At 69.5% G+C, this 57,671-nt stretch carries 44 protein-coding genes (1 of these 44 running past the window's edge); 20 read left to right on the forward strand and 24 right to left on the reverse strand.

Annotated elements, in window-relative coordinates; translation table 11 throughout:
- Window positions 1-198: 198 nt before the first annotated feature.
- The gene (locus AB1L88_RS22390) at window positions 199-600 is read left to right on the forward strand and encodes a hypothetical protein (RefSeq protein WP_367098919.1); all 402 of its coding nucleotides are present in this window, start codon (window positions 199-201) and stop codon (window positions 598-600) included.
- A 100-nt stretch (window positions 601-700) separates the two neighbouring features.
- Here AB1L88_RS22390 and AB1L88_RS22395 read toward each other — a convergent pair whose 3' ends face one another.
- The 3 genes from AB1L88_RS22395 to AB1L88_RS22405 all read right to left on the reverse strand — a co-directional run bounded on the left by AB1L88_RS22395 (window position 701) and on the right by AB1L88_RS22405 (window position 4,807).
- A complete protein-coding gene (locus AB1L88_RS22395; protein ID WP_367098920.1) occupies window positions 701-1,765 on the reverse strand; it encodes a DUF1559 domain-containing protein in 1,065 nt (354 codons plus the stop codon).
- A 495-nt stretch (window positions 1,766-2,260) separates the two neighbouring features.
- On the reverse strand, window positions 2,261-3,058 hold the full coding sequence (locus AB1L88_RS22400; protein ID WP_367098921.1) for a protein-L-isoaspartate(D-aspartate) O-methyltransferase: 798 nt from the start codon (window positions 3,056-3,058) through the stop codon (window positions 2,261-2,263).
- A 69-nt stretch (window positions 3,059-3,127) separates the two neighbouring features.
- Window positions 3,128-4,807 (reverse strand): LamG domain-containing protein, encoded by a 1,680-nt coding sequence (locus AB1L88_RS22405; RefSeq protein ID WP_367098922.1) that lies wholly within the window; start codon window positions 4,805-4,807, stop codon window positions 3,128-3,130.
- Window positions 4,808-5,334: 527 nt separating this feature from the next.
- On the opposite strand from AB1L88_RS22405, the gene AB1L88_RS22410 reads away from it, so the two are divergent.
- The 6 genes from AB1L88_RS22410 (at window position 5,335) to AB1L88_RS22435 (ending at window position 13,790) form a co-directional block, all read left to right on the forward strand.
- Window positions 5,335-8,439 (forward strand): PSD1 and planctomycete cytochrome C domain-containing protein, encoded by a 3,105-nt coding sequence (locus AB1L88_RS22410; protein WP_367098923.1) that lies wholly within the window; start codon window positions 5,335-5,337, stop codon window positions 8,437-8,439.
- 304 nt (window positions 8,440-8,743) lie between these two features.
- Window positions 8,744-10,147: a DUF1501 domain-containing protein gene (locus AB1L88_RS22415; protein ID WP_367098975.1), complete on the forward strand. Its 1,404-nt coding sequence runs from the start codon at window positions 8,744-8,746 to the stop codon at window positions 10,145-10,147.
- Window positions 10,148-10,349: 202 nt separating this feature from the next.
- A complete protein-coding gene (locus AB1L88_RS22420; protein WP_367098924.1) occupies window positions 10,350-11,699 on the forward strand; it encodes an enolase C-terminal domain-like protein in 1,350 nt (449 codons plus the stop codon).
- A 102-nt stretch (window positions 11,700-11,801) separates the two neighbouring features.
- Complete coding sequence (locus tag AB1L88_RS22425) at window positions 11,802-12,422, forward strand: Uma2 family endonuclease (protein WP_367098925.1); 621 nt, start codon at window positions 11,802-11,804, stop codon at window positions 12,420-12,422.
- A 49-nt stretch (window positions 12,423-12,471) separates the two neighbouring features.
- Window positions 12,472-13,131, forward strand: a complete 660-nt coding sequence (locus AB1L88_RS22430; RefSeq protein WP_367098926.1) for a hypothetical protein — start codon at window positions 12,472-12,474, stop codon at window positions 13,129-13,131.
- Window positions 13,132-13,250: 119 nt separating this feature from the next.
- Entirely contained in the window at window positions 13,251-13,790 is a 540-nt protein-coding gene (locus tag AB1L88_RS22435) for a hypothetical protein (RefSeq protein ID WP_367098927.1), read from the forward strand.
- Between the two features lie 38 nt (window positions 13,791-13,828).
- Here the strand turns inward: AB1L88_RS22435 and AB1L88_RS22440 are convergent, their stop codons facing one another.
- The 5 genes from AB1L88_RS22440 to AB1L88_RS22460 all read right to left on the reverse strand — a co-directional run bounded on the left by AB1L88_RS22440 (window position 13,829) and on the right by AB1L88_RS22460 (window position 21,648).
- The gene (locus AB1L88_RS22440) at window positions 13,829-15,448 is read right to left on the reverse strand and encodes a glycosyltransferase family 39 protein (RefSeq protein WP_367098928.1); all 1,620 of its coding nucleotides are present in this window, start codon (window positions 15,446-15,448) and stop codon (window positions 13,829-13,831) included.
- A gap of 163 nt (window positions 15,449-15,611) precedes the next feature.
- Window positions 15,612-16,574 (reverse strand): 2-dehydro-3-deoxygalactonokinase, encoded by a 963-nt coding sequence (locus tag AB1L88_RS22445; protein WP_367098929.1) that lies wholly within the window; start codon window positions 16,572-16,574, stop codon window positions 15,612-15,614.
- 15 nt (window positions 16,575-16,589) lie between these two features.
- A complete protein-coding gene (gene dgoD / locus AB1L88_RS22450) occupies window positions 16,590-17,888 on the reverse strand; it encodes a galactonate dehydratase (RefSeq protein ID WP_367098930.1) in 1,299 nt (432 codons plus the stop codon).
- 58 nt (window positions 17,889-17,946) lie between these two features.
- Window positions 17,947-18,510 carry a hypothetical protein gene (locus tag AB1L88_RS22455; RefSeq protein WP_367098931.1) on the reverse strand — a complete coding sequence of 188 codons (564 nt, stop codon included), beginning with the start codon at window positions 18,508-18,510 and terminating at the stop codon, window positions 17,947-17,949.
- Window positions 18,511-18,531: 21 nt separating this feature from the next.
- Complete coding sequence (locus AB1L88_RS22460) at window positions 18,532-21,648, reverse strand: PVC-type heme-binding CxxCH protein (protein WP_367098932.1); 3,117 nt, start codon at window positions 21,646-21,648, stop codon at window positions 18,532-18,534.
- Between the two features lie 1,308 nt (window positions 21,649-22,956).
- Here AB1L88_RS22460 and AB1L88_RS22465 point away from each other — a divergent pair.
- Window positions 22,957-25,326 (forward strand): serine/threonine-protein kinase, encoded by a 2,370-nt coding sequence (locus AB1L88_RS22465; RefSeq protein ID WP_367098933.1) that lies wholly within the window; start codon window positions 22,957-22,959, stop codon window positions 25,324-25,326.
- A 38-nt stretch (window positions 25,327-25,364) separates the two neighbouring features.
- Window positions 25,365-27,038 carry a formylmethanofuran dehydrogenase subunit A gene (locus AB1L88_RS22470; RefSeq protein WP_367098934.1) on the forward strand — a complete coding sequence of 558 codons (1,674 nt, stop codon included), beginning with the start codon at window positions 25,365-25,367 and terminating at the stop codon, window positions 27,036-27,038.
- Window positions 27,039-27,044: 6 nt separating this feature from the next.
- Here AB1L88_RS22470 and AB1L88_RS22475 read toward each other — a convergent pair whose 3' ends face one another.
- Complete coding sequence (locus AB1L88_RS22475; protein WP_367098935.1) at window positions 27,045-27,446, reverse strand: type II toxin-antitoxin system death-on-curing family toxin; 402 nt, start codon at window positions 27,444-27,446, stop codon at window positions 27,045-27,047.
- Window positions 27,447-27,449: 3 nt separating this feature from the next.
- Complete coding sequence (locus tag AB1L88_RS22480; RefSeq protein WP_367098936.1) at window positions 27,450-27,650, reverse strand: DNA-binding protein; 201 nt, start codon at window positions 27,648-27,650, stop codon at window positions 27,450-27,452.
- 297 nt (window positions 27,651-27,947) lie between these two features.
- Between AB1L88_RS22480 and AB1L88_RS22485 the strand changes: the two genes are divergently transcribed.
- The gene (locus tag AB1L88_RS22485; RefSeq protein ID WP_367098937.1) at window positions 27,948-31,667 is read left to right on the forward strand and encodes a PVC-type heme-binding CxxCH protein; all 3,720 of its coding nucleotides are present in this window, start codon (window positions 27,948-27,950) and stop codon (window positions 31,665-31,667) included.
- Between the two features lie 392 nt (window positions 31,668-32,059).
- Here AB1L88_RS22485 and AB1L88_RS22490 read toward each other — a convergent pair whose 3' ends face one another.
- From AB1L88_RS22490 to AB1L88_RS22510, 5 genes are all read right to left on the reverse strand, one after another.
- Window positions 32,060-32,587 (reverse strand): hypothetical protein, encoded by a 528-nt coding sequence (locus AB1L88_RS22490; protein ID WP_367098938.1) that lies wholly within the window; start codon window positions 32,585-32,587, stop codon window positions 32,060-32,062.
- Between the two features lie 224 nt (window positions 32,588-32,811).
- A complete protein-coding gene (gene glp, locus AB1L88_RS22495) occupies window positions 32,812-34,038 on the reverse strand; it encodes a gephyrin-like molybdotransferase Glp (protein WP_367098939.1) in 1,227 nt (408 codons plus the stop codon).
- 95 nt (window positions 34,039-34,133) lie between these two features.
- A complete protein-coding gene (locus AB1L88_RS22500) occupies window positions 34,134-34,688 on the reverse strand; it encodes a hypothetical protein (RefSeq protein ID WP_367098940.1) in 555 nt (184 codons plus the stop codon).
- A gap of 9 nt (window positions 34,689-34,697) precedes the next feature.
- A complete protein-coding gene (locus AB1L88_RS22505; RefSeq protein WP_367098941.1) occupies window positions 34,698-35,015 on the reverse strand; it encodes a hypothetical protein in 318 nt (105 codons plus the stop codon).
- A 13-nt stretch (window positions 35,016-35,028) separates the two neighbouring features.
- Window positions 35,029-35,598 (reverse strand): aminodeoxychorismate/anthranilate synthase component II, encoded by a 570-nt coding sequence (locus AB1L88_RS22510; protein WP_367098976.1) that lies wholly within the window; start codon window positions 35,596-35,598, stop codon window positions 35,029-35,031.
- A 226-nt stretch (window positions 35,599-35,824) separates the two neighbouring features.
- On the opposite strand from AB1L88_RS22510, the gene AB1L88_RS22515 reads away from it, so the two are divergent.
- Together AB1L88_RS22515 and AB1L88_RS22520 are read left to right on the forward strand one after the other, a co-directional pair.
- Window positions 35,825-36,448, forward strand: a complete 624-nt coding sequence (locus AB1L88_RS22515; protein WP_367098942.1) for a hypothetical protein — start codon at window positions 35,825-35,827, stop codon at window positions 36,446-36,448.
- A gap of 337 nt (window positions 36,449-36,785) precedes the next feature.
- The gene (locus AB1L88_RS22520; RefSeq protein ID WP_367098943.1) at window positions 36,786-37,640 is read left to right on the forward strand and encodes an endonuclease/exonuclease/phosphatase family protein; all 855 of its coding nucleotides are present in this window, start codon (window positions 36,786-36,788) and stop codon (window positions 37,638-37,640) included.
- A 122-nt stretch (window positions 37,641-37,762) separates the two neighbouring features.
- Here AB1L88_RS22520 and AB1L88_RS22525 read toward each other — a convergent pair whose 3' ends face one another.
- Complete coding sequence (locus tag AB1L88_RS22525) at window positions 37,763-38,272, reverse strand: hypothetical protein (protein ID WP_367098944.1); 510 nt, start codon at window positions 38,270-38,272, stop codon at window positions 37,763-37,765.
- A 230-nt stretch (window positions 38,273-38,502) separates the two neighbouring features.
- Window positions 38,503-40,062, reverse strand: a complete 1,560-nt coding sequence (locus AB1L88_RS22530; RefSeq protein WP_367098945.1) for a tyrosinase family protein — start codon at window positions 40,060-40,062, stop codon at window positions 38,503-38,505.
- Window positions 40,063-40,559: 497 nt separating this feature from the next.
- Here AB1L88_RS22530 and AB1L88_RS22535 point away from each other — a divergent pair, with 497 nt between their 5' ends.
- The gene (locus tag AB1L88_RS22535) at window positions 40,560-41,966 is read left to right on the forward strand and encodes an ammonium transporter (protein WP_367098946.1); all 1,407 of its coding nucleotides are present in this window, start codon (window positions 40,560-40,562) and stop codon (window positions 41,964-41,966) included.
- A gap of 476 nt (window positions 41,967-42,442) precedes the next feature.
- Here the strand turns inward: AB1L88_RS22535 and AB1L88_RS22540 are convergent, their stop codons facing one another.
- The 3 genes from AB1L88_RS22540 to AB1L88_RS22550 form a co-directional block, all read right to left on the reverse strand.
- Window positions 42,443-43,750, reverse strand: a complete 1,308-nt coding sequence (locus AB1L88_RS22540; RefSeq protein ID WP_367098947.1) for a glycosyltransferase family 4 protein — start codon at window positions 43,748-43,750, stop codon at window positions 42,443-42,445.
- A gap of 85 nt (window positions 43,751-43,835) precedes the next feature.
- Window positions 43,836-44,603 carry a homocysteine S-methyltransferase family protein gene (locus AB1L88_RS22545; protein ID WP_367098948.1) on the reverse strand — a complete coding sequence of 256 codons (768 nt, stop codon included), beginning with the start codon at window positions 44,601-44,603 and terminating at the stop codon, window positions 43,836-43,838.
- Window positions 44,604-44,610: 7 nt separating this feature from the next.
- The gene (locus AB1L88_RS22550) at window positions 44,611-45,690 is read right to left on the reverse strand and encodes a site-2 protease family protein (protein WP_367098949.1); all 1,080 of its coding nucleotides are present in this window, start codon (window positions 45,688-45,690) and stop codon (window positions 44,611-44,613) included.
- 352 nt (window positions 45,691-46,042) lie between these two features.
- Between AB1L88_RS22550 and AB1L88_RS22555 the strand changes: the two genes are divergently transcribed.
- The 7 genes from AB1L88_RS22555 (at window position 46,043) to AB1L88_RS22585 (ending at window position 53,058) form a co-directional block, all read left to right on the forward strand.
- Window positions 46,043-47,167: a Ca2+-dependent phosphoinositide-specific phospholipase C gene (locus AB1L88_RS22555; protein ID WP_367098950.1), complete on the forward strand. Its 1,125-nt coding sequence runs from the start codon at window positions 46,043-46,045 to the stop codon at window positions 47,165-47,167.
- Window positions 47,168-47,263: 96 nt separating this feature from the next.
- On the forward strand, window positions 47,264-48,163 hold the full coding sequence (locus AB1L88_RS22560) for an NAD(+)/NADH kinase (RefSeq protein ID WP_367098951.1): 900 nt from the start codon (window positions 47,264-47,266) through the stop codon (window positions 48,161-48,163).
- Window positions 48,164-48,450: 287 nt separating this feature from the next.
- On the forward strand, window positions 48,451-49,425 hold the full coding sequence (locus AB1L88_RS22565; protein WP_367098952.1) for a bile acid:sodium symporter family protein: 975 nt from the start codon (window positions 48,451-48,453) through the stop codon (window positions 49,423-49,425).
- Between the two features lie 104 nt (window positions 49,426-49,529).
- A complete protein-coding gene (locus tag AB1L88_RS22570; RefSeq protein WP_367098953.1) occupies window positions 49,530-49,988 on the forward strand; it encodes a hypothetical protein in 459 nt (152 codons plus the stop codon).
- Between the two features lie 478 nt (window positions 49,989-50,466).
- Window positions 50,467-51,054, forward strand: coding sequence for a hypothetical protein (locus AB1L88_RS22575; protein ID WP_367098954.1), 588 nt, complete (start codon window positions 50,467-50,469; stop codon window positions 51,052-51,054).
- 61 nt (window positions 51,055-51,115) lie between these two features.
- On the forward strand, window positions 51,116-52,321 hold the full coding sequence (locus AB1L88_RS22580) for a hypothetical protein (RefSeq protein ID WP_367098955.1): 1,206 nt from the start codon (window positions 51,116-51,118) through the stop codon (window positions 52,319-52,321).
- A 221-nt stretch (window positions 52,322-52,542) separates the two neighbouring features.
- Window positions 52,543-53,058, forward strand: a complete 516-nt coding sequence (locus tag AB1L88_RS22585) for a DUF1579 domain-containing protein (protein WP_367098956.1) — start codon at window positions 52,543-52,545, stop codon at window positions 53,056-53,058.
- Between the two features lie 298 nt (window positions 53,059-53,356).
- Here the strand turns inward: AB1L88_RS22585 and AB1L88_RS22590 are convergent, their stop codons facing one another.
- The 4 genes from AB1L88_RS22590 to AB1L88_RS22605 form a co-directional block, all read right to left on the reverse strand.
- Window positions 53,357-54,172 carry a PEP-CTERM sorting domain-containing protein gene (locus tag AB1L88_RS22590; RefSeq protein WP_367098957.1) on the reverse strand — a complete coding sequence of 272 codons (816 nt, stop codon included), beginning with the start codon at window positions 54,170-54,172 and terminating at the stop codon, window positions 53,357-53,359.
- Window positions 54,173-55,129: 957 nt separating this feature from the next.
- On the reverse strand, window positions 55,130-56,338 hold the full coding sequence (locus tag AB1L88_RS22595; protein WP_367098958.1) for a M24 family metallopeptidase: 1,209 nt from the start codon (window positions 56,336-56,338) through the stop codon (window positions 55,130-55,132).
- A 117-nt stretch (window positions 56,339-56,455) separates the two neighbouring features.
- The gene (locus AB1L88_RS22600; RefSeq protein ID WP_367098977.1) at window positions 56,456-57,439 is read right to left on the reverse strand and encodes a linear amide C-N hydrolase; all 984 of its coding nucleotides are present in this window, start codon (window positions 57,437-57,439) and stop codon (window positions 56,456-56,458) included.
- A 155-nt stretch (window positions 57,440-57,594) separates the two neighbouring features.
- Window positions 57,595-57,671: the final stretch of an amidase gene (locus tag AB1L88_RS22605; protein ID WP_367098959.1), read on the reverse strand. It continues 1,351 nt past the right edge of the window; only the last 77 of its 1,428 coding nucleotides appear in the window; the start codon falls outside the window, past its right edge; it ends in the stop codon at window positions 57,595-57,597.

The raw sequence follows: 57,671 nt of genomic DNA on the forward strand, positions 1-57,671 counted from the left end.
TCGGGTCATCGAGATCCGCGAAGCAGACGGGGCGATGCTCGATGTCTCGCCGGCGGCCAGCCCCTGAGCGATCGCGGATTTCGGGAGACCCCTCGGTTGCAACACCCCGGCCGATCTGTCAGGCTAGAGCCGAACAGACGATCGTTCCTATGTGAAAGAATGTTCAACATTTCGCGTGGTGACGCGAGGAGCAAATCGATGCGATCCGGACTCAGGCGAATCGGCGGGATCGCGGCGGCGGCCGCGCTTCTGGTGGGCTCGGGATGCGGGGGCGGGCGCCCGTCGGTCGACACCTCGACGGCCGAAGGGACCGTCTCGGGGACGGTCATGCTGCGGGGCAAGCCGGCGGCCGGCCACACGATCGCGTTCGACCCGTCGAACGTCGAGCGCAAGTTCGAGCCGGCCCGGTCGGCCGTCATCGGGGAAGACGGGTCGTACACGGTGACGACCCTGGTCGGGGTGAACCAGGTCACGTTCTCGGGGCCGTTGATCGATCAGGACCCGGAGCTGCAGTACGCGGCGACGTCGATCGACGTCGCGCGGGGGGAGAACACGCTCGATGTCGAATTGCCGATGCCCGGGGGCAGCGGGGGGCCTTGACCCTTCGCTTCGGCCCTCAACCGAGGCGGTCGAGCGGACGGGGGCCGGCCGGATCCCCGAGCGGATCCGGCCGGCCCGCCGAACGATCGGGCCGGGGCGATCAATACTGGTCGGCCGAGATGACCTCGCCGCCGGCCCGGGTGCCGAGCGCCCACCAGACTTCGGGGGCGATGGTCCCCTTGACGAACTTCACCGACCCGTCGCAGAAGACGACGTTCGACCCGCCCGGGTGCCGGCTGGAGGCCGTGTACGCCCCCCCGGCGTTGCCCCAGCGGCCCCCGTAGTTGCAGCTATGGCTATTGGGGGGCATCACGTGGTTGTACCGCGTGTTGGCGATGCTGCCATTGAACCAGTAGTACCCGTAGGGGTAGTTGTTCGGCGTGACCACGGCCCCCGGGGTGCCGGGGCCGGTGGCGCGGCACTGCTGGTAGAAGGCACGCGGGTCGATCAGGTCGTTGCCCGTCGGCGTGGGCAACTGGATGGGGCTCGACGACGGGTTCGTCAGGTCGAGCACCCCGGGATTGGCGGGCATGCCGATCCCCTTGACCTTCTCGCTGAACGCGGCGGTGTTGCTCGTGCCGTCGCGAATGTCGGCCAGCACCACGATCGGCTTGTTCTTGCGGTAGTTCGGCTCCGCGGCGGCACGCCGCGAGTTGCCGGCCCAGCCGAACACGCCGTTGAAGGCGTTGGTGTTGTTCCAGTCGTAGAAGGCCGCCGGGGCGCTGCCGGCGTTGGCGGCGTAGTTGGTGTGCCCTTCGGCGTTCGTCAGCCGGTCCTCGTCGGACGGGCACTGGAGGAAGCTGATCGTGACCCGCTGGGCCGTCGTGTTCCAGAGGGTCGCCGGGTTCTGCAACCCCCAGTCGAAGTTCATGGCATTGAAGATCGTCCCCTGCTCCAGGTACGGCATCATCAGCGCGAACGACGACCACTGGTTCCACTGGTCCGGCCCGTCTCCCCAGGGCAAGGAGCCGACGGTCGACTCGTAATTGTGCAGCGCCAGACCCAGTTGCTTCAGGTTATTGATGCACTGGGCCCGACGCGCCGCCTCGCGGGCCGACTGGACCGCCGGCAGCAGCAACGCGATGAGAACGCCAATGATGGCGATGACGACGAGCAATTCAATCAGCGTAAAGCCGGAACGGCTTCGGGTCGAAGACCGATTCAATGGACAACCCCTTTGTCGAGACGTGAGAACTCATCTGAGGTGAACCGGCCCCCCCCGACCCTCCGCGGAGGCTCGGCGGGACCGCGCACGCATCCTCGCCGCCGGCGTGCGCCAGATCGCACACCCGGACATGCTTGAACACCGAAATCCTGATCCGTCGGAATGAAAGGACTACGGATCGAAACGCACGAACTTTTTCCGGCGTTCATAATGTGTCGAGTGGCTCGATGCTTGTAAAGCGAATTTTTTCGATTTTTTCTTGGTCGAGCAATTGTTTTACATGGCGGCTCCCCGGCGGGCCGGTGGGCGCAGGCCGGCGGCCGGGCGAAACATGTTCGGCGTTCACTTGTGTGTTGATTCTTGATTGCGCGAGGGAACGCGGGCGGATCGCGCCGGCAGCGGGCGGCTCCGCAGCCCGCGCGCGGCCCTCCCCGCCGACGATTGGCGGCGTCCGATGTGCCGGGCGACGGCCGAGGGCCGCCCCGAACGCCACGCTCAGGGCGACCGGGGGTCCTGGGCCTCGCCGGTCATGGGGACGAACGAGACCGGGGCGATCGTCTCCCGATGAATCGACCCGTCGACCCCCTTGTCGATCAGGACCAGATTCTGGCCGGGCCCGTCCCCCACGGGGAGGACCAGGCGCCCGCCCGGGGCGAGCTGGTCGATCAGCGGCTCGGGGATGGCGGGCGGCGCGGCGGCGACGATGATCAGGTCGAACGGCGCGGCCTCGGGCCAGCCCCGGTAGCCGTCCCCGTGACGGACCCTGACGTTGCGGTAGCCGAGCCGGGCCAGCCGCTCCCGGGCCGAATCGGCCAGCTCTCGATGGATCTCGATGCTGCAGACCTCCTCGACCAGGCCGGACAGCACGGCGGCCTGGTAGCCCGACCCGGTGCCGACATCCAGGGCGCGGTCGCCGGGTTGCGGCCGGGCGAGCTGGGTCATCAGGGCCACGATGTACGGCTGCGAGATGGTCTGGTCCTTCTCGATCGGCAGGGGGCGATCCGCATAGGCCAGGTCGCGCAGGTCCTCGGGAACGAACTCGTGGCGGGGGACCCGGGCCATCACCTCCAGCACCCGGTCGTCGTCGATGTCTCGGGCGTGGAGCTGACGGTCGACCATGCTGCCCCGCCGGCGGGCGTACGGGTCGTCTCCCCCCCCGGCGGGTGGTTCCTGTCCGGACGGGCCCCGGCCGGGATCGCCGGGGACGCAGGCGAGCACCGGCCCGAGGCTGATCAACCAGCCCAGCATCTTCACGCATGAAAGCAAGGAACGTTCAAGGCCTGGAGCATTCATCTCGATGGCTCCTCATGGTCGCATTCATCGGGCGAGACGCTCCGGAGGCGGCCCAGCGCGGTGTTGGCGTCACGGAGACGCCAGACGCTGGATCTCCTCGGCCGACAACGCCCGACCATGCAGCCGGACCTCGGCAAGCCGCCCCCGGAACGGCGCATTCGGCCCCGAGCCGAGCCGCAAGGGGGCCTCGGTCGCAAGGTCGAACGTCTCGGCGCCCTCGACCGATTCCGATGCGACCTCCGTGCCGTCGACGAACAGCCGGAGCGTCCCCCCCGATCGGACCGCCGCCACGTGGTGCCACCCCGCGGGGAAGGCCTGATCCCACGAGGCCATCGCCCCGGCCCGATACGCCACGACCCTCCCCGATGGCAAGGCCGACGCGAACAGGCGCCCGCCATGCTCGGCCATCGTCCAGGCGCGGCGATAGACGACGTCCGGGGTGTCGTCGAGCTGGGTCAGGAGCCGCCAGCGCCGCCCCCCTTCGTACCGGTAGACCTGGGCCAGCGGGAGCGACCCGGCCATCAGTCGGCCGTTGTGGACGAGCATGCCCATCACCTCCAGCTCCTCCCCCAGCCGGCCCGCGTCGATCCATTCCCCCTGCTCGCCGAGCCGATAAACCCGGCCGCTCCGCCAGGTCCCCACGTGGAGCGCCCCCCGGTAGACCGCGAGCGAATAGGTTTGCGTGTTCAGCTCCGGGTCGCCCAGCGGGCCGAGGTCGGTCCAGTCGTGGCCGTCGTATCGGAAGACGTGCCCCTGGTCGTAGCTGGTGGCGTAGAGGTGGCCGTCGAAGGGAGCGATCGCCTCGACTCGTTTGCCCTTGGGAGTCTCCAGCGCCGTCCAGGTCGTGCCCCCTTCGTAGCGGAAGAAGCCGGCCGGGGCGTAGAGCGACCCGGCGTAGAGCTTCCCCCGGAAGGCCGCCAGGCCGCTGACGGCGATCACGCCGGGCAGCTGGCCGCAATCGGCCCAGGTCGTGCCGCCTTCGTAGCGGAAGACCCGGCCGCCGGGCGTCTCGTTCGGCGACTCGGGCAGGCTCGACCCGGCCACCCGATAGCGCCCGGTCCCGGCGTAGAGCTTCCCCTCGAAGACGGCCAGGCTCGTGACCGAATTGCTGCCGTCGGGCGCCCCGCAATCGATCCAATCGGTCCCCCCGGCGTAGCGGTAGACGCGGCCCGCATCCCCCTCGCCCGGCTCGCAGGTGCCGGCGTAGAGCGACCCCTCGTGCGAGGCCAGCGCGAAGGGGAGGATCGACCGCTCGCCCCCCGGTGTGCCGACGTCAATCCAGTCCGACTCCCGATCGTCGTCGATGCCGAATTGCAGGTGCCGTTGATTCGCCTGGCTGAAGGTCACCCCCGCGTTGGTCTTGATCCCGAGGATCAGGCCGCGTCGGCCGTCCGGGTCGTATCGGCTGATCAGGTCGCCGATCGGCGAATCGACATTCCCTTCGGTGAAGACCCAGGCCGAGAGGGTCAGATCGGCCCCGGCCAGATCGAGCGCCGGACGCGCAGGGACGACCAGCTTGCCCCCTTGCCCGTCGAACCCCGCCGCGTGTCCGGCCTCGCCGTCCCGCCCGAGGGCCCCGGGGTCGACGTCCCCCTCGGCCGTCGCGTCCAGGCCGTTGCCCGAATGGTCCCGGAAGTCGCCGGCGAGGGGCCAGTGGGCGATGAGGTCGCGATCGAGGTCATCCTCGGCCTTCGGGCTCGCGAGCCCGAGTCCGAGCGTCATCAGCAGGCAAAGCCGGGCGGTCATCATGGAACGCGGTGCTCAATTCGAGAAGGTTGTCGAGGGGATGGCGTTCTTCCCTGCCTGTATCGTCGTCGACGCGGGGCCCATTTGCAAAAGGCTACCCCTGGTCCTCGAATCCATCTCGTCCCTGGGGGCCTGGCGACCCGGGACGACGGCTCCTCGGGTGGATCCATTGAAGGAGGGACGCCGCGACGTTGGCCGCGTCCGTTCACCTCGCCCTCCTCATGACCTCCGCGACGCTTGCGTCTCTCGCGCGGGGCCCCGATCGATCCCCGTTGCGAGGCCCCCGTGCCGCACCCGCGAACGTGCTGAGGGTTGAGTCTCGGCGAGCGGGTCGATACCATAAAGTGTGGCAATCTCGCCGTTGCCGGACGGCGAATCGAGCCGTACCCCCCCGCCTGATTGAGACGTGCTCGCCTCCCCGCCTTTTATTGGTCCGGATCGATGGCCGACAGGCCGGCTCCGACTCGGGGCCCGCCGCGCCCGATCGACCGGACCCCGAACCACGACACGACGCTCGCGAGGTGACATCGATGACGAGCCGGCCCCGAACCCTCTGCCTCGGGCTCCTGGCCGTGCTGACGACGGTCCTGCCCAGAGACGCCGCCGCCGACACGCCGATCGACTTCGCCCGGGACGTCCGGCCGATCCTCTCCGACGCCTGCTTCCGCTGCCACGGCCCCGACGAGGCCGACCGCAAAGGCGGCCTGCGGCTCGACCTGCCCGGCGGACTCTTCGAGCCGACCCCCTCCGGCGGCGTCGCCGTCGTGCCCGGGAGCCTCGACGAGAGCGAGCTGCACTGGCGGATCACCTCCGACGACGACCTCGACCGCATGCCCCCGCCCGACTCGGGCAAGAGCCTGACCGCCGAGCAAATCGCCACCCTCAACGCCTGGATCGAGCAGGGGGCGCCGTTCGAACAGCACTGGGGCTTCATCCCCCCCGAGCGTTCCGAATTGCCGAGCGTCTCCGACCCTGAGTGGTGCCGCAACCCGATCGACTTCTTCGTCCGCGCCCGGCTCGATGCCGAAGGGCTCGAACCCTCCCCCGAGGCCGACCGCACGACCCTCATCCGCCGCCTCTCGCTCGACCTGATCGGCCTGCCGCCGACCCCCGAGGAGGTGGACGCCTTCGTCAACGACGAGTCTCCCGAGGCCTATGAGCACCTGGTCGATCGCCTGCTCGCCTCCCCCCATTACGGAGAACGCTGGGGACGCCTCTGGCTCGACGCCGCCCGCTACGCCGACAGCGACGGCTACGAGAAGGACAAGGCCCGCTTCGTCTGGGCCTACCGCGACTGGGTCATCAACGCCCTGAACCGCGACCTGCCCTACGACCAGTTCGTCATCGAACAGCTCGCCGGCGACCTGCTCCCCGACGCCTCGCAAGACCAGGTCGTCGCCACCGGCTTCCTCCGCAATTCGATGATCAACGAGGAAGGGGGCATCGATCCCGAACAATTCCGCATGGAAGCGATGTTCGATCGGATGGACGCCGTTGGCAAGGCCGTGCTCGGCCTGACCATCTCGTGCGCCCAGTGCCACACGCACAAGTACGACCCGATCTCGCACTCCGAATATTATCGCATGTTCGCCTTCCTGAACAATGCGCACGAGTCGAACGTCGCCGTCTACCTGCCCGAAGAACAACGCCAGCGGGCCGAGATCTTCCGGCAGATCGCCGCGATCGAGGACGACCTGAAGCACCGTTCTCCCGACTGGCGCGAGCGGATGCTCGCCTGGGAAGAGACCGTCCGCGACGATCAGCCCGACTGGTCCGTCGTCCGCCCGGAACTCGACGCCAGCGGCGGCCAGAAGCATTATCTGCTCGACGACGGCTCGGTCCTCGCCGCCGGCTACGCCCCCACCAAGCACACGACCGACTTCACCGTTACGGTCGAATCGCCGGGCAAAATCACCGCCGTCCGGCTCGAACTGCTCAACGACCCCGAACTGCCCAAGGGCGGCCCCGGCCGGTCGATCTTCGGCCTGTTCGCCCTCTCCGAGTTCAAGGTCGTCGCCTCCTCGATCGACGGCCAGCACGGCCCCCGAGAGGTCAAGATCGCCCGCGCCTCGGCCGACGTGAACCCGCCCGAGGCCGACCTCGACCCCACCTTCGACGACCGCACCGACACGAAACGCGTGACCGGGCCGATCGCCTATGCCATCGACGGCAAGAACGAGACCGCCTGGACCACCGACATCGGCCCCGGCCGCAGCAACGTCCCGCGCAAGGCGGTCTTCGTCTTCGACGAGCCGATCGACTTCCCCGGCGGCGCCTCGCTCACCTTCCGCCTCGTCCAGATGCACGGCGGCTGGAACAGCGACGACAACCAGAACAACAACCTCGGCCGCTTCCGCTTCTCCGTCACCGACGCCCCCGACCCCTCGGCCGACCCGCTCCCGGCCCGCGTCCGCGAGATCCTCGCCATCCCCCCCGACGACCGCTCGCCCGCTCAGGTCGCCGCCGTCTTCTCGAGCTGGCGCACCTTCGTCCCCGAGTGGGCCGAGGCGAACGAGGCGATCGAGGCCCTCTGGGCGACTCACCCCGAAGGCGCGACCCAGCTTGTGTTGCAGAGGCGCGACACCCCTCGGATGACTCGCCGACTCGACCGCGGCGACTTCCTCAAGCCCGCCGAGCCCGTCACCCCCGGCGTCCCCGCCGTGCTGCATCCCTTGCCGGAGGAGGACGGGGCGCCCAACCGCCTGAGCTTCGCCCGCTGGCTTGTGGCCCGCGAGTCGCCGACGACCGCGCGGTCGATCGTCAACCGCGTCTGGCAGAACCACTTCGGCACCGGCCTGGTCGCCACGCCCGAGGACCTCGGCTCGCAGGCCGCCCCCCCGAGCCATCCCGAGTTGCTCGACTGGCTCGCCGTCTCCTTCATGGACAACGGCTGGAGCCTGAAGCAGCTGCATCGACAGATCGTCACCAGCGCGACCTACCGGCAGACCTCGTCGGCCGATCCCGGGCGTTACGCCCAGGATCCCGACAACCGCCTCCTCGCCCGCGGCCCCCGGCACCGGGTCGATGCCGAGATCGTCCGCGACATCGCCCTGGCCGCCAGCGGCCTGCTCAATCCCGAGGTCGGCGGCCCGAGCGTCTTCCCCCCCGCCCCCGAGTTCCTGTTTCAACCCCCGGCCAGCTACGGACCGAAGGTCTGGGAGACGGCCACCGGCCCCGACCGCTACCGGCGCGGCCTCTACACCTTCCGCTTCCGGTCGGTCCCCTATCCGGCCCTCGACGCCTTCGACGCCCCCCCCGGCGAAGCCTCGTGCGTCCGCCGGTCCCGATCGAACACGCCGCTCCAGGCGCTCGTGACCCTCAACGAGCCCGTCTTCCTCGAATCGGCCCGCGCCCTGGCGGGTCGCACCTTGCGCGAGGCCGGCGACTCCGACGCCGACCGCCTCGCCCACGCCTTCCGCCTCTGCGTCTCTCGAACCCCGACCGAGGCCGAGGCCGCCGTCCTGCTCGACCTGCTCGAACGCCAGTCGGCCCGCTACGCCTCCGGGGAACTCGACCCGTCCGCCATGATCGCCGACGCGGCTCCGCCCGAAGGCATCTCCCCCGCGACCCTCGCCGGCTGGACCACCGTCGCCCGCGTCCTCCTGAACCTCGACGAGACGATCACCAAGGAATAATCGGCAGGTCTCGGAAAGGCACAGGGGAGTTATGAACCACGGATGAAACACGGATGAAACACAGATAAGTTCAAGAGAATCGAAGTCAGGGTGCGGCAGTCAGGGCGAATCCACAGAGGACACCGCTGCATCATGCCAGAAACCAACTGATTCGCTGATCCCGGTTTCGCGTTCGGCCCGCTCCCCTCCCTTCTGATCCGTGTTCCATCCGTGGCTCGAAACTCCGCCTTCTCTCCCGTTCAGCATCGCGCCCAACGCCCCGGAGGCCCTCCCTGTGAACTGCCAGTCCCATCACGACCGCAACATGGACCCATCGCAGGTCGGCCGGCGCTGGTTCCTCCAGCAGTGCGGGGTCGGGCTCGGTTCCGTGGCCCTCGGCCACCTGCTCGCGCAGGAAGGGTACGCGAAGACCCCCGCGGCCGACCCCCTGGCGCCCAAGGCGCCGCACTACGCCCCGAAGGCCAAGAACGTCATCTTCCTGTTCATGGCCGGCGGCCCGAGCCACCTGGAGATGTTCGACAACAAGCCGACCCTTGCCGAGTTCGACGGCACCTTGCCGCCCCCCGGACTGCTCGAAGGCTACCGCGCGGCCTTCATCAACCCGAACTCGAAGCTGCTCGGGCCGAAATTCCAGTTCGCCCGACACGGCGAGAGCGGCGCCGAGATTTCCGAGCTGCTGCCGCACACCGCCAGGGTCGCGGACGATCTCTGCATCGTCCGGTCCATGGTGGGTGATGCGTTCAATCATGCTCCTGCTCAAATCCTCATGAGCACCGGCGCCCAGCAGTTCGGCCGCCCGAGCCTCGGGGCCTGGACCTGCTACGGCCTCGGCTCCGAGTCGAAGGACCTGCCCGGCTACGTCGTCTTCAGCTCCGGCTCGAAGGGCCCGAGCGGCGGCAACGCCAACTGGGGCAGCGGCTTCCTGCCGACCGTCTACCAGGGGGTCCAGTTCCGCACCGGCGGCGAGCCCGTCCTCTACCTCTCCAACCCCGACGGCGTCGACGACCACCTCCAGCGCGATTCCCTCGACGCCATCTCCGCCCTCAACCGCATGCGGCTCGACGAGACCGGCGACCCCGAGATCGCCACCCGCATCAACTCCTTCGAGATGGCCTACCGGATGCAGTCGAGCGCCCCGGAGCTGATGGACATCGCATCCGAGCCCGAGCATATTCGCAACCTCTACGGTGCCGAGCCGGGCAAACCTTCCTTCGCCAACAACTGCCTGCTCGCCCGCCGCCTGGTCGAGCGCGGCGTCCGATTCGTCCAGCTCTTCCACGAGGCCTGGGACCAGCACGGCAACCTCGTCGGCGACCTGAAGAAGAACTGCGCCAACACCGACCAGGCCTGCGCCGCGTTGATCACCGACCTGAAGCAGCGTGGATTGCTCGACGACACCCTCGTCGTCTGGGGCGGCGAGTTCGGCCGCACCCCCATGGTCCAGGGCGGCTCCGACGGCCGCGACCACCACCCGAACGCCTTCACCATGTGGCTCGCCGGCGGCGGCATCAAGGGTGGCCAGACCTTCGGCACCAGCGACGAGCTCGGCTTCTCGGTCGCCGAAAACCCCGTCCACGTCCACGACCTGCACGCCACCATCCTCCACCTCCTCGGCTTCGACCACACCAAGCTCACCTTCCGCTTCCAGGGCCGCGACTTCCGCCTCACCGACGTCCACGGCCGGATCGTCACCGACTTGATCGCGTGAGGAAGCTCGGGTATGGAGGAACGCTCTCACGGAGTCGGAAATGAAATGAGCCACGGATGAAACACGGACGGAACACGGATAAAGAAGAAGCGAATTTTAAGAATATCAATATTAATGTTCTCGTAATCAAGATTTCCTATTTCTCGTCCGTGTTCCATCCGTGTTTCATCCGTGGCTCAAAATCCTCCCCGGAGCCTCCCCCATGCAACGACGCGACTGGCTCGGTTCCGTCCTCGCCGGCGCAGGTGCCGGCGCACTCGCCTCGGCCCGTCCCGCGTTCGCGGCCGATGACCCGCAGGCCCCCGGATCGGAGCGGCTTCCCGACCTGACCATCCGCGACGTCCGCGCCATCCTCACCGCCCCGGCCGGCATCCGCCTCGTCGTGGTCAAGGTCGAGACCGACCAGGACGGCCTCTACGGCCTCGGCTGCGCCACCTTCACCCAGCGGGCCAAGCTCGTCGCGGCGGCGGTCGACCAGTTCCTCAAGCCCTTCCTCGTCGGCAAGAGCCCGCTCGAGATCGACGACGTCTGGCAGTCGGCGCACCTCAGCTCCTACTGGCGTCACGGCCCGGTCCTGAACAACGCACTCAGCGGCGTCGATATGGCCCTCTGGGACATCCTCGGCAAGGTCGCCGGGATGCCCGTGCATCGCCTCTTCGGCGGCAAGTGCCGCCAGAAGGTGCCGACCTATCGCTCCGTCCGCGGCGAGACGCCCGAGGAGGTCGAGGACGGCGTCCGCTCCCTCATGGAGCAGGGCCAGCGCCACGTCCGCATCCAGTACGGCGGCCGCTCCGGCGGCGCCAGCACCTACGGCGTCCGCACCGGGGCCATCGACGAGGCCCAGCCCGAGAACCGCCGCACCGTCGCCTTCGACCCCGTCGCCTACGCCCGCGAGGTCCCCCGCCTGTTCGAGCACCTCCGCGCCACCATCGGCGACGACATCGAACTGCTGCACGACGTCCACGAGCGCATCCCCCCCATCCAGGCCATCCGCCTCGTCAAGGCGGTCGAGCCCTTCCGCCCCTTCTTCATCGAGGACCCCTTCAGCCCCGAAGATGCCGATTACTTCACGCATCTCCGCGCCCAGTCGGCCGTGCCGATCGCCATGGGAGAGCTGTTCACGAACCCCCGCGAATGGCTCCCCCTCGTGACCGATCGCCTCATCGACTTCATGCGCATCCACATCTCCATGATCGGCGGCCTGACCCCCGCCCGCAAGGTCGCCTCCCTCTGCGAGTTCTTCGGCGTCCGGACCGCCTGGCACGGCCCGGGCGACCTCTCCCCCGTCGGCCACGCCGCGAACGTCCACCTCGACCTCGCCGTGCCCAACTTCGGCATCCAGGAAGGCCGCATCTTCTCCCAGGCCGAGCAGGATGTCTTCCCCGGCTGCCCCGAGATGATCGACGGCGCCTTCCAGCCGATCGACCGCCCCGGCCTCGGCGTCGACCTCGACGAATCCCTCGCCGCCCGCTTCCCCGTCGGCGACGATCCCCCCTTCGACATGCACTGGGGCAACCTCCGCCTCGACGACGGCACCGTCATCCACCCCTGACCCCGCCGCCCCCAGGCCGACCGGCTCGACTCGACGACCGTGCTTCCCTCGCGGTACGATCGAGCCGTCGGCGGCCACTCCACCTCCGGGAGATCCACTTCGATGAGCACCGCCACCACCAGCCCTCCCACCTCGCCTCGTGGCGGCCGCCCTTTGCCGATCACGGCCGAGACCTACTTCCGCATGATCGAGATTGGGGCGATTCCCAACGTCCGCCACGTCGAACTCTGGGAGGGGCAACTCGTCGAAAAGATGGGCAAAAATCCGCCACACATCGTCGCTCAGAACAAGCTCAACGCCGTCATGTTCCGGATCGTGCCCGAAGGGTGGTACGTCGCAGTCGAGAGCCCCCTGGAACTGGGCCCGCTTTACGTCCCCGAGCCAGACCTCATCATCGTCCGTGGCATCCCAGACGATTACCCCGATGGACCTCCGAAACCCAGCGACGTCGGCCTCGTCGTCGAGGTCGCCGATTCCAGCGTCCCGAAGGACCTCGGCCGCATGCGAGCCGCCTACGCCGCCGGCGGCGTCTCGAACTACTGGGTCCTCAACCTCCGCACCCGCCGCGTCGAGACCCCCGCCGACCCCATCGGCGGCGACACCCCCGGCTACCTCCAGATCCGCTCCTACGGCCCCGAAGAATCCGCCCCCCTCATCCTCGACGGCCAGCCCATCGCAGAACTCCCCGTCTCCTCGCTGCTGCCTGCGTCGCCTCGCGTCTGAGCTTGCCCCATACCGCCTGGCTCCCTCGGTTGTTTGGAGGAGACTCATCATGGATTCGAGAGCGAGCTCCGGCACGTTGAGCCTCGTTCTGCTGTTTGCCTCGCTGCCCGTCGTCGGTTGTGGGGGGGACTTCGCCTTGCTCACCTTGTCCGACGACGAATACAAGGGGGCAAGCGTCACAGAGAGCTGGTCAGTCGATGTCGAGCATGCTCCTCTCATTAAGGTTGATGCTTGCGGAGGCGCCATCATCGTGAAGCCCGGAGCTGCCGACCGCGTCGAGGTGTCGGTCACTCGGAATAGCTTGTGCAAAAAGAAGTCCCAGGTGCACGCTGAGGAGTCGCTCGACTCGATCGAGGTCGAAGTTGATCAGGAAGCACATGGGGTCGAGGTGGTCACGCGAAGGCGACAGGGAGAGGATACCGGCTGTTCTTTGACGACCACGGTGGAACTTCGGGTGCCGTCGGACGTCCGGCTTGACCTTGAGACAGAGGTTGGTTCGATCTGGGTCGTGGGTTCACCGCACGAGCTTCGTGCCAGGAACGATCTGGGCGCGTTGTTGTTTCAGTTGGACGAGCCGCCAGGTGATGCGCGAACATCTGCCGATCCTGAACGGGTTGAGTTCAAAGGCTTTGGCAATGGGGAGTTGATTCACCTCCGGAATGATGACGGATGGAGTGTGGAGTCAGGGCCGGTCCAACGCGATCCATAGCGTCTCCCCGGCAGAATGCCTACCGCCCGGCTTCCGGATCGGAGACTACGGAGCATCGGGTCGACACCGCGGTCCAATCCCTCGGGCGTGTCACGAGTCGGGCAAAGGGAGGCTGAGGGATGAAGCGGTCGAGCTCGCCGGCCTGGCTGGACGATGCCCGCTGGTATTACTCCCTGATCGGAGAGGGGACGGCCCAACCCGTCAGCGTCTTCGACGCGACCGGTCGAGACGAGGTGTCCGACGAATCTCCGGGTAATCTCCGCCTTCGATTGGAGCCACGCTCCCGGTACTCGCCGAGGGTCCGGATCCTCGATGCCGACGGGCACGCGGCGGGCGTGATTCGCCCCGAGGGGATCATCCCCGGCCTTCGATACGCCATGCTCCGGGACTCCGATCGCGGGCCTGCCTGGCAGCTCTCCGTCCGTTCCCTCGTCCGCAAGCGGCACACGTTGACCCTGGCACATGGCGTGACCTGGACCATCGACACCCCCTTCTTCGGGACCTCCTGGAAGGGCACAGTGCGGGGCATCCCCAGGTTGGTCGGAATCGTCGGCCCGGGGTGGTGGGGAGCCTGGCAGATCTGGATCGAGCCCGGATGGGAGTCAACCGAATTACTCGCGGCCGTCGCGTTCCTCCACCGGCAGTGGTCCCACATGTGAAGCCGGCGGCCGGCCCGGATACCAGAGCGGTCAGGGCCTCACCGCCGGTGGCCGTCTGAAGGACCCCGAGCCTCGACAGGCTCCCTCTCCTGCCGGGACACGTAGATCGCCAGGGGCGGCAGATCGACAGAAACGCGCGGCTCGATGCGTTCGAACCGATCGCCGGCCAGTGCGGTGTCGAGTACATCATAGGCCCGATTCAGGCCGGGGGCGCCGATCAGCAGCACCGGGGGCAGGGCGTTTCGGTCCAGGACGACCAGCGCATCGAGCCGCCCGATGCGGCGAACCAACTCTTCGGCCGGGCATCGCGACAGGTCGTACATCACGAAGCAGCTTGCCGGATCGGCCCGCAGCTCGTTGAGGAACCCGGTCTTGCAGACGTTCCAGTCGGGGCCATCCCCGATGTTGCCGAGGGTCCGAATCCCACAACGATCGACCAGATCGTCGATCAGTTGCCCGGCCGCCCAGTAGGTCGTCGTCCTCGGCTCCCGGTGCAGCGAGAGGCAGGATGACACAAGACCGACCCCCAGGGCGGCATACACCAGCCCCTTCCCAATCGCGGGAGCCTCGGCGATCGAGGCCCGTATCCACCCCGCCGCGCAAACCGCCAGCGCCGGCCAGGCCGGCAACAGGAATCGGGCGTCGAAGTGCGGCGGGAACATCAGGATGGCCGCCCCGCAGCCCAGCCCGAGCAGGGTGATTCGCTCGAACGCAACATTCGGTTTCCGAGATTCGGACGAATCATCCCGCCGGCCCGCACTCGACCTCAACGCCACCACCGCCAGGGCCGCGACGACGCCCAGCGCAGGCCACCCCGCCAGATCCTCGCCCAGACCCATCAGGCGATGCCCGATGGGGGTGGAGTCGGCCCGGCCCTCGGCGAGGAGATTGTATTGCGACGCCCGCAGGGCAAATCGCACCGCGGATTCCCCATGCTCGGCATACCAGGGGGCCGCGATGGCCAGGGCGGGTACGAGGATCCAGAGCCAGACCCGGGCCTTGACCACGCGAGGAACCTCGCGACGGGCGAGGGCAGCGGCGAACCCGATCATGGGCGCCGTCAGCAGGAGCACGACGGTGAACTTGGTCATCGCCGCGGCCCCCAACGCGGCGCCGAGCACCATCGCGTTGCGCCGGCTCGGCCGTTCCAGCGTCTGTGCCGCCCCGTCGTACGCCCAAAGGACCCAGAGGGCCATGAACGTCTCGACCATGACCTTCGCCCCGTACGAGAGCGCCAGCGGAGAGGCCCCCAGCAAGAGCACGGCGACCGGAGTCGCCGGCAACCCGAATCGTCGCCGGGCGATCGCCGCCACACTCGCCGAGAGCAAGACGAAGGGCACCACCGCGGCCAGCGTGATGACCGCCATCACCCGCTCTCGGCCCACGACCAGGGCCACCGCCTCGATCCAGGCCGCCAGCAAGGGCGGTTTCGGCCCCTCCCGCAGCACCTCGACAACGGCCAATGCCCCGCGTTCCTCGACCAGCCGCGCCAGCCGCAGCCCCTGTTCCAGGTACGCCGCGTCATCCCACGCCAGGTTCCCCTGCCGCGTGATGACGAAGACGGCGAGAAACGCGGCGATCCCGATCATCAACACCATGGCCGATCCAAGAATCAGGATGCGAGTCGCCGAGCCGCCAATGCGTTCCTCCGAAGCCATGGCACGCCTCCCTGCGGCCGGAGTCCGTTCCCCTGAGTCGATTAGAAGCCCACCGACCGCGTTCAGCATGACGCGGTCGGGTAGCCTCCGATCGGCGTATGCGAGTCCTTATAAGATCATCGTGGATCGCCCGCAATGCCAATCCCCCGTTGGTCTCGTCCGCTCAAGACTCACCTCCCAGAATCGCCCGCTGGCCCAGGGCGACGGCTCGGCCAATGTCTTTGGGGGGGATGAACCGACAGCGGGCCTCGAAGCCGAGGCGGCGCAACGCGGCCCGGTAGAACGAGAGGAGCGGCTCGGGGGCGGCGAAGACGATCGGGAGGTCCGCGACCGAGTCCGACGCCAGCCCGGCCAGCTCGGTGCCGATCAGGAGGCCGCTGAGCCGCGCGGCGTTCTCCTCGGGAGGGGTGCCGTGGAGCACGGACCCGGCCCGGAGGGAGAACAGCTCGCCGAGGAGATTCGCGGAGGAGGCATCGCGGACGCCACGCTCGAACGCCTCGCCGGGCGTCGGGCCGGGGGCGAGCGAGGAGCGGAGGACGCTGTGATCGCGGACGAGGGCGAACAGTTCGCCGGTCAAGTAGGTGTGGAAGTCTTCGAGCGTGCCGTTTCGGACGACGGCGTGCTTCGAGTGGGTGCCGGGAAGGATCACGAGGGCGTCGGTCAGGCCGTCGGCGGCGAGGCCGAGGAGGATGGTCTCCTCGCCCCGCATGATATCGTGGTCGGTGCGGACGCCGGTGACGAGCAGGGTGTCGCACGGGAGGATGCCCGGCGCGAGCCGGGCCGTCGGCAGCGCATCGCCCGAGAGCGGCAGCGGGGCGGTGGCGTAGGGAAGCTCTCGCATGCCGATCGTCGCCGAGGCCATGCCGGAGAGCACCAGCGTCAGGCTTGTCACATCAACGCCCGAAGCCTTCCCGATCCGATCGACGAGCGGTGCGAGCACGCGGAGGTAGAACCCCTCGCGGTCGCCCGGCGAGCCGGCCTCCTGCCAGGCGCGGAAGGTCGGGCCGATGCCGTCGTCGGATTCAAGCTCGGCGAGCGTCGCCAGCGTATCCGAGTCCACGAGCCGCACGCGGAGCCGCGAGGTGCCCCAGTCGCCGCTCAGGAATCGGGCCGGAAGGTCAGGCATCGTCGTCCCCTCATGTCACCAATCGACGACGGAGCCGTCGAAGACGTCGTAGGATTCGGGGTTCGTCCACTCGTGGCCGATCGCGTCGGCCATCGCGTCCTCGTCCAGCTCGATCCCGAGTCCGGGCCCCTTCGGCAGGTCGATGTACCCTTCGGAAACGCGGAACGGTTCTTTGATGTATCCGTCCCCCAGGCTCACCTGCTCCTGGCAGAGGAAGTTCGGGATCGAGGCGGCGAGCTGGAGCCCGGCGGCCAGCGAGATCGGCCCGAGCGGGTTGTGCGGGGCGATGGCGGCATAGTACGCCTCGGCCATCCCGGCGATCAGGCGGGTCTCGGTGATCCCTCCCGCGTGGCAGAGGTCGGGCTGGAGGATCGAGGCGGCCCCTTTCTCCAGGATCTCGCGGAAGCCCCACTTGGTGAAGATCCGCTCGCCGGTGGCGATCGGCAGGTGGGTGCTCCGGGCGATGTCGGCCATCGCGTCGACGTTCTGGCAGGCGACGGGCTCCTCGATGAACATCGGCTGATAGGGCTCGATCGCCTTGATGAGCAATTTGGCCGTCTGAGGAGGGACGGCGCCGTGGAAGTCGATGCCGATGTCGCACTCGTCCCCCACGGCCTCGCGGAGCGAGGCGAAGCCGTCGGCCACCTTGCGGACGAAGGCCGGGTTCTCGACGATCCGAGGGGGGCGGTTCTTGCTCGGGCCGGTCTTGAAGGCGGTGAAGCCCTCCTCCCTGGCCCGCCGGATCGCCTCCGGGGATCGCGCGTGGGCGTAGACCCGGATCCGGGTCCGGGTCGGGCCGCCGAGCAGCTCATACACCGGCACGCCGAGGGCCTTGCCCTTGATGTCCCACAACGCCATGTCGATGCCGCTGATCGCGCTGGTCAGCACCGGACCGCCTCGGTAAAAGGCATGCCGATACATCGCCTGCCAGTGGTGGGCGACGGGCCTCGGGTCCTTGCCGATCAGGTAGCCTTCCAGCTCCTTGACGGCGGCGATGCAGGTCTCGGCGCGGCCCTCGACGATCGGCTCGCCCAGGCCGACGATCCCGGCGTCGGTGTGGATCTTCAGGAACAGCCAGCGCGGCTTGACGCGGATCGTCTCCAATCGCGTGATCGTCAACTTCTCGCCCGCCCCGACGATCTGAGCCGCCCGCCGTTTCCCCTCGACGACGCCCCTGGGATCGTCGACCTCGCGACGGGGATCATACGGGTCTTGCGCGGTGATCGCCCCAAGGGCCGCGGCCCCTCCGGCGGCGCCGAGCATCGAGAGCAAGACGGAGCGACGGTGGGGGAACTTCGGGCCGGTCGGATTCATCGGGAGCACCGGGATTCGGGGTCGAGGGGGGAGAGGTTCGTTCGCTGCAATCGGTCAGTCAGTCCGGGAGTCTCGTTGTTGTTTGCTCATGTATTACGGTGTGTTGCTCGACGGGCCGCCGAGAACGCCAGACGAGGGCGATGGTCACGATCCCTCCGATCAGTCCGGAGGCATAGCTTGCCAGGTGGGCCCAGAGGGCGGCGAGGTATCGGGCGTGCCGCTCCGCGGGGACCTTCGAGGCGATCGGTTCGACGAGCGAGACGACCCCGAGGCGGGCGAGCACGAAGCCGATGATCCCGCTCGCCAGGGCCACGACCGCCATCACGCCGAGCAATCGGCCGATCGGCCGGGCCAGCGACCGGACCGATCGTTTCGGCCGCCCGGCTGGGCAGGCGGCCACGGCGAGCGGAACCCCAAGGATCAGGCCGACCCACCAGGTGGCGATGACACCCCAGAGGATGCCTTGCCAGGTCGGGGAGTCGAAGAGCTCGGGGGGCAGGATCGCCGGGTGGCCGACCGTGAAGTATTCCAGGCAGACACGCGCGGTGATCTGATCGTGAGCGATTCCGTAGGCGATCGCGGCCAGGATGCTGAGCAGGACGATCGCCAGGAATCGCATCATCGTATCCTCATGACTCCGAAATTACTTGCTCGCCCTGAGGAACTTGACCAGATCGGCCAGTTCCTGCGGGGTGAGCTGCTCGTCGAGGCCGGCAGGCATGATGGAGGTGGTGCCGGGCTGCATCTCCTCGATCGCGTCGCGGGCGACGCGGACGGACTCGTCGGCGTTGAGGACGAGGGTGATGTGGTCCGGCCCCTCGTCGCCGATCAGGCCGCTGAGGACCTGGCCGTCGACCGTGGCGACGACGATCGTCTCGTAGCTGCGGACGAAGCTGGCGCTGGGGTAGGCGATGGCCTCGAGCAGGTCGCGCTCGGTCCGGATGCCGCCGATCCGGCTCAGGTCGGGGCCGACCTTGCCGCCGACGTATCCCATCGCGTGGCAGGTCCGGCAGGCGGCCTTCTCGCTGTTGAAGACGGCCTGGCCGCGGTAGACGTCCCCTCGCTCGACCAGGGGGAGCAGGGTCTCGATCCGGGCGAGCTTCTCGGCGGCGTCGGCGTCGAGGGCGGCCAGCAGGGTCGAGGCCCGTGCGGCCACGGTCGGGCCGAAGCGGTCGAGCAGGGTGCGGACGTCGCCCGGGGCGAGGCTCCCCCGGCTCGGCGAGGCGTCGATCGCGGCCACCAGGCGGAGCCCCAGCGCCTCGTCGTCCTGCCCGTCGAAGGCCGGCAGCAGGCGGGGGACGGACAGCGGCCCGGCCTCGGCGATCCGATCGGCGAGAATCAGCAGGCGCTCATCGCCCAGGTCCGAGGCCACCAGCAGGTCGGCCGCCCGGGTCTGCTCGGCGGCGGCGGAGTCGGGGTCGAGGCGGTCGAGCAGGAAGGCGAACAGGTCGTCATCCAGCCGCCCGACGCCGCCCGGCAGGGCCGAGAGGGCGTCGAGCCGGGCGGTCGGCTCGGCGTCGGCGTCCCGGGCGATCCGGAGCAAGGGGACGCGGAGGGCCTCGGCCTCGTCCCCCTTGACCCTCAGCGACCGGGCGGCCGCGACGGCCATCGGGCGGAGGGTGTCGGAGTCGATCGCCTCGGCCACGGCCGCGACCCAGGTCGGGGGGGCCGGGTCAAGCGTCGCCCGGGCCATCGCGGCCAGGGCGGCCTGCCGGGTGGCTCCGGGGGCGTTCGGGTCGTCGAGCGAGGCGGCGATCACCCGCTGGATCTCGGGAGACGAGGCGAGGGCGGCGAGCTGATCGACGAGGGCGTTCTGATCGTCGTCGTCGGTCGTGCCGCGGAGCTGCCGCTCGAAGTGCTGGGCGAGGTCGGCCCCCCACTCGGGCTTCCGGCTGGCGATCCAGGCGGCGGCCTCGCGCAGGTCGGGGTCGTCGGAGGAGAGCAGGGGGGCCACGTCGTCCGCGTCCAGGTGGTCGCCGGGCATCTGGTCGAGCGCGATCAGGGCGGCCCGGATCACCGTGTCGTGCGGGGCGGAAAGGCCGAACCGGGTGGCCTCGGGGGCGTTCAGCTCGATCAGGGCGGCGATGATCGAGTGCTGCACGGCCCAGTGCGGGGCGGCGGGCACGTCGGCCATGGCCTGGAGCAGGAAGGGGACAGTTGAAGGGTCGCCGATGCGTCCGGCGGCCTCGGCGGCGGCCCGGCGATTCTGGGGGGGGCCGGTGTGCAGGAGGTTGACCACGCGGTCGAGGGCCCCGGCATCGCGGCGGACGCTGATGACGTGCAGGGCGGCCTGGACGACCGTCTCGTCGGCGTCCTTCAGGGCGATCCGGGCGACCTCGCGGGCCGCCTCGTCGTCGATCCGGCTGCTGGCCCAGACGGCGTTGAGGCGGGCATCGGGATCTTCGGAGTCTTGCACGACGGCGAGCAGGGCGGGCACGGCCGAGGCCCCGAGGCGGCCCAGCGCCTCGACGGCCCGTTCCCGGACCATCGGGCGGGGGTCGGAGAGCAAGGGGGAGAGGTCGTCGGCCGTGGCGTCGTCCCAGGCGATCGACAGGCCCCTCGGATCATCGGGCGATTGCGCCCCCGTTTTGCGGATGCGATAGATGGCCCCCAGCACGTCGGGCTTGTGCAGTTGCGAGGTCGGGCAGCAGAGCTTGTACCAGCCGCCGGTGTCGACCACGAGGACCGAGCCATCGGCGTCTTCAAGCACGTCGGTCGGGTGGAAGTCGGAGTTGTCGGACTGGATCAGGATGCCGTCGGTCGTGGTGAACGAGCCGCCGTCGGGCACGAGCCGGTGTCGGCTGACGGCGCGGAGGTTGAACTGGCAGGCGAGCAGGTTGTCTTGGTAGTCGTCGCCCAGGCCGTCGCCTCGCAGGCGTTCCAGGCCGGCCGGGGCGGCGGGGCCGAGGTGCGTGAGCACGGGCAAGACGCCGGGCCGGGTGCGGGGGTGGCCTTCGAGGACGTTGTGCTCCTTGCCGTAGACGCCGCCGTAGAGGGCGTGGATCAGGCCGTCGCGGTTGCCGCCGGCGGGGTACTGGAAGAAGGTGGTGGTGAAGATCCGCTCGCCGCCGGGGGTGAAGACGACGTCGACGGGATTGTCCATGCCGCCGGTCATGACCGGCTCGATCGGCCCCGAGCGGTCGGCCCGCCAGCGGAAGAGGTGCGCGGCCCGGGTGACGAAGGCCGGGGCGTCGTCGCGGTCATACGTCTGCTCGGCGAAGGCCCCCTTGGCCCAGTAGACCCAGCCGTCGGGCCCGAGGTAGGGGCCGTGCAGGTCGTTGGCGCAGCCGGTCAGGGTCTTGGCGTCGAGCCAGACCTCGCGCCGGTCGGCCACGCCGTCGCCGGTCGTGTCGGTCAGCTTCCAGATGTGCGGCGGGGCGGACACGTAGAGCGACCCGTCGAGCCACATCGTCCCTTCGGGGAACATCATGCGGTCGGCGAAGACGGTCCGGCGGTCGAAGGTGCCGTCGCCGTCGGCGTCTTCCAGGCGGAGGATGCGGTGCGGCTTCTGTTCGAGCTGGACCTGGACCGGGTCGTTCGAGCCGGACGACTCGGCGACGTACAGCCGCCCTTGTTCGTCGAAGGCGGCGGTGATCGGCCGGTCGACCAGGGGAGGCCCGGCGGCGACCTCGACCGTGAAGCCGTCGGGGATCGTGAAGCGGTGGTCCCCCAGCTCGGCGACCTCGTCGGCCCGGAGCGTCGGCGCGAGGAACGAAAGCGGAAGGGCTGCGGCAAGGAGCAGGAGGGGCGAGGATCTCATGGCGGGTGGTCCCCTGGTCGGTTCCGAAGGGCGAAGGTCGGTCTATCGTTCGATCGGTTGGGTGGGCGGGGAGCAGGGCCAGGGCAGCGTCGGGGGAAGCGGCCCGGCTCGATCGCCCCATTCTGCCCGGATCAATCGCGCCGGACAACCGCCGCGTTTCGGCAAAATCAGGGCAGGCGGTGCGCCCGCGGTGCGCGACTCTAGTGCGCCTCGGTGCGCCCGGGAGGGTTGACGCAACTCCCTTGCAGTCCATCGGATTCGGGTGGGCGCTCCCATTCGTTTCGGGAATCGGCCGGCACGGGGGAGGACAGGGGGGCGGTGCGATTGGGGGACGCCTCGATGCGCCCTTGGTGCGCGGCCTCGATGCGCCTCGGTGCGCGAGGTGGTCGCGACAAAACCTACTGTGGGAGAGAAGGTTGCGTCAAAATTGCCGATTCGTTTCGGGAAGCAGTCGGCGCGGAACGCCCAAACGCGGGGAGCAGCCGATGGCCCGCGACGACCTGGGACTCCTTTGTGCGCGGCGGTGCGCGGTCGGAATACGATGCGGTGCGCTTCGGGGCGAAGTTGAAACCGATTGAGGGGAAAAGGGTTGTGGTGGAATCGTTCGTTCGTTTCGGGAAATTGGTCGGTCGGTCGGCGTGCCGGTGGAACGGAACGATCGCGACCGCGATGGGGGAGGGGAGGTCGAGTTGTCAAAGAGCAGGAGGACGATTGGGGCGGAGGGCATTGGCCGTTTCATCGGGGGCGGTTCGAGACGCTCCCGGGCAATCTGGCGGCAAGGCTTCGTCCGGGGTGCTCGATCGGTTCGAGCCGTCCGAGCCTGGCCGGCGGGGGGGCCGTCGTGGTTCGATCGCGCCGGGCACCCCCTCACCCGGCCTGGCGGCCATCCGCTCCCCCAAAGGGAGGCGAGGGTGACAGGGAGTTTGGGCACGGTGCGCTGAACGGGGGCCGCGACGCGCAAACGGGGCGAATCGTTCGAACGAGGGGGACGCGGCGAACGAGGGACAGGAGAGGTCCATCACGAGGCCGACCGAGGGGTTCGTCCCTTGAAACCATCGGGAAAAACGGCAGGGGCAGTCACAAGAATCGTCGGCGGGCGGCGAAAATCACCGAGGGGAAGGGGGGCCGGGCGAGGGGCGGCGACGGCCGAGGGGGGCGGGGGCGATGGCCCGACGGTGGGCGACGCCGGGGAGCGGGCCTGTCCATTGTGACAGGGGCGGGGGCCCCGTAAGATGATTGGCCTGGAGATGAACGGGTGGTGGGATCAGCGCGGTCTGGTCTGGCCCGGTCGCGCGAGGAGTGCCCAAGGTGATCGGCACGACGCTGAAGCGACGGTTCTCGGTCGATCGCGAGCTGGGTCGAGGGGGGATGGGGGCGGTCTTCCACGCCCTCGACCTGACGCTCCAGCGCCCCGTTGCCATCAAGATCCTCCGGGAGCTGGGCGGGCCGGAAGTTCATGAACAGCTTGGGCTTGAGGCCCGCATCCTCGCCCGGTTGCAGCACGACGGCATCGTCCGCCTCTATGACTTCGACCAGGAAGACGGCATCACCTACTTCATCATGGAGGAGGTGGACGGGCCGAGCTACCACCAGCGCTGGCGGGACCTGCCGATCCCGGGGCGGCTGGCCATCCTCGCCTCGGTGGCCGAGGCGCTCGACTACGCGCACCACCAGGGGATCATCCACCGCGACCTGAAGCCGGGCAACATCCTGCTGACCCGGGCCGACCGGCCGAAGCTCTCCGACTTCGGCCTGTCGGTCCTGATGGAGCAGGAGCAGGAGACGGGGGTCGCCCGCGGGACCCCGCACTACATGAGCCCCGAGCAGGCGCGAGGCCGCAAGCTCGACCCGAGGTCCGACCTGTACTCGCTCGGCGTCTTGCTCTACGAAGGCGCGACCGGGGAGCCCCCCTTCCGGGGGAACCCGATGGCGGTGATGGCCCAGCACGTCAACGCCGAGCCGCCCGACCCCCGGGCGGTGAACCCCGAGATCTCGGAGGCGTTCCGCGCCCTGATCCTCCGACTGCTGGCCAAGGCCCCGGCCGACCGGCCGGCCACCGGGCTTGAGGTGGCCGCGGCGATCCGCCACCTGATCGAGGGGGACCGCTGGCGAGCCGGGGCCGAGGTCGGGGCGGAGGCCGATGCCGAGGCCGGAGGCCGGGCCGATGCCGGGGCGGAGACGGTCGAGGTCGCCGCGCCGACTCCGGCGGCCGGGGCGGCGTCGGCCGCGATGCGACGGTCGCTCAGGCTTCGGCAGGACGCCGAGCGGATGATCGCCGAGGTGGAGCGGGTGCCGATCGTCCTGTCGGCCGAGGAGCGGTATCTGAGCGGGCATTATCTGGCGTACCTGCTGGGCGGCTCCCGGAGGCGCGGGATCTTCCTGATGAGGCCGCTCGACCCGAGGAACGCCGACCGCGCCCGGCTGATGCTGGCGATGGCCTGGCTGATGGGCCTGGGCAAGGTGACGAAGGAGGACATCGCCCGGGCCGCGCGGCTGCTCGACGAGCGGCCCGAGATCCGGCCGTTGCTCAGCCCGATCGTCGTCATCAAATATCTGCAAGGCCGGGCCGACGCCGCCCGCCGCAAGCGGTTCCGCAAGATCCGCCAGCTCTTGCAGGAGGCCAGCCGACACGCCCAGGACCACCTGACCGACGCGAACGGGCTGCTGAACCCCGGGATGATGCCGCAGGGACTCGACGACCTGAAGAAGCTGGCGCCCAGGGTGAGCGAGGTGGATGACGACCTGGTCGATCGCTGGAACCGCCTGACCGACGCCTGGCGGACCCGGCCCGAGTTCCGCCGCGCGATCCTCCGCTACGCGACCCTGCGGGCCGCCGCCGACCCGGCCAGCGAGCGGCTCTGGCCGGAGGTGGTCCACCCGCTGATCGAGCGGGCCCTCTGGCAGCGTCGCTTGCGGTCGAAGGCCGAGGGGTTCTGGGACGCCGCCAGCCGGGTCGTGCCCGTGGCCCCGGCCCCGGGCCGGATGATGGATCGGGCGATCGAGACATCGGTGCCCGTCGATGACGTGGACGACCTGGACGACTCGCTCGGGCAGTTCGAGCCGGACCCGGAGTACCTGGAGGCGGTGCTCGACGACGACGAGGAAACGGCCTCGGAGCCGGAGCCGGTGTCGAGCCTGACCGTGAGCCGGGCCTCGTTGCGGGAGTTCGCGGGCGAGGGGCCGTCGTCGCGGGAGTTCGTCCCGCTGGTCGATCCCGACCCCGAATGCTTCACCCTGGGAGAGCTGCGCGAGCTGCGGCTGGAGGCGCTGAACGCCCTGAAGAACCGGTCGGGCACGCAGGGGCACCGGGTCGTCGCCGTCGGCCCGTATCGGCTGGCGGTGGTCCCCTCGGTGCGGGCGAACAAGGCGGGGACGGTGGCGATCCAGGGGATGCCGAACAAGCAGATCGAGATGCTCGTGCCCTCGTTCGCCGGGGGCGGCTCGAAGGCCAGGCCGATCCTCGCGGTCTGGCACTATCCGAACAAGAGTATGGTGATCAGCCACCTCGACCAGCGGGGCAGCCCGCGTTACATCCTCTGGAACGCCCCCGTCAACCAGCAATCGAACCACCCCGACCCCGCCGACTTGAACAGCGAGCTGTTGAAGCTCAACATGGAGGCCCCCGACCGGCCGGACAGGGCGCTCGTGAAGAGCTTCTGGTCGTCGGGCAGGAAGTGACCGATCGACCACCGCACGCGAGCCCGATTGTCCTGACCATGCCCACTCCCACGCTCCGCATCGCCGGGGGGACGATTTACGACCCGATCCACGACGTGGACGGCGTCGTCGGGGACCTCTGGGTCGCCGACGGCCGGATCGTGCCGCCGCCGGAGGACCCGGGGGCGTACCGGGGCAGGACGATCGACGTCTCGGGATATGTGGTGATGCCGGGCGGGATCGACATGCATTGTCATGTCGCCGGGCCGAAGGTGAACGCGGGGCGGCTGATGACCCCGGACGCCTTCCGCGAGGGGCGTGCCCTGCCCCGGACCGATCGGACCCGGTCGGGGCTGGTGGGCCGGGCGCCGACGACGGCCGCGACCGGGCACCTGTTCGCCGGGATCGGCTACACGACGGCGATGGACGCGGCCATCCCCCCCTTGCACGCCAGGGCGGCGCACGACGAGCTGCGCGACACGCCGATCCTCGACAACGGGTTCTATACCCTGCTCGGCAACGCACACCGGGTGCTCGACTGCGCGGCCTCGGGCGACCTGGAGGCGCTCGACGCCTATTGCGCCTGGGCGCTCGACGCGAGCAAGGGGTACGCGATCAAGGTCGTCAATCCCGGCGACGTGGAAGATTACAAGCATGTGAGCCGGAAAGGGATGCGAGACCTGGACGAGGACGTGACCGGGTTCGGCGCGTCGCCTCGGCAGGTGGTGCAGGCGCTGGCCGGCGCGGCCGATCGGCTGGGGTTGCCGCACCCGGTGCACATCCACTGCAACAACCTGGGAGTGCCCGGCAACTGGCGGACGACCCGGGCGACGATGGAGGCGATCGACGGCCACCGGGGGCACTTCGCCCACATCCAGTTTCACAGTTACGACGGCGACCCGAGCGACCCGAGGAGCTTCGCCTCGGCCGTGCCGAAGCTGCTCGAATACGTCCGGCGGCACAGTGAGATCACCGTCGACGTCGGCCACGTGAGCCCCGGTCCGGCGATGATTTTGACCGGCGACCCCCGCGCGGGGGACCGGTTGCATCGGCAACTGGGGGGGAAGTGGCTCAACGCCGACCTGGAGCAGGAGAGCAGTTGCGGCGTCATCCCGATCGAGTACTTGCCCGAGAAGAACCTGATCACGGCGGTGCAGTGGGCGATCGCATTGGAGTGGTACTTGCTGATGGAAGACCCCTGGCGGATCGCCCTGACCAGCGACCACCCGAACGGCGGGGCCTTCTATCGCTATCCGGAGATGATTTATCTCTTGATGGATCGCGCGTTCCGGACCGAGGCGCTGGCCTCGATGCCGAAGGGGCTTCGGGAGCGATCGGTGATCCACGAGCTGGATCGCGAGTATTCGTTGTTCGAGATCGCCATCCTGACCCGGGCCGCGCCGGCGCGGATGCTCGGCCTCGACGCGAGTAAGGGGCACCTCGGCCCCGGGGCCGATGCTGATATCGCCATCTATTCGCCCGGCTCCGACCGCCGCGCCATGTTCGAGCGGCCGCGATGGGTCTTCAAGGGGGGGGAACTGGTGGTGGACGACGGCATCGTCGTCGCCGAGACGAAGGGCCGGACGTTCGTCCTCTCCCCCGAGTTCGACCCCGGCCGCTTGCCCGGGATTCGCGATTGGTTCGAGCAATCGTATTCGGTCCAGTTCGCCAACTATGCGCTCAGGCCGGACGAGCTGCCGACGGCGGAGGTGGTGCCGAGCGGAGGTCGGTAAGCGGGCTCACCCGTCCCCTCGATTCCCCCGGGCGACGGTGTGGGTGCGGAGCCATTCGGTGAAGGCTTCGCGCTTGAGGAGACCGGCCGCGAGGTCGAGAATCACCCGCTCCTGTTCATCGGTCGATGCCGAGATTTCGGAGCCATTGAGCGCAAGGAAGACTTCCATGGCGGCGTGGCCGATCCGCTTGTTGCCGTCGATGAAGGCGTGATTCATGACCAGCGAGAAGCCGAGCGCGGCGGCTTTCTCGATCAGGGTCGGATAGAGATCCTCTCCCCCGAAGGTCATCCGGGGTTGGGAGACCGCGGAATCGAGCGTCTTGGGATCACGCAGGCCGTCGGATCCGCCGGACTGGGCGATGAGCATTCGGTGCAGCGCGATGACCTCTTCCAAGCTCAGGTTTCGCATCGATTATTGCGCCAGTCGTCGGTAGAGTTCGGCATTCTTGTTCAGGATGAATTCGGCCACTTCGGCGAAATCGCCCCGAGGCCGAGAGAGCCATTCCTCGATCCCCGCCTGCAGCAGTGCTTCGGGGGTCGTGCCCGCGTCTCTGGCCCGATCGTTCAAGCGTCGCGCTGATTCCTCGGGAAGGGTGATGGTGATTGTCGACATCTCTTACTCCTCTCGGCCAACTCAACTCGCTGGCTTGCTCGAACCGGCGCCACAGGCTTCCTATTCTAGAAACGTTGTCCAGTGACGCGAGCCCCGGGACCTGAATCCCGCCCGGCCTGTTCCCTGGACACGGCCGGGCGATCGGGCGAGAATGGGCCGCAAGGGCGGCCCGACGCCGCTCGATGACGGGGGTCAATCGAGCCTTGACGCCGACCTGAACCGACCTGTACCGATCTCATCCGCCCGAATCGGGTCGGCGCGAGCCCACGACGAGACGAACATCGCCAGGAGCCGCTGATGTCGCACGAGCGCCTTGGATCGCACCGCATCGGGATGGCCGCCGCGGCGGCCGTGATCGCGGGGGGACTCGCCCTGCCGGTCGCCCCGAGGGCCGTGGCCCAGGTCGGGCCGGAGGAATCCGCCGCGCAGGTGAAGCTGGCCGAGGGCCTCGAGGCGACGCTCTGGGCCGCCGAGCCGATGGTCGTGAACCCGACGACCATCGACGTCGATTCGCGGGGGCGGGTCTGGGTGACGGAGGGGCTGAACTACCGCCCGACCCGCAACCCGAAGTTCGAGCGGATCGACGACGCCGATGCGATCAAGATCCTCGAGGACACCGATGGCGACGGCAAGGCCGATAAGGTCACGGTCTTCGCCGATGCGATCTTCCCGGTGCCCATGGGGATCGCCGTGGAAGAACGCTACGACGAGCAAGGCAACTACGCAGGATGCCGTGTTTATGTCGGCAACAGCCCGAACCTGCTCGTCTTGGAAGACACCGACGGCGACGACAAGGCCGACGTGCGCTATCCGCTTCTGACCGGCTTCGGCGGCATCGACAGCGACCACGGCGTGCATGGGATGGTCCTCGGCCTCGACGGCAAGCTCTACTTCACGCACGGCGACGGCTGCTGCTCGGTCCAGCCCGACGGCGAGGCGAAGACCGAGAACTTCGACGTGACGGATGAATCCGGCCGTCGCGTCTCGACCGATCAACTGGCCACCACGCTCCGCGTGAACCGGGACGGCACGCAGTTCGAGGTGATCGCCGACCGCCAGCGGAACAACTACGAGGCGAGCCTGAACGCCTTCGGCAATATCTTCGTCTCCGACAACGACGACGACGGCCAGCGCGGCTCGCGCGTCCTCTGGATCATGGACGGCGGGACCTACGGCTATCGGACCCCCGGCAGCCCGCGGCACTGGGGCGAGGAGGTGCCCGGCAACGTGCCGAAGCTCGTCGGCACCGGCAACGGCAGCCCGTGCGGGATCACCGTCTACGAGGGGCGGCTGCTGGGCGAGCCGTACTTCGGCGCGATCTTCGAGGCCGACGCCGGCACCCGTCAGATCAACCACTTCCCCCTGACCCGCGAGGGGGCCGCCTTCCGGACCGAGTACGAGGTGCTCATGTCCTCGGATGACCCCTGGTTCCGGCCCGTCGACATGACCGCCGCGCCCGACGGCGCGCTGTTCGTGGCCGACTGGTACGACGCCGGGGTCGGCGGGCACGCCTTCAGCGATCAGACGACCGGACGCATTTACCGGGTGGTGCCGAAGGGGGCCGATCCCGAGCGGCCGACCTATGACTTCGGCTCGGTCGAGGGGTTGATCGAGGCCCTGAAGTCGCCCGTCGTCGCCACGCAGGACGCGGCGCGGCGGGGGTTGATCGCGCGGGGAAGCGATGCGGTCGAGGCGCTGAACGCCCTGTTCCGGTCGGACGAGCCGATCCACCGCGCCCGGGCGCTCTGGACCCTGCACGCGATCCAGGGGGACGAGGCCGCCCTGCTCGCGCTGACGGACGGCGACCCGCAGATCCGAGAGCAAGGGGTCCGGATCCTCGGCCGCGATGTCAGCCGAGGGGGGACGATTGAATATGTCGGTGATGCTGCCGAGCCTCCGGCCCCGGCGGCGATGGCCCATCTGGATGCGTTGCTCCCGCTGGCGATCGATCCCGACGCGGGGGTGCGGCGCGAGCTGATCCTCGCCTTCCGGTATTTGCCGACCGACCGGGTGGGAGACGCACTCCGCGAGCTGGCGGCGTCGTGGGACGGCCGCGACCGCTGGTATCTGGAGGCGCTGGGCCTGGCGTTGTGGGATCGGGAATCGAGTTATCTGGCGTCACTCTTCGATGGGTCGCTGTATGGGGATCTGAACCTCGACCAGACCGGCGCGACCACGGCCGCGGCCCTGCCGCCGTATTTCCCGGTCGATCGGAATGAGGCGTTCCTGGCCGCCAGCGACGCGATGCCGCCGGCCAATGCGCTGAGCAAGACGCTCGGCCTGATGTGGCAGGTGCACTCGCCCGAGGTCTTGCCGCTGCTCGCCCGCTTGATGCCCCGGCTGGCCTCGCCCGATTTGCAGCAGGCGGCCGACGACGTGCTCGCCCAGGTGAAGGACCCGAGCGGCGCGGTGGCCCTGGCGAACCTGGTGTTCGACCTGGATGATCCGATCCGGGAACGGCAGATCCTCGCCACCCTGGCCCGGCGATTGGCGGGTGACTGGCGAGCGGCTGCCAATGATCCTCGGGTGCGTGAGGTGATCGGGGCCGCATTGGAATTGCCCGAATCGCGGGCCGAGGGGATCGCCGCCGCGGCGGCGACCGGCGATTCGTCGTATGCCGAGACGATGATGACCTTCGTCAAGCAGGACGACGGCCCGCCGCCGGTGCGGATCGCGGCGGTCGAGGCGCTCGGGCGGCTCAGGGCGTCGGGGGCGCGGCCGATCCTGGAGGCGATGATCGAGCGGTCGCGGCAGTCGGGGTCGTCCGACCCGGTGGCCGAGGCGGCCTTGCGGACCCTTCCCGAGCTGGGGATGGATCGCGAGCAGATGGTGACGATCGTGGCCAACAAGGACTACCCGCTCGGCCTGCGTCGTGAAGCCCTCCGGGCCGCGACCATGCAGTCGGAGACGGCCCGCAGCCTCCTCGGGCTCGCCGAGCAGGGGAACTTGCCCGACGACCTGAAGTCGGAGGCGACGATGTTGCTCAATGCCCACCCCGATTACTACGGCGTCCGCCGCCGGGCCGCCGAGGTCCTGCCATTGGCCGGGATCGGCGGCGGTCGGGAATTGCCGCCGCTGGAACAGTTGCTTGCGCAGGCGGGCGACCCCGGGCGCGGCCGGGAGGTCTTCGCTTCGGCCGGGCAGACGCAGTGCTCCAGTTGCCACCGCGTGCAAGGGAGGGGGCAATGGGTCGGCCCCGACCTGTCGACGATCGGCACGAAGTACGGCAAGGATGCGCTCTTGACCTCGATCATCAGCCCGAGCGCGGCGATCGGTTACAACTATCGCAGCTATGTGCTGGCGTTGGCCGATGGTCGGATTGTGACCGGCCTGCCCGTGGAGGAATCCGCCGACCGCATCGTGTTGAAGACGGCGGAGGGGCAGCGGCTCGAAATCGACCCGGCCGACGTGGAGGAGAAGCTCGTCAGCGACGTCTCCCTGATGCCCGAAGGGCTGGCGCAGCAGATGACCGACGAGCAGATCGTGGACCTGCTCGCCTTCCTCGAAACGCTCCGGCAGCCGGTGAGCATCGTCGGCGAGTTCCAGGCGGTCGGCCCCTTGGCCGAGGTCGATGCCGAGCCGACGGTGGATCCGACGCGGGCGATCGACACCTCGTTGCCGGTCCGGGGGGCCGACGGCCGCTCGCAATCGTGGCGACGCCTGCGGGCCGACGCCGAGGGGCGGATTGATCTGTCGGCCCTCGCCACGGCCGACCCGAACCAGGCGATCTATCTGCATGCCCCGGTCGTCTCCCCGGCCGACCTGTCGGCCACCCTCGTCATCGAGTCACCCGCGGCCGGCCTGCGGGCCTGGCTCGACGGCCGACCGCTGGAACTGCCCGATCCCTCGGGAGACGACCCGACCCGCTCCGTCGCGGTCGATCTGGCCCGAGGGGCGCACGACCTGATCCTCCGCCTCCCCGGCGGCGCGACCGATCCCGGGATCGTCGCCACCTTCGTGGCCGACGCCGCCCTGGAGTTCCGCGCCGTCGAGGGCCGCAAGGTGTCGAGCCGCTGAGCGGGGGCATGGCCTCCTGCGTTGTACCAGGCGCCGATGGTAAAGGACGCGGAGCGTCGCGCCCTGGACCAAGCCCCCTCACCCCGGCCCTCTCCCCGCGGGCGGGGAGAGGGTGGCAGATTCAACCCTCGCCCCCGCGTGCGGGGGAGAGGGTGGCCGAAGGCCGGGTGAGGGGGCTGCGGGCAATTTGGAATGACATATGTAGGCAAAACGACCGGCAGGATTGAGTGTTTGGTGCAAACCTGCCGGAACGAGGAACCCCGCCCGGCGCGTCTCGAAGGACGAGCCGGGCGGGGTCTTGCGTTTGCTTCCCCGCCGATCCGTGGCCGAGTTGCAATGCGGGGAGGTTCCGTCCCTCCCGACCGATGGCCGCCTTACTCTGCGGCCCAGTCTCAGGGCGATGCGGCGGCGACGGGGAGCACTTCGAAGGTGCCGTCGCTCGGCACGATGGGGACCTCGGCGCGGAACCAGCCCGCGGGCAGGTCGGCCTCGGTCCAGTCCTTTGGAATCAGTCGGACGTCCGGGGGCATGCCCCAGGTCAGGCGGATCAGGCCCATCGGCTCGACCCCCTCGGCCACGGTGAACGGATCCTCCCGGAAGACGGGTCTGGGATTACTCCCCATCGCCCCGGGAGGGACCAGGACCGCCCCGGTTCGGGTGTCCTGCACCAGCAGGCCGATGACCGGCTGCGAGCAGGCCGACACCATCACCGAGGCCCGGGGCGCGACCACTTGCCAGCCGGAGCCGTCGATGCGGCCCATCATCTCGGGCTCGAAGACCGCCACCCGCAGGGTGCTGTCGGTCTGGTTTTCGATCCGGTAATCGGCCCGGGCGGTCCCGGCGAGCAGGGCGACGATCCCCAACGCCAGCAAGACGGAAATCAGGTACTCGTCCAGGCGTCGCGTGGCAAAGATGAACATGGCAGCCTCCTCCCCGCCTGGAGGCGGGAAACGGGGTCATCAGACCCGGAGGCAGCCGATCCTCGGCTGTCTTCGGCCATCACCATCAGTTGAATCCTACGTCAAACCCCGGAGTCGTTGCAACGAAAATCCCGGAGATTTTGATCCATCGATCCGGTCGATACTTCGGCGCGTCAGGATCGTTTCGGCCGATGCCGATTCCCCGGGTGCCGGGCCGAGGCCCGTCACGGGTCGATCCGGGGCAGGGGGAGGAAGGGGACGGGGGTGTCGGCGTCGTGGTCGCGGTCGCCGGCCTCGAAGGCGGCGAAGCCGTCGGCCATCGCCACGGTCCGCAGGTCGGCCGAGCCGGCCCAGTTCAAGGGGTCGACGACCAGCCCTTCGCCCAATCGCGCCGGGAAGTAGGTCGGCCGGTCGCCCCGGTGACTGAACGGCCTGGCCAGGCGGGCGGTGATCGTCGCGGCCGGGCCCGGCTCCAGCCCTCGCAAGGCCCGCAAGGCCGGGGCGACGAAGAGCAGGAAGCCCACGACGCCGCTGACCGGGTTGCCCGGCAGGCCGAAGACGAGCGTCCCGGGCGTGCCGTCCGGGCGATTCGGGCCGATGCCGAAGAGCAGGGGCTTGCCCGGCTTGAGCCGGATCTTGTGGAAGACGGCCGTCACGCCGAGCGCCTCCAGGGTGCCCGGGACCAGGTCGAGCTTCCCGGCCGAGACGCCCCCGGTGATGAGCATGACATCGCGCGTCAGTCCTTCGGCCAGGATCTCTCGCAGCCGGTCCGGTTCGTCCGGCGCGATGGGAGCCACGACGCTCTCGGCGTTCGAGGCCCGCACCAGGGCGTCGAGCATGGTGGCGTTGCTGTTGCGAATCTGGCCGGGGCCGGGCGCCTGGTCGGGCGGCACGATCTCGTCGCCGGTCGAGACGATGGCGACGGCCGGCCGCGGCACGACCTGCGGGGTGGCCCAGCCGACCGAGGCCAGCAGGCCGAGCCGGACCGGGTTGAGTTCATCGCCGGGGCCGAGCAGCGTCTCCCCCTCCCGCATTTCCCGGCCTTTGGTCAGGCGGCCCGAGTTCGGCGCCACCGGCTTGCGGGGGGAGAGGGTCACGCGGTCGCCGGCCCGCGTGCTGTCCTCGACCATCACGACGGCGTCGGCCCCGTCGGGCATGGGGGCGCCGGTCATGATCGCCGAGCACTGGCCGGGGCCGATCGTTTTTCTCGGCACCCGGCCCGCGGTGATCTCCTCGATCACCTCCAGGTCGAACGGCCCGTCCCCCTCCAGGTCGGCCGATCGGACGGCGAAGCCGTCGAGCAGGGCCTTGTCGAAGGGCGGCAAATCCCGGTCGGCCGTCACCGCTTCGGCCAGGACCCCGCCGAGGGCGTCGGCCAGGGGCACCCGGCGCGGGGGGAGGGGCTGGGCGTGATCGAGCACGGCGCGGAGGGCTTCGGCGACGGAGAGCATGAGGAGCAATCTCTGGCGAATGAAAGGGTGTTTACTCGGAAATGAATCAAAGGTACGTCGTGCGGGGGCCGGATCGGGAGGTGATTGGAGAGGAGTCAGGCCCTTCGCCCGGAGATCACCACCGGCTCCCGGTTCCGGAGCGAGGAACGATGGATTAACATGTCGAAAAACGAGATGGAGACGATCCGCCCGTCGCTCAGGAGGATTTCATGACGGTAGTGGGGTGCGTCGGAAGGGGAACGCCCGGCGGAGACTTGGATCTCATCATAGAGCCAGTGTGTTCGGGAGGCTGCGAAGGGCCAATCGTCCGGGGGTGAGGTCTGCTCGATGGGGGCCCAGAGGAAATAGACGAGTTCGGCAATGGAGCCCTCATCGGCGAGTGAGACCAGCGCCACGGGGGGAAGTGGAGAGGCGGAGGGGAGAGAGATTGGGGCTTCTTCCTGGATCGAGAGGAGTTCGGCATCGTGGAAGCAGAGCCCCTGACGCCCCTCGGCGAGGGCTCGGATTCGAGGATTCATGGCGTCGAGGTGCGGCGCAAGTGAGTCGCGGTAGGCGCGGAGCGCGGCTTCCCAATCCTCGTCGGCCTGGTCGGCGATTGCCTCGTCCGGTGAGTTGAATCGACGGTAGAGGTCGGGCGTGAAGTACATCATGAGCGGGCCTCAGGTCGCCTTCCGATGGGGCGTTTCGTAGAAGGTGTGACCGGCCGGTGGCCTCGGGTCGGGCTGGTAATGAGGAAGTGCCTGGGGCCCCGCGGTGGCATGGGGAGGGCATCGCTTGGCGGTGCCGTTGGCGTTGATTTCGATGGTACGGGCGAGCGATCGGTTCGCCGCAAGGTCGGGGCCGCAGACCACGACATCCCTGCCCCGCGTTCGGATCGCTTCGGCCTGGAACTGCGTCATGACCTCCCCCCGGATGACGGATCCGCCCGGACCCAGGATCGCCTCGTGGATGAGGGGTTGCGGCGGCGTGCCTGGCATCGGGCGGAGGGCCTCAGCGACCGATGAAGTTCCGCAACAAGTCGGTGCCGGCGCCGGTCAGGAAGCTCTCGGGGTGGTACTGGACCCCTTCGAGCGGCCAGGTCTTGTGGCGGATGCCCATGATCTCGTCGTGATCGGTCCGGGCGACGACCTCGAAGTCGGGCGGGACGGTGCCGGCCTTGAGGATCAGGCTGTGGTAGCGGGTGGCCTCGAACGGGTTCGGCAGGCCGCGGTAGACCCCCTGGCCATCGTGGTAGATGAGGGAGGTCTTGCCGTGCATGATCCGGTCGGCCCGGACGATCGAGCCGCCGAAGACCTGGCCGATGCACTGGTGCCCGAGGCAGACCCCGAGTAACGGCACCTTGCCCGCGAATTGCTCGACCACGGCCATCGAGATCCCCGCCTCGTTCGGCGAGCAGGGGCCGGGGGAGATGATGACGTGCGTCGGCGCCCTCGAGGCGATCTCCTCGGGGGTCGTCTGGTCGTTGCGCACGACCCAGAGGTCGAGCGTCGGGTCGATCTCGCCGAGGCGCTGGACGAGGTTGTACGTGAACGAGTCGTAGTTGTCGATCAGGGCGATCATGCCGGTTCTGCCGGAGGGCTGGCGGTCGGGTGTCAGGGCGTCCTCCTGCATCATATCCGGCAACCGGCACAACCGGAAGCGATCGCGGGGCAGTCGGGGGGATCGGGAGGGTCGGATCGGGCCGGGCGGCCGATGATTCCCGATGAACGGGAACGGGGCGTCGTCGGGGTCCGGAGGACTTCCCACCGACCGCCCGAGCACCATCTCAAACCAGGAGGGAGTCCCGATGCTCGCCGGCCTGACGATTGCCCTGGGTCTGACCGTGTTCGGAGGCCACCCGATCGCGGGGCAAGGCCACACCCTGACCCCGCCGCCGATCCCCGCCCACCCGGTCCACGGCATGCGCGTGCCGGCCCATGGGCCAGGAGCCCCGGCGGTTGCTTATGAGGGACACGGGCTCGGGCATGGTTACGGAGACGGACATCACCACGCCCACGGGGGATCGGGCGGCTTCATCCTGCCGAACCCCGGGCCCGGCGACGGCTGGGGATTCCCGAACGACTCGCCCGACGGCTACGGCTGGTACGATCCGGGCATCACCCTGCCGATCCGGGAAGACCGCACCACCGCCTATTACTTCCGGCGCTACATGGCCGTCCCGCCCGAGACCATGTTCCTGCCGAACTACTACAACCCGTTCGTCACCCGAGGCCAGCGGTATCTCCCCTATTCCGGCATGGGCGGGATGCACGCCGCCGGCGGCGCCCCGAGCGGATCGGCCGCCACCCCCGTCAGCCCCTACAGCGACCTGACCCGGGAGGTTTCCCCGGCCCAGGTCCCCAACTTCTCCGGAGAGGTCCAGGCCCCGCCGAGCAACTCCAGCCGGATCGACAGCATGATCCGCAATTGACGCGGGGTTCGGACGGGGAATGCCTCGGGGCGAGGGGTGAAGCCCCTCCGGCACGAGTGTCGGGGGGACGCCCGCGCTCGAAACGTCCCTTCGGCTCTTCCGAGAGGAAGAAAAGGCCCCTCGCCCGGGTTGAACGGTCCTTCCTCCGATCCACCATCCATCGTTCCCGGGCGAGGGGCCACCCTTTGGGGGTTGGGCCGTCGCTCCCACGCTCACGGCACGGGCTTGATTGACCCCGAAGGCTGCCCCGATCGACGGCTCCTCGCTACACTGGCGGCCAGGTCGTTTCGGAATTGAACCTCCCCGAGAGTCTCACCCCACTTTGACAGAGGCCGCCATGCCCCCCGAGCCACTCCGCCCGTCGCGCCGCGTTTTACTGATTCGAGCCCTGTCCGCCTGGATGGCCGCCATCGCCTTGACCGCGGGGCTGACGCCCCCGGCCTCGGCCGAAGAACCGGACGCCGAGCCGGTGCGGCTCCGGGTCTTGAGCTACAACATCCACCACGCCCGGGGGCTGGACGACGAGGTGGACCTGGAGCGGATCGCCCGCGTCATCAACGAGGTCGAGCCGGATGTCGTCGCCTTGCAGGAAGTGGACCGGAATGTTGCACGCTCCGGTTCCGTCGACCAGCCGGCCGAGCTGGCCCGCCTGACCGGCACCGAGGCCGTCTTCGAGCGGAACATCCCGCTCCAAGGGGGCGAGTACGGCAACGCCCTGCTGACTCGCCTGCCGATCCTCGGACGGCGGAACGTCCACCTGCCCAGCTTCTACGAAGGGGAGCAGCGCGGCTGCCTGGTGGTCGACGTGCAAGGCCCCGGCGATCTCGGCCCGATCCGGGTGCTCGCCACCCACTTCGACTACCGGGGGCCGAACGACGAACGCCTGGCCTCGGCCGACCTGATCGCCGAGGTCGCCGCCGAGCATCCCGACCGCCCGACCATCCTGATGGGCGACCTGAACGCCCTGCCCGACAGCCCGACGCTTGAGCGCCTCGACGCCACCTGGACCCGGACCAACGACGACCCCCTCCCGACCTTCCCCTCCGAAGGCCCGACCCGGCAGATCGACTACATCCTCGTCCGCCCCGCAGGCCGCTGGCGCGTGGCCGAGATCCGCGTGCTCGAGGAGCCGGTCGCCTCGGACCACAGCCCGATCTTCGCCGTCCTCGAATGGGTCGGGGACGACGACTGACGGTTTCGCCCGTCGGCGGGGAAGCCTGCGACGCGAAAAAAAAAAGGGGGAGCAGCGACCGCTCGGCAGCGGAGCCGTTCCCCCTCGGTTCTCGACGCACCCCGTCCGATCGGGAGGTGCGCCTAGGATTCCGGGGTCGCCTCGACGATCCGGAGCGACACGTCGGGCGCCTCTCGGCCCGGGGCCGCGGGCTCGACCTCGAGCGAGAGGTTCAGTTCGCGGCCGCCGCCGGCCTCGATCCAGGCGTCTCGGTCCACCTGGTCGATGAAGATTGAGGCGGTTTCGCCCCTGGCGAGCGGCTTGAAGATGTCCTGGCCGCCGAGCTGGACCTTCTTGACCCCCTCGGCGGAATCGTCGGGCACGAGGGCGAAGACCTGGACCCGGTAGGCCTCGCTGGCCGCTTCCGATTCGCACCGGACGCGGACTTCGAGCGACGGATCGGAATCGGTTGTCGCCTTCATGGTGTAGGTCTCCCGCTCCTCGGCGTCGCCACGGACGGGTTCGTCCGGCGATCCGCCGGCCTGCCCGGCCGTGGCCGTGGCGGGACGGTCCGGCGCGGGCGCCGATGACGGATCCTCGGCACATCCGAAGGTCAGTAGCATTCCGAGCAGACTCGCGAGTTCGACTCGCATGGTTCAGGACTCCCTACGAGCGGTCTCCGTGCGCCACATTGTCGCCCACTCTTCATCGGAATTGTAGATGGGGCCGGGGCCGGGGAAAGGAGGGGGGAGGACTCGCGACGGGACCTCGGCGCGGGCCTCGCCCCGTGCTCGGCCTCGCGACCCTGGGAGAGGACGGGGAGCCGCGGCGCGATGCCCGGGACCTCGGTCCGGTGCGGTCCCTGGGCATCGCGGGCCCCGGCTCAGGCGCTGAAGATCTCGATCGAGTCGACGGAGAAGCTGCCGGGATTCTCCTGATCGGCCGCCGTGACGGGCATCAACTGGACCCGGATCTGGTCGAGGTTGGCCAGGCCGACCTTCTCGACGGCGTCGGTCAGGTCGACCAGGAAGTTCTGGCCGTCGGCGTGGTGGTCGTGCCCGCCTTCGTGTTCGAAGACCTGGAAGAACGAGAAGGTGTCGGCGTAGTGGATGTCGGTGAACGGGGTGCTCGGCGAGAGGTACGGGCAATTGACGAAGACGTTGACGAGCGGGGGGATGGCGAAGGAGCTGGTGATGCCCTTCAAGGCGCAGAGGATCCGGCGTCGGGCCGGGATCTCGCGCCCGAACTGGGCCAGCTCATCGGCCTCCGGCCGGCCGTCCCGCATCATCATGGCCGCGAGGTTCGGCAGGCTGACGTCCCGCACGGGGCCCGTCTCGTTGAGCGCGGCGAGCAGGTTCTCGACCGGGACCGGGAAGGTGTTGGGCACGCCGATCTCGACCGCCTCTGCGGGCTGCACGGCGCCGAGGACGCGGCGCGGTTGGTCCTCGACGCCTCCCAGGCGGAGGGCCGCGAGCAGCGGTTGCTGGTTGTCCTCGAAATTGGCGATCCCGGCGAGGTCGAGGAACTCCCTCGGGTCCTGGAACTGCTGGTAGGAATAGCCGAGGGCCTCGAAATCGATCGAGTCCTGGGCGCGGACGTCGATGGGCTGCCCGTCCCGATCGACGAATTGCCCGTTGAACTCGCTGTCGAAGGTCGGGGTGGTGTTGCCCGCCAGTTGCCACTGGGCCCAGAGGCGGTCGACGTTGCAGTGGTGGAGCCAGAAGAGCGGGTCGAGCGGCGAGAGCCCGGACCCGATGTGCCCCGGCCGGCCCTGGGCGGGGAAGCCGACGACCACGTGCCCGGAGTTGTGGGGCGTCCCCTCCAACTGCAGCGAGAAGCGCCTGAAATCGGTCTGCCGGAGGATCTGATTGATCCTCGAACTGATGAAGGCGCCCCCTCGGACCGGGTCGTCCTGGACCCCGAAGCCCTTGCCGATGGCCCGGATCGGCCTCGAATTGATATTCGGCCAGTTCGGGGGGCTATAGACGCCGGGGTCGTCCCAGAAGACGACGTTGAGCGCGTCGACGTCGAAGAAGGGGTCGGGGATCTTCCCCCGCTCGAAGCTCCAGTCCCAGTAGGGCAGCGCGAAGGAGGGATCGCCGATCAGTTCGCCGCAGATCTGCTCGAATTGGTTCAAATAATGGCGGTGCCAGGGACAGAAGTCGAGCCCGCCGTGGACGCAGTGATCGGCATGGATCTTCGCCTGCCGGATCCAGTTCCTCGCGTCGGTCTCGGGCAGCTGGTGCATCCGCTTCACGGCCTCGGCATACTGCGCGAAGACCGGGTCGTCGGCGGGCAGTTCGAGGGCACTCTTGCGGATTCGGAGGTCGTTCGCGTGCCTTGGCGTGAGGCCGGCTCGGCCGTGGCGCGATCCCAGGACCGCGGACGCACCGGCCACGAGCCCTGCCTGGACGAAACGGCGGCGAGAGGGTTGCCAATTCATGGTGGAACTACTCCATAAAACTCAAAGAGCTCGCCTGGTTCGGCGAAACAGGCGCAGGCATCAACATCAATTAGCCGCGCGGCGACATCGTAAAGCCTGGTGGACGCGGCTGCAAGTCGGCACATTGGTTTTTAGGCCGCATTCGATGGCTCATGACCCCTGGCCTGCGAGGCGTTCGCGGCATCGCGGCGATTCGAGGCGCCGAGGTCACGCGGGTGATCGTCTGGCCCGAGCGGGACGCGGTGCGCGGAACATCGGCTCGATGCGCCCGGCAAGGGCGGTGCGCGGCCGCCTGACCGATCGCCTGGCACGCGGCGTGCCTTGTGTAGACGCTCTCCCCTGGGGCCTCCCCCGAACATCGGGCCGGAACGGGTCGAGTCGATGTTGCGTAACCTTCGATTTGGCAAGAGGTTGTCGCTTCAGTTCGGCTGCATGTGGCCCGTCCGCCCGCCCGATGCCTCCCCCCATCGTTGCCTCTTTTGACCACAGAAATGCCCATGATTCGCGCACGATCGCTACCGTTTTTGGCACTCGCGGTTCTGGCCCTGGTCGCCTTGTTTGCGACGGGATGGTCGTCGGGCGTGCCCGTCGGCGAGGAGATCAGCCCCGGAGACACGGCCTGGATGCTCACGGCGGCGGCCCTGGTGCTGCTGATGACGCCGGGGCTGTCGTTCTTCTACGGCGGCATGGTCGGCTTCAAGAATGTCGTCTCGACGATGCTGCAGAGCGTGATCGCGCTGGGCGTCATCAGCCTGCTCTGGGTGGCCGTCGGCTTCAGCCTGGCGTTCGGCGACAGCATCGGCGGGATCATCGGCAACCCGCTGACGTTCCTGATGTTCGACGGCGTCGGCGGCGAGACGAGCGAGGCGCTCTCGCCGACGATCCCGCTGGTCCTGTTCGCCATGTTCCAGCTCAAGTTCGCGATCATCACGCCGGCGTTGATCACCGGGTCGTTCGCCGAGCGGGTGAAGTTCTCGTCGTACCTGCTGTTCATGGTCCTGTTCAGCCTGGTGATCTACTCGCCGCTGGCGCACATGACCTGGCACCCGGACGGCCTCCTGCGCAACTGGGGCGTGCTCGACTTCGCCGGCGGCACGGTCGTGCACATGTCGGCCGGGTTCGCGGCCCTGGCCGGGGCGTTGCTGCTCGGCCAGCGGCACAGCCACAAGAACCGCGAGAGCCACGTGCCGGCCAACATCCCGTTCGTCCTGCTGGGCACGGGGATGCTCTGGTTCGGCTGGTTCGGCTTCAACGCCGGGTCGGCGCTCGGGGCCAATGACGCCGCGGCCCTGGCATTTGCGACCACGAACACGGCGTCGGCCGCGGCCATGCTCGCCTGGATCTTCTGGGACTGGATGCTCGGCAAGAAGCCGTCGGCGCTGGGTGCCTGCATCGGCGCGGTCGTCGGCCTGGTGGCGATCACCCCGGCGGCCGGGTTCGTCACGATCCGGGAGAGCATCGTCATCGGCTTGGTGGCCAGCGTGGTGAGCAACGTCGCCGTCCACCTGAAGACGAAGTCGACGCTCGACGACACGCTCGACGTCTTCCCCTGCCACGGCATCGGCGGCATCGTGGGGATGATCCTCACCGCCGTCTTCGCCGACGGCGGCCTGGCCGAGGGGGAGTTCACCCTGTTCGGCTATCACATGCTGGCGCTCGTGCTCGTCTCGGCCTTCACCTTCTTCGGGTCATTGATCCTGTACAAGGTGGTCGATTTCATCAGCCCGCTCCGCGTCACCGAGGAGCAGGAGCTGATCGGGCTCGACCTGAGCCAGCACGGCGAATCGGCCCTCGGCGGCAATTTGCTCGCCGCGACGGTGCCCACGAACGGCAACGGCCACAGCAATGGCCACGTGGAGAAGCCGAAGCCCGAACCCCAAGTCGCCGCGGGCGGCCCCGCCTGAGGCGTTTCCCCGTGTCGGTCGCGATTCGACTCGACCGCGAACCCCCTCGCCCGGCCTGACGGCCACCCTCTCCCCCGCACGCGGGGGCGAGGGGAAAGGCGAGGCGATCGACGGCGACGTGGCGCCCCTCTCCCCCGCACGCGGGGGCGAGGGGAAAGTGATGACGCCGGACCACGAATTCAACCGGCATATCCTCTCCCCCGCACGCGGGGGCGAGGGGAAAGAGCACTCTGTCACCCCCTCCCCACGGGTGGGGAGACAGGGCCGGGGTGAGGGGCCCCCGTCCGGGTCGCAACGCTCGGCGCGTCGGCCAGGCACCCCCTCACCCGGCCTGACGGCCACCCTCTCCCCCAAAGGGAGGCGAGGGTGGAGCGTCCGGATCTGGAACGACCGCCGCCGTGGCCCGCAACGCAACGCTCCCCCGCTCTCGGGGCGAGGGTTGAGCGAGGGGACGCTCGGTCGGGCGCTCGGGATGATCAGTCGGCTCGGGCCGTCTGCGGGGTCTCCGCGGGGACGTCGGGATGTGCCCGAGTCTTGCCGATGGCCGCCAGGTGGGGCCCCTTCGAGGCGCGGCCGGCGCGGATGCCGGCGATCAGCTCGAAGTAGCGGTCGAGGTGGGCGGCCTCCGACCACTCGTTGATCCGCCTCGAGAAGCCGGCGTGCGAGAGCTCCTCGCGCAGCTCGTCGTCGTGGACGAGCCGGCGGATCGACCAGAGCAGCTCGGCATCGTTCCGGTAGCCGAGCCCGCCGCCGCTGCCGACGCCGTTCTCGTACAGGGCACCGCCCTCGACGTCGACGATCACCGGCGTCCGGACCGAGAAGGCCTCCAGCACCACATAGCCGAACGTCTCGGGGAAGAGGGACGGCACCACCACCGCCCTCGCCCCGTGGAAGAGCCGGGCCAGCCCCTCGCGGCCCAGCAGCCCCTCGAACTTCACGTTCGGCAGGCCCTTCGCCAGGCTTCGCAGGCGCGATTCATACGGCCCGGTCCCGGCGATCCGCAGGTCGACCTCGGGCAGGTAACGCATCAGCGGGATCAGGCGCTGGAACCCCTTCATGCGGACCAGGCGCCCGGCCGCCGCCACGTAGGGCCGCTCGGTCGGGACCGGTTCCTCGTCCTCGATCCCGCCCGACCAGTCATCGGGCAGGAAGTAGGGGAGGTGGACCAGGGGGGCGCCGATCCCCCGGGCGCGGTGCTCCTCAAGGGCGTGTCGGCTGGGGAAGACCAGGGCATCGAGCTGCCGGAGCGACCGGTCGATCAGGCCGGTCGAGCGCCACGCCTGGGGCGGCCGCTTGCCGGCGAGGCTGCATTTGACGCACTCCTGCTTCTCGCAGCGCCGCCGGTCGTACTTCCAGAGCAGGTGCATCGGGCAGATGAGCCAGTGCTCATGCGCCGTCATGATCCGGACGGCATGCGATCCCATCTCCAGCACCGCCGGCCCGCCGACGAGCGAGATGTTGTGGAAGTGGACGACGTCCGTCTTCACGTCGTCCAGCAGGGCCTTCAGGGCCTCGGCCTTGAAATAAGGGCGGCCGGTGACCTGGGTGGCGATGGGAGAGAGGATGCCCGCCTTGCTCTTGAGCGGGTGGACCGTGACCCCCGGCGGCGGCTCGAACGGGCGGAGCGGGTGCTTCCCCCGGACCGACTCGAACGCGTCGACGCAGTGGGCGACGTGGACCTCGTGCCCCCTCCTGGCCAGCGCACCGGCCAGGCGCTCGACGTACGCCGCGTCGCCGCCGAAGCTCTGCGCGCCGAAGAAGGTGGTGACCATGCAGATCCTCATCGGCGTCCTCCCTGTCACCGGTGCGTGCCCAGGCCCTCCCTGGCCCGAATCGAACCGTTCGTGTACCACGAATCGCCCGATCGGGCTACCCCGATTCGCTCGCCGATCGCCGCGGGCCGATCGCCCGCCGCAGCGCCCCGACGTCGGCCTCGGTCGTCCCGCAGCAGCCGCCGAAATACCGCACGCCGCGATCGAGCAGGCGAGGGACCTCGGCCTCCCAAGCCCCCCCCGACGGCCGCAGCACCAGCGGCACGTCCACCGGCCGTCGCAAACGACCGGGCAAGGTCACGGCCCGATCGGGCGGGATGCAGTTCCAGCCGATCGCCCGAAGCCCGACCTCGTCCGGGTCGAAGTCGAGTCCCGGCAGCGGGTCGTCATCGGCGACCAGGGCGAAGGTGACGATCATCGGCAGGCCGACGGCCGCGTGAAGCCGCCGCAGGCGGCCGCCGATCGGCTCGGCCGTCGCGTTCGTCTCCAGCAACAGGGCATCGACCCCTTCGTCGGCGAGCGCCCGGGCCTGTTCGAGTTCGTCCTCGGTGCCGGGGGCGGTCGGGCCGATGCAGCCGAGGACGATTCGATCCGGCCCGGCCAGTGTTCGGGCGATCGAAGCCGCCTGGCGGTTGATCGCCACCACGTCGCCGGCCCGGCCGTAGCGGGCCAGCCACTTGCGGTTCGCGCCGAAGGTGTTGGTGGTGATCGCGTCGGCCCCGGCGTCGAGGTCGAGGCGGTGGATCTCGGCGACGGCCTCGGGCCGATCGAGGTTCCAGAGGCTCGGGTCGTCCCGGGTCAGGTCGAGCCCTCGGGCGATCAGGCGGGTGCCCATCGCGGCATCGAGCACGAGCGGTCGCATCATCGCCGGATCAGCCCCTCGACCGGGGCCGCTTGCGGTATTTCGTGCTGACGCGGGTGAGGAAGCGCTGTTCCTCGGGGGTCAGGGCGTCGCGCCCCTGGTCGTGGATCTTGGCCAGGATCTCGTCCATCCGGCGCTCCTCGGCGGCCTCCTTGATCGCCTGCCGATGCCGGCGCGCCTCGGAGCGCCGCCGTCGCCAGCGGACCAGGGCGTTCTCGCGGTACGGGCGGACCTTCGGCCCGCTGCCTTCGAGGCTCGTGTAGCCTTCCGAGAAGTCGTAGCCGAACAGGTTGTCCTCGTAATAGCCGCCGTCCTCGAGCATCCGCATCTCGTAGCGGACCATCAGCTCGATGAGGATGGCCAGGCCGATCAGCTCGACCCCCCCCGCGCTGCCGGAGTAAAAGAGCAGGCGGATCACCCCGATGATCGCCAGCAAGACGGCGAACGACCGGGCCATCCACGGGGCGATCAGGCCGTCTCGCGTCGCCGTCAGCGACGGCCCGGCCAGGTACGCCCGCAAGACCCGCCCGCCGTCGAGCGGCAGGGCCGGGATCACGTTGGCCAGGAACAGGACCCAGTTGAGGTACGCGAACCAGCCGACCAGCCAGATGGCCCCCAGCGCCTCGGCCGGCTCGCCGCCGATCGTCGGCGCCCCGCTGCCCGACCCGCCCGATCCGAACGGGTTGAGGGTCATCCGGGCGTCGGCGAAGAGCAGGCCGACGCCCAGGATCGCCGCCACGCTCAGGCTGGTGAGCGGCCCGGCCAGGGCCACGGCCATCGACTCCCGGGCCCGGGCGATCGAGACCGGCTGCGGCCCCTGGAAGTTGCCGAGCGGCCAGAGCCGCACCTCGTCCGGCTCCAGGTCGAGCCGATAGCTGGCCGCGATGTGCCCCAGCTCGTGCACGCCGAGCGCCAACGCCAGCAGGCCGAGCCAGGCGAGCGTCTCCAGCAAATCGACCTCGTCCTCGCTGTCGAGCAGGCTGGCGCCCAGCAGCTTCACGACGACGAAGACGATCAAGAGGAAATGCAACCTGACCGGGACGCCCGCCCATCGGCCCAGGTTGATCGACCAGGAGAACGGATCGGACATGGCGGTCCACTCGCGGGGGGAACCGGGCGGGATTTGCTCGAATCGGGATGCTCGCCACTGTCGCTTTTTGCGCACGATCCAGTCTAGCAACTCTCCCCCCGGCCTCGCAACGAGGCCCCCCGTTGCAGGTGGCACGATCGCGACGTCCGACGGGCGACCGTGCTTTTGTAGGATGCCGTCGAGTCTTCGAGGACGCACGAATCCGCCTCTCCCGGGATCTCCGCCCCCGGGCTCGCTAGAATGGGGAGCACGACCGGCCCCGATCCTCCGGGCAGGCGGGGGGAGCGGCCCGCCCGATCCTGGTCGACCCGGCCTCGGCCCGACCCATGCTCCATGTCCGGAGACGGCCCCCATGATCGCCTCGCTGTTCCTCCTCCTCGCGCTCGCGATGCCGGCGGCCGTCGCGTCCGGGCCGACCGACGACCCGATCGACGACGACCTCCGCCTCAATCAGATCCAGGTCGTCGGCACGCACAACTCGTATCACCTCGCCCCCAGCCCCGGGGTGATGGGCATGGTCGCCGCCCTCAGCCCCCGGCAGGCCGAGGCGATCGACTACTCCCACCGCCCCCTGGCCGAGCAGTTCGGCAGGCTCCAGATCCGTCAGATCGAGCTGGACATCTTCGCCGACCCCGACGGCGGCCTCTTTTCCCGGCCGATGGCCCGCGCCGCCCTCATCGGGCGCGGCGAGGACCCCGGCCCCGACCCGAACCGCGGAGGCGTGCTCGACCCGCCCGGCCCGAAGGTCCTCCACGTGCAGGACATCGACTACCTGAGCACCGCCCCGACCCTCGCCGACGCCCTCGCCCAGGTCCGCGACTGGTCGAAGGCCCACCCCGAGCACCTGCCCATCCTCATCCTTCTTGAGCTGAAAGATCAGGCCGTGCCGGGGCTCTCCCGACCGGCCCCGATCGACGCCGAGGCCCTCGACACGATCGAGCAGGCCCTCCGCTCCGCCTTCGAGCCGGGTCATGTGCTCACGCCCGACGACGTCCGCGGGGACTTCGACACCCTCCCCGAAGCCCTCCGGGCCCGCGGCTGGCCCCGCCTGGCCGAGGCTCGCGGCCGGGTCCTCCTCGCGCTCGACAATACCGACCGGATCCGGGACCTCTACCTCGATGGGCACGCGAACCTCGCCGGGCGCGTCATGTTCGCCGACGCCGGGAGCACCGATCACCCCGCCGCCGCCTGGTTCAAGCGGAACGACCCGATCGGCCAGTTCGACGAGATCCAGACACTCGTCCGCGCCGGTTTCCTCGTCCGGACCCGGGCCGACGCCGACACCCGTCAGGCCCGGTCGGGCGACACGACCCGACGCGACCGGGCCTTCGCCAGCGGGGCCCAGTTCATCAGCACCGACTACCCCGAGCCCGACCCCCGGTTCACCGAGTACCGCGTCTCCTTGCCCGGCCTCGCCGAGGCGATTCGCAACCCGATTGCCGTCGGGAATGACGCGACGGGATCGCGTGACCCGTGATCCGTGACCCGTGAGCCGGTCGCGTCCCCGCCCCGTCGCGCATCGCACGACGCCGCTGCGTCCTCCCCCCCTGGTGCCCTCGATTCGGAGCCGTTCATGTCCGAGCCCAGCAGCTCGCCCGCCGGACCGTTGCGGATCGCCGTGCTCGGCAACGGCACGAAGCCCGACGTGATCTCCACCTCGGGCGGCCTGGCCGCCGAGATCCAGGGCCAGCCGGGCCTGGAGCTGGCCGTCGTCGACCTGGGGAGCGATTCCGACCTGTCCGGGCTGGAGGCCGACATCGCGCTCGTCCTCGGCGGCGACGGCACGGTCCTGCACACGGCCCGGCGGATGGGAGACCAGCCGATCCCGGTCCTCGGCGTCAATCTCGGCCGGCTCGGCTTCCTGGCCGACCTGACCCCGACCGGGCTCCGCGACCGCCTGGCCGATCTGGCCGCCCGGCGCTTCACGGTCGAGAACCTGATGACGCTCGACTGCACCATCCGCCGCACCGACGGCCAGACCCTCGTCTACCGGGGGCTGAACGACGTCGTCCTGCGGGCCGCGCCGCCGTTCCACCTGATCGAGCTGGGCCTCCGGATCGACGGCGAGAGCGTCATCAGCTACCGGGGCGACGGCCTGATCCTGGCCACCCCGGTCGGATCGACCGGCCACAGCCTCTCGGCCGGCGGCCCGATCCTGCCGCCGAATGCCCAGATGTTCGTGATTACACCGATCTGCGCCCACACGCTCACCCAGCGCCCCCTGGTCGATGCCTCGCACAAGTGGTACGAGGTCATCCCGAGCCTGACCGAGGGCCAGGCCGTCACCGCCGTCATCGACGGCCAGATGCAGGAGCCGCTCGCCCCCGGCGACCGCCTCGCCGTCCGTCGCGGCGAGACGCCGTTCCCGATGGTCCGCCTCTCCGGCCATCTCTTCTACCGGACCCTCCGCGACAAGCTCGGCTGGGGGACCGACCCCGCCCTCGATCGCCGCTCCGGCTCCGGGGGCCCCTGATGGTCTCGTCCTCGAAGCCCCGTAGTCCCGCTTCCAGTCTGAATCGGTGGGGTCACGTTTTTCAGTGGGTGCCCCGGGTTCCGCGCAGCGGACCCCGGGCGGAGCTGCTTCGGCCTGCCGCCCCCGGCCCGGGGTCCGCTGCGCGGAACCCGGGGCACCCGAATCCCACCAATTTCGACTGGAAGCGGTAGTCGGGTGCCGTCGCGTCCTCGAAGACGCACCTCCCCCTCGCCCGGCCTTCCTGATCTTGTGGACGCCCATAATCGTTTTGACGTGTGACTCCCCTCATGCGATCTCTCCTCCTGCTGCTGGCGCTGGTGATCCTCTCGGCCCTGGCCTTCGCCTGGCCGGGGCTGTTCGGATCGGCCGCGTCCGATCCCTTCCTCGCCAGCCGATCGGGCCTGTGGGCCTTGATCGCCCTGGCGATGTTCGCCATCGGCTGGCGATTGCCGGGCGACGAGGTGGCCCGGGTCGCCCGGCGCTGGCCGAGCGTGCTCGGCGGCACGGCGATTCAATATGCCAGCATGCCCTTGCTCGCCGTGGCCACGGCGAGCGTCGCCCGGCTCGATGCCGATGCCACGGTCGGCCTGATGCTCGTCGGCTGCGTGCCGGGGGCGATGGCCTCGAACGTCCTGACCCTGATGGCCCGGGGCAACGTCAGCTACTCCGTCGGCCTGACCACGGCCGCGACCCTGGCCTCTCCGCTGGTCGTCCCGCTGGCCCTCCGCTGGACGCTCGGCGGCGTCTCGGTCGACTTCCCGGCGGTCGAGGCCATGCGGCAACTGGCGCTCTTCGTGGTCGTGCCGGTCGGGCTCGGCCACGCGATCGGCCGCCTGCCCCGGCGTCGCCACCGGCTCGACGGGCCGGTCGCCTCGCTGGTGGCGAACCTGGTGATCCTCTGGATTATTGCCGTCGTCGTCGCCAGCAACCGCGACCGCCTGGCCGGGCCGAGCCTTCAGTTGATCACAGCCCTGCTGGCGGTCAACCTGCTCGGCTACCTCGCCGGGGACCTCGGCGGCCGATTGCTCCGGGTCGACCCGCCGATGCGGCGTGCCCTGACCCTCGAAGTCGGCATGCAGAACGCCGGGCTCGGCACCACCATGGCCCTGACCCTCTTCCCCGACCGCCCCGCCGCGGCCATCCCGTGTGCGCTCTATACCTTCGGCTGCATGCTCACCGGCACCGCGTTGGCGTCGTGGTGGTCGATCCGCGCCGACCGATCCCCGGCCGACCCGCGCCCGGAGGATGCCCAGCGGGTATGATCGTCGCCGACCGGGATCGACGGTGGCGTCGTCGTCGGCGTCGATCTCGGCCGGTCGGTCCGATCCCCCTCGCAGGGTTGTCCCACGAACCAAAGGACCTTTCCATGATCGCTCGGCTGTTGATCCCCGGCCTGGTGGCCGTGCTCCTCGCCCCGAGCCTTGCCGGCGCGCAAGATCCGTTCGGGACCTACTCCTACGTCAAGGGCCAGCGCGGCGACCAGCCCGTCGCCGCCGACGACCTGAAGGGCAACACCGTCACGATCGAGGAGGGCAAGCTCTCCCTGATCGGCGACGACGGCGCCGTGCAGTTCGAGATCCGCTACGTCATCGACGACGAGCCCGAGGAGGGCACCTACCGGGCCACCCTCGAAATCGTCAAGTCCTCGCTCATGGAAGACGCCGTCGGCGTGAAGGCCAAGGCCCTGGCCAGGCACGACGGCAACGAACTCACGCTCATCTACGATTTCGGCGGCACCGACTACCCCGAGTCCTTCGAGCCGAAGGCCCCGACCCAGCACCTCTTCGTCCTGAAGAAGGCCCCCGCCGCCGCCGCCGGCAACTGATCGCCCCCGGGCCGACCCGATCGCGCGACCTGCCGGCGTCCGGCCCGACGCCGGCCCTCGGCCCCGTTCGTCGGAGCGGCACGCCATCCGTCCCGCCCCTCGCCCCCGCTCGCGGGGACGAGGGGCGCCGCAGGCCGGGTGGGGGCCTCGTCAAGCACCCGAAGCCTTGCACGCCGGCCGAGGCCGCCGCACCCAACCCGCTCCCCTCGACCGGGGCGACGGGGCCGGGGCCGTCCGGTCGGTCGGTCGGAGGCGCCGGCGGATGCTCACCCCGGCAGTCCCTCCCGCGAGGTGTCTGGCGTCCCGACGAGTGTGCTCCTCCGGGTCGAGGGCAATCCCCGTGCCGGTACGGCTGGGCACGGGCTTTGCTGCATGAGGAAAGGGTCCAGGAGGTATCCTGATGGGCCGATCCGACGGCCCGACCCCAAAGGAGGAGGGCTCAACGATGACTCGGCACCCGTGGACCAGGATCGGGCTGATGACAACCGCGGCCGTCGCCTTGCTGGCGATCGGCCCGACGACGCTGACGACGACGACGGCCCGAGGGGCCTCCGCCACCTCGGCGGCGGCGATCGCCTCGGCGGCGGTCGGCCAGGGAAACGACTTCTGGGAAGACCGCTTCAACGCCATGCAACGCATCTGGGGGACGCCGTATGTGCCCCTCGGCTACTACTGGGACCAGGCCCGGGGGCTCCCCCCCCGGCAGGCCCCGGTCGCCCCCGGCCTCTACTCCGATCAGCCCATCTACCCCGCCGGCGGGTTCGGCTACGGCTCCGGATACGGCCCCGGCCGACACCGCGGCTGGGGACGCGGCTATGCCTACAACCCGGGCCTGAATTTTGATTCGGGCTTCAGCTACCAGACGGCCTATCCGTATGCCTATGAGGCCTCGTATCCGTACGGGTACTCGTCCAATTACGGGTCGCCCTACTCCTACGGCTACGGGACGCCCTACGGCTACGGCGCCGGCTACGGCTCCGGGGTGGGAATCGGGTTCCAGCTCGGCATCGGCTCCCGAGTATTCCCGCGCTACGGCTCGCCCTACGGCGGGTTCTACGGCTGGTAAAGGGGGGCGGGGGCCGTCGAACCGCGGCCCCGCCGGCCCGGCCTCGGATGAGACAACCCCTTTGAATCCCACCGTCCCCGATCGCGAGCCGCCAGGACGGCCGCCCTGGTGGTTCGAGGTCGAGACGGCCCCGCTGACGGGCACGTCCTCGGCCAATTTCCGAGACGTGGCCGTCCGAGGCGACGGCCCGCACCGTCGGGTGCTCGGGCCGAGCGTCACGTCTCACCTGATCGGGGCCGTCTTCGCGGCGCTCGGCGGGGTCGCCTTGCTGGCCGGCCTGGCCCGGATGCCCGAGGAACCCGGCGTCGCGATCTTCGCCGGGATCGGGGCGCTGTTCCTCGCCATCGGCCTGCTGATCCTGCTCGGTCGCCGCCGCATCCTGTTCGATCGGGAGACGGGACGCCTGGAGATCCGGTCGCCCTGGTCCCCCTCCTCGCGACCGCTCGCCGAGATCCGCGCGGTCCAGGTCATCGACGGCGGCGTCCGTTCGTCCGACGACGATTCCTATCAGACCTTCCAGCTCAACCTGGTTTTCAAGGACGACGAGGGGGCCTGGACCCGCCGGAACCTCTCCACCCACGCCGATCGCGAGTGGAGCGTCGCGGCCGGCGACCGGCTGGCGGCGTTCCTCGGCGTCCCCTTGCTGGACGGACTCCGGGGGATCGCCCGCGCGGCCCGACCCGACGACGAGGCCCCCTTCGATCCCGCCTCTCCCCCGTTCGGTGTCCTGACCCGACGAGACGACGACCGGGTGATCCTCGCCAGCCACGAGTCGTTCCTCCCCCCCGAATCGACCCGGCGGCGCATCGGCTGCCTGACCCGGGGGTGTCTCATCCTCTTCGTCGCGCTGGCCGCCTTCGAGGTCGTCACGCTCTGGGTCTGGGACGTGCCCTTCCAGTTCAACGGGAAACCGGCCGACAAGGTGTTCGGGACCGTCTTCCTCGTCGGCTTCACGGCCGTTTGGCTGGGCGTCATGCGGTTCATCCTGGGCGGGATGGCCGAGTTCGGCCGCACGATCCGGGGCGGGGTGCCGCCGTCGGGCTGGCGGATCGAGGCCGGCCCGACGGAGTGGCTCGCCACCACCTTCGATCGAGGGCGACCGAGCACGCGCCGGCTCCCGGTCCAGGACGTCGAGCAGGTCGAACTCAACCCGACCTGCCGGCTCATCGCCCTTCGTGGCGACCGGTCGAGCACCCTCACCCCCATCATCGACCCCGACGCCGCCGTCTGGCTCCGACGGTTCCTCGCCGATCGCCTCGCACGCTGAGCAGCCTTCCCGACAGACCCCGCCGACGCCCCCGCCCCTTCCGCCGGAGCGTCGTATCGACAGCTTGCCCGATTTTGAGTGTACGCCTGTTGACAATCTGCCGATCTTGTGGGAGAACTCCACGAATCCGGCCGACGCCTGTTCGTGTGGACAGGTGGGCCGGTTCCTTCGTGTGCCCGGGGATCGCCCCGGCACACCCCCCCCGAGCGGAGGAGGGATCGATGCACGCGGAACCCAGTCGAGAGCACCGCTGGCTTGATGCGCTGGTCGGCGAATGGTCGTACGAGATGGAGTGCGTCATGGGGCCGGACCAGCCGCCCATGACCTCGAGCGGGACCGAGGTGGTCCGGTCGCTCGGGGGCCTCTGGACGGTCGCCGAGATCCTCGGCACGACGCCCGACGGTCAGTCGTCCGTCTCGGTGATGACCCTCGGCTTCGACCCGGCGTCCGGGCGCTTCACCGGGACCTTCGTGGCCTCGGTCATGACACACCTCTGGACCTACCAGGGGTCGCTCGACGCCGACGCCCGCATCCTCACCCTCGACGCCGAGGGCCCCAGCTTCACCGGCTCGGGGCTGTCGCGCTATCAGGACATCATCGAGCTGGTGGACGACGACCGCCGGATCATGCGGTCGCAGCTCCTCTCCGACGAGGGCACCTGGATCCCCTTCATGACCATGCATTACACGCGCCGCCCTTCGAGCCCCGGCGCCGCCCTCGAACGCCGATCCGCCTGATCGATCGACGGGGCCGGGCCCGGGGAGTTCGCCCCCTCGGCCCGGCCCGTCCCATCCCATGCGATCCCATCCCGCCCGATCGATCGATCGCGTCCCGGGACGGCTCCGGCCCGGCACCTACCCGCACACGGATCGACACGCTTCTGCCTCAACGGGCAATCACGAAGGACGGCCCTGGCCGCGGCACACGCTAAGGCCCTCTACGCCCTCGCCGCGGCAGGGACCGTTGAGACGTCCGGCGGTCGTCGGCCAGGCACAGTGCCGCCGCCGCCGGGGTCTCAGTCCGGGGGACGGCCGATCAGGACAGCCCTCGATCGGCCCGCCGCTGTTTCCGACGGCGGAGCAGGCCGACGCCGGCCAGCGCCACCGAACCGATCCCGGCCATCGCCAGGGTCGACGGCTCGGGCACGACCGCCGCCGTCACCTGCTGGAAGCCGACGTTGAACCGCACCGTCTCGTCGCCGCCGGTCAGCAGCTTCGTGCCCGAGATCCGCCCGGTCAGCGTCCAGTCGACCCCGGCCAGGTTCACGCTGGAATAGAGCCGCTGATTGGCGAAGCCCAGCGGGTCGCCGCTGCCCGGGGTGACCGTGCCCGACAGGAAGCCCCCGTCGACCAGCGAGAGGCCGGCCCCGGAGAAGTTCAGCTCATCGAAGGCGAACGACGACCCCGCCTGCGTCGCCCGGGCGCTCAGCACCAGCGAGTTGAACGCCGAGGGGGGGAGCAGGCCGTTGAGGTTCGCCCGGTTCGAACCCCCCGGGGTGCTCGCGAAGCTGCCCCACGAGACCGTCCGGTCGAGCGACCCCGGCCCGTCGAGGCTGAAGATGATCCCCTCGCCGGCGCGGTGCTCCAGCACGAAGTCGAAGACCTTGCCGCTGGTCGTCGCCACGTTCCCCAGGGTGGCCGTCACCTGGTCGGCCGCCGTGACGGTGCCGGGGGCGTTGTCGATGCTCACGTCGAAGCCCGTGTTCGACAGGCGATACTTGGCATTCGCCACGGTGCCGCCGACCGAGTCGATCGTCACCAAAGGAGAGTTGACGTAAATCTGCCCCGCCCAGGCCTGGGCACCCAGTCCCAGCACGGCGAGCAGCCCGAGACCGATGGATCGACGAATCATGAACGCTGGTGACTCCTACAAAGGGATCGAGAAGGCGATTCCGTGGGGGATGCCGGCCGCTCCCGCGGCCGTCCGAAGGGCACACGCTCGATGCCGCCGCGCGGACGGCGATCGCCCGGCCGACTGGCCGCCCGTCTCCCCTGCCGCAGTCAACGCCTGCGTCGGGGCGACCCGACCATGGCCGCGTCGGCTCGCCGCGTGTCCGAGCAGGGCCCTCGACCGTTCCTACCCCCACCGCCCCGGCCCTGTGTCCATCCTTGCATGAAAACCACGCCGATCGGTGAATCGGGTCAACACGCCTTGCCGACTCCTCCCTGCCCGTCCCCGCTTCGCGTCGTTTTCGACCCATCCCCGGGACAAAAAGTGACTGCCGCTCCCCTCAATCCCGAGATTTAGAGTACCGCTAGCCGTCTTCATCGGTGGGTTCACGGTGTTGAGCGGGTGCCCCGGGGCACTCGGATCCCACCACATTCGACCAGGAGCGGTCCGGAGAGACCGCCGACCCCGCGCCCCGGCCTCGATCCGTCGCCGCCGACCGCGTCCCCTCCCGTGCGGACGGCACGCTTCGATTCAACGCTCCTTGGCAATCCGGCACTCGTCCCTCGATCCCGCTCCCTGGCCTCGTACGAAACGAGCCGATTGCCTCCCCTTCGTTTCCCGAAACGAACGGCGCGATTTGTGTTAACCCTCATTTCAGAAACGGTTTGCGGTTTGTCTCGTCGGCGCACCAGCCGCGCACGCGCCGGCGCACCGGCGAGCGCACCCCGGCCGAGCCGATTGCGCCCGGTTCGTTGCTGTCGCGAGCCGGACGCCCGGCGGGCGGGGACCGCCGTCGAGTTCCGGAACGAACCGAAGGGAATTTCGGGGAACCTCTTCCAGGCCATGAGGTTACGCGCCGTTTGGCCCGCCGCGTCGAGGCGCACCGGGCTGCGCAACACGGCGCACAGGAAGGCGCACCTACTGCCCCGAGGCGGTCGGGTCGCTCAGGATCGGCAGGACGCGGGTCTGGAGCCCCCCGGTGACGTGGACCCCGCCGTCGGCGTCGATGAAGACGTCCACCTCGGAGCGGATCCCGAACTCGGGCAGGTAGATGCCCGGCTCGATCGAGAAGCAGGTGCGGGGCAGCACCAGGCGGGTCTCGTGGGTCTCGAGGTTGTCCATGTTCGCGCCGTTGCCGTGCGTCTCCTCGCCGATGCTGTGGCCGGTCCGGTGGATGAACGCCTCGCCGAAGCCGGCGGCCTCGATCTCGTGGCGGGCGGCGTCGTCGACCTCGAACCCCCGCAAGGGGGTCCGGGTCTGGAAGGCGTTCCGGACGCGGGCGATCGCGGCGTCCCGGGCCCGGGCGACGACCTGGAAGACGGCCTCGAACCGCTCGGGCACCTCACGGCCGACGAAGCCGACGCGGGTCAGGTCGCTGTACACCCCCCCCGGCCGGTCGCACTTGGCCCAGAGGTCGATCAGGACGAACTCCCCCTCGCGGATTTCGGCGTCCTGGCCGGCCTTCGGCTCGTAGTGCGGGTCGCCGCTGTGGGGGCCGACGGCGACGATCGGCGGCGAGTAGGTGGTCAGGTCGTGCCGCTCGAAGTGGTCGAGGATCACGCGCTGGACCTCGGTCTCTCGGATCGAGCCGCCGCCGCCCGTCCGCTCGGCGATCAGGCCGAAGGCGATGTTGAACGCCTCGGTCGTCACGCGGGTCGCCTCCTGGTGCATCGCCCATTGCTCGTCGGTCCACGACGCCTCGAACCGCTGGATCAGGTCGCCCGAGGGCTCGACCTCGACCCCGAGCGACCGGACCAGCTCGATCACCCCGGCGTCGATCCGGGCGATGTACGGGTTCGACACCCGAGGGGCGTATTCCATCGCCACCCGCTTCGCCCCGCCGAGCATCGCCCCGACCCCGGCCTCCAGCTCCTGCCAGCGGAGATAGACGGTCGCCCCGCCCGGCAGGTGGTCGAGGGCGCCCGGCTCGATCCGGTGGACCAGCTTCCTCGGCTCCCCTTGCCTCGGGATGAAGTAGAAGAACCGCCGCGAGCCGGTCGGCCGGTGGGCCAGGTCGAGGACCCTCCGGGCCAGCACGTTGTTCCCCCGGAAGTCGTACAGGAGCCAGCCGTCGAGGCCGAACTGGCAGAGCGATTCCTGGATGGCGGGGAGGTCGAACTGCGACATCGTCGGGGCTCCATCGTCAAGAGGATCGGCCGAGGGCGGGCCGGATCGCCGGTCCCCAGGAGCGTACCGAAGACGGCCTTGACGTGCCAGGCGATCGGGGGGGCGTCGCGGGAGGGGTCACTCCGCCTCGGGGTCGACCCTCATGAACGTGAACGGCTCCGAAGGTCGGAACTCGTCCGAAACCTCGCCGGCGAAGGTCTCGCGCTGGTCCGGCCCGAGCCGCAAGACCCGAACCGGCGCCCCCGGCTCGAGGTCGAGGTCCTTCAGGTCGACCCAGAAGACGTTGGGCGTCACGGCCGACTCGAAGTAATAGATCAGGTCCTTGTGATCGGCGACGGTGCGCCAGCGGGTCGAGGAGATGTTCGGCTGGTCCGGCGTGGTGATGCCGATCGGCACCGAGACGTTGCGGATCACGCTGAAGACCGCGGCGGTGGCCGCCCGGCGGTCCTCCACCCGGGGGATCGCGTTGATGTAGAAGTTCGACCGGGCGAAGCGGTCGGCCGCGCGGTTGGTCCCGGGGAGCATCACCGTGCCGCCGATCTCGCCCCAGTAGCTGCTGATCGCCAGTTGCTGATCGAAGGTCGGCGAGTTGGTCATCACCTGGTACTGACGGCCGTGATGGATCACCAGTTTGCCATCCACGTATTCGAAGATGGCGCTGTCGCCCGAGGCGTCGGAGATCGAGAGGTGGACGGTCGCCATGCGGTCCGAGTCGGGCAGCGTGGAGGTCAGGACGACGAACGATTCCTCCTCCAGGGCGGCGACGGCCTCGGCGACCGTGGCGAAATTGTCCAGCACGTACTGGGCCCAGATCGCGATGGAGATCCCCGGCTTCTCGCCGGTCCACGGGGTGTACTCCGACTCGGCCAGCCAGAGCAGGTTGGCCGACAGGCCCTTCTCGTTGAGCCCGTCGCTGGTGGCGATGTTGAACGCCGAGGCGGTGACGCTGCCGTACTTCGAGGTCCAGCGCACGGTCTTCTCGCCCGTCTGGCCCGAACGTTCGATGCCCCGGGGGAAGACCCAGAGGTCGGTGCCGATCTCCGTCGCCCAGTCCATCGATCGGGCCGTCAGGATCCGCCCCCCCGGCCCGAGATAGACCATCCTCGTGCAGGCGAGGGCGGCGGGACCCAGCAGCCCGAGCAACGCGAGGGCCGCCCCCAGGCCCAGGAACAATCGACGGTGGTTCATGTGTGTCTCCTCCTCGAAAGGCTGGTGGCGGCGGGAAGGCGAGTGCGGAGTCGCCGGCAATGAGCGAGTCAAGAGCCTGCGCCGTCGAGGCCCGGCGGCACCCGATCGGTCCAGTGGGTGGCCGCCTGGTACGCGGCGCCGACCC

Origin of the sequence: Tautonia sp. JC769, assembly GCF_040717455.1 — a bacterium.
In the GTDB taxonomy this organism is placed as follows: domain Bacteria; phylum Planctomycetota; class Planctomycetia; order Isosphaerales; family Isosphaeraceae; genus Tautonia.

What these genes read in the sequence shown, in the direction of transcription:
- AB1L88_RS22510 (WP_367098976.1), bottom strand. Translation starts at nt 35,598, where the DNA reads ATGATCGCCCTGATCGACAACTACGACTCGTTCACGTACAACCTCGTC.
- AB1L88_RS22535 (WP_367098946.1), top strand. Translation starts at nt 40,560, where the DNA reads ATGATTCGCGCACGATCGCTACCGTTTTTGGCACTCGCGGTTCTGGCC.
- AB1L88_RS22515 (WP_367098942.1), top strand. Translation starts at nt 35,825, where the DNA reads ATGCTCGCCGGCCTGACGATTGCCCTGGGTCTGACCGTGTTCGGAGGC.
- AB1L88_RS22475 (WP_367098935.1), bottom strand. Translation starts at nt 27,446, where the DNA reads ATGCGAAACCTGAGCTTGGAAGAGGTCATCGCGCTGCACCGAATGCTC.
- AB1L88_RS22505 (WP_367098941.1), bottom strand. Translation starts at nt 35,015, where the DNA reads ATGCCAGGCACGCCGCCGCAACCCCTCATCCACGAGGCGATCCTGGGT.
- AB1L88_RS22550 (WP_367098949.1), bottom strand. Translation starts at nt 45,690, where the DNA reads ATGTCCGATCCGTTCTCCTGGTCGATCAACCTGGGCCGATGGGCGGGC.
- AB1L88_RS22570 (WP_367098953.1), top strand. Translation starts at nt 49,530, where the DNA reads ATGATCGCTCGGCTGTTGATCCCCGGCCTGGTGGCCGTGCTCCTCGCC.
- AB1L88_RS22595 (WP_367098958.1), bottom strand. Translation starts at nt 56,338, where the DNA reads ATGTCGCAGTTCGACCTCCCCGCCATCCAGGAATCGCTCTGCCAGTTC.
- AB1L88_RS22485 (WP_367098937.1), top strand. Translation starts at nt 27,948, where the DNA reads ATGTCGCACGAGCGCCTTGGATCGCACCGCATCGGGATGGCCGCCGCG.
- AB1L88_RS22460 (WP_367098932.1), bottom strand. Translation starts at nt 21,648, where the DNA reads ATGAGATCCTCGCCCCTCCTGCTCCTTGCCGCAGCCCTTCCGCTTTCG.
- AB1L88_RS22530 (WP_367098945.1), bottom strand. Translation starts at nt 40,062, where the DNA reads ATGAATTGGCAACCCTCTCGCCGCCGTTTCGTCCAGGCAGGGCTCGTG.
- AB1L88_RS22440 (WP_367098928.1), bottom strand. Translation starts at nt 15,448, where the DNA reads ATGGCTTCGGAGGAACGCATTGGCGGCTCGGCGACTCGCATCCTGATT.
- AB1L88_RS22500 (WP_367098940.1), bottom strand. Translation starts at nt 34,688, where the DNA reads ATGATGTACTTCACGCCCGACCTCTACCGTCGATTCAACTCACCGGAC.
- AB1L88_RS22555 (WP_367098950.1), top strand. Translation starts at nt 46,043, where the DNA reads ATGATCGCCTCGCTGTTCCTCCTCCTCGCGCTCGCGATGCCGGCGGCC.
- AB1L88_RS22455 (WP_367098931.1), bottom strand. Translation starts at nt 18,510, where the DNA reads ATGATGCGATTCCTGGCGATCGTCCTGCTCAGCATCCTGGCCGCGATC.
- AB1L88_RS22435 (WP_367098927.1), top strand. Translation starts at nt 13,251, where the DNA reads ATGAAGCGGTCGAGCTCGCCGGCCTGGCTGGACGATGCCCGCTGGTAT.
- AB1L88_RS22565 (WP_367098952.1), top strand. Translation starts at nt 48,451, where the DNA reads ATGCGATCTCTCCTCCTGCTGCTGGCGCTGGTGATCCTCTCGGCCCTG.
- AB1L88_RS22520 (WP_367098943.1), top strand. Translation starts at nt 36,786, where the DNA reads ATGCCCCCCGAGCCACTCCGCCCGTCGCGCCGCGTTTTACTGATTCGA.
- AB1L88_RS22540 (WP_367098947.1), bottom strand. Translation starts at nt 43,750, where the DNA reads ATGAGGATCTGCATGGTCACCACCTTCTTCGGCGCGCAGAGCTTCGGC.
- AB1L88_RS22470 (WP_367098934.1), top strand. Translation starts at nt 25,365, where the DNA reads ATGCCCACTCCCACGCTCCGCATCGCCGGGGGGACGATTTACGACCCG.
- AB1L88_RS22600 (WP_367098977.1), bottom strand. Translation starts at nt 57,439, where the DNA reads ATGGTCTATCTCGGGCCGGGGGGGCGGATCCTGACGGCCCGATCGATG.
- AB1L88_RS22575 (WP_367098954.1), top strand. Translation starts at nt 50,467, where the DNA reads ATGACAACCGCGGCCGTCGCCTTGCTGGCGATCGGCCCGACGACGCTG.
- AB1L88_RS22525 (WP_367098944.1), bottom strand. Translation starts at nt 38,272, where the DNA reads ATGCGAGTCGAACTCGCGAGTCTGCTCGGAATGCTACTGACCTTCGGA.
- AB1L88_RS22410 (WP_367098923.1), top strand. Translation starts at nt 5,335, where the DNA reads ATGACGAGCCGGCCCCGAACCCTCTGCCTCGGGCTCCTGGCCGTGCTG.
- AB1L88_RS22390 (WP_367098919.1), top strand. Translation starts at nt 199, where the DNA reads ATGCGATCCGGACTCAGGCGAATCGGCGGGATCGCGGCGGCGGCCGCG.
- AB1L88_RS22545 (WP_367098948.1), bottom strand. Translation starts at nt 44,603, where the DNA reads ATGATGCGACCGCTCGTGCTCGATGCCGCGATGGGCACCCGCCTGATC.
- AB1L88_RS22585 (WP_367098956.1), top strand. Translation starts at nt 52,543, where the DNA reads ATGCACGCGGAACCCAGTCGAGAGCACCGCTGGCTTGATGCGCTGGTC.
- AB1L88_RS22415 (WP_367098975.1), top strand. Translation starts at nt 8,744, where the DNA reads ATGGACCCATCGCAGGTCGGCCGGCGCTGGTTCCTCCAGCAGTGCGGG.
- AB1L88_RS22400 (WP_367098921.1), bottom strand. Translation starts at nt 3,058, where the DNA reads ATGAATGCTCCAGGCCTTGAACGTTCCTTGCTTTCATGCGTGAAGATG.
- AB1L88_RS22425 (WP_367098925.1), top strand. Translation starts at nt 11,802, where the DNA reads ATGAGCACCGCCACCACCAGCCCTCCCACCTCGCCTCGTGGCGGCCGC.
- AB1L88_RS22590 (WP_367098957.1), bottom strand. Translation starts at nt 54,172, where the DNA reads ATGATTCGTCGATCCATCGGTCTCGGGCTGCTCGCCGTGCTGGGACTG.
- glp (WP_367098939.1), bottom strand. Translation starts at nt 34,038, where the DNA reads ATGCTCTCCGTCGCCGAAGCCCTCCGCGCCGTGCTCGATCACGCCCAG.
- AB1L88_RS22430 (WP_367098926.1), top strand. Translation starts at nt 12,472, where the DNA reads ATGGATTCGAGAGCGAGCTCCGGCACGTTGAGCCTCGTTCTGCTGTTT.
- dgoD (WP_367098930.1), bottom strand. Translation starts at nt 17,888, where the DNA reads ATGAATCCGACCGGCCCGAAGTTCCCCCACCGTCGCTCCGTCTTGCTC.
- AB1L88_RS22490 (WP_367098938.1), bottom strand. Translation starts at nt 32,587, where the DNA reads ATGTTCATCTTTGCCACGCGACGCCTGGACGAGTACCTGATTTCCGTC.
- AB1L88_RS22420 (WP_367098924.1), top strand. Translation starts at nt 10,350, where the DNA reads ATGCAACGACGCGACTGGCTCGGTTCCGTCCTCGCCGGCGCAGGTGCC.
- AB1L88_RS22445 (WP_367098929.1), bottom strand. Translation starts at nt 16,574, where the DNA reads ATGCCTGACCTTCCGGCCCGATTCCTGAGCGGCGACTGGGGCACCTCG.
- AB1L88_RS22560 (WP_367098951.1), top strand. Translation starts at nt 47,264, where the DNA reads ATGTCCGAGCCCAGCAGCTCGCCCGCCGGACCGTTGCGGATCGCCGTG.
- AB1L88_RS22405 (WP_367098922.1), bottom strand. Translation starts at nt 4,807, where the DNA reads ATGATGACCGCCCGGCTTTGCCTGCTGATGACGCTCGGACTCGGGCTC.
- AB1L88_RS22480 (WP_367098936.1), bottom strand. Translation starts at nt 27,650, where the DNA reads ATGTCGACAATCACCATCACCCTTCCCGAGGAATCAGCGCGACGCTTG.